This window comes from Bradyrhizobium sp. (genome assembly GCF_035309285.1).
In the GTDB taxonomy this organism is placed as follows: domain Bacteria; phylum Pseudomonadota; class Alphaproteobacteria; order Rhizobiales; family Xanthobacteraceae; genus Bradyrhizobium.
Map to the genome: position 1 here is coordinate 1 of NZ_DATGFH010000073.1, position 55,763 is coordinate 55,763.

General features: G+C 63.7%; 57 protein-coding genes (1 of these 57 running past the window's edge). 35 read left to right on the top strand and 22 right to left on the bottom strand.

The genetic code is table 11. From position 1 onward, the window contains the following. The coding region (locus tag VKR55_RS13930; RefSeq protein ID WP_324404165.1) for a hypothetical protein at positions 1–236 on the bottom strand (236 nt) is incomplete at its 3' end. A gap of 113 nt (positions 237–349) precedes the next feature. Between VKR55_RS13930 and VKR55_RS13935 the strand changes: the two genes are divergently transcribed. Then, positions 350–694: a hypothetical protein gene (locus tag VKR55_RS13935; RefSeq protein ID WP_324404167.1), complete on the top strand. Its 345-nt coding sequence runs from the start codon at positions 350–352 to the stop codon at positions 692–694. A gap of 6 nt (positions 695–700) precedes the next feature. Here VKR55_RS13935 and VKR55_RS13940 read toward each other — a convergent pair whose 3' ends face one another. From VKR55_RS13940 to VKR55_RS13950, 3 genes are all read right to left on the bottom strand, one after another. Further along, positions 701–1,174 (bottom strand): YbaK/EbsC family protein, encoded by a 474-nt coding sequence (locus VKR55_RS13940; RefSeq protein ID WP_324404169.1) that lies wholly within the window; start codon positions 1,172–1,174, stop codon positions 701–703. Then, entirely contained in the window at positions 1,164–1,910 is a 747-nt protein-coding gene (locus tag VKR55_RS13945; protein WP_324404171.1) for a haloacid dehalogenase type II, read from the bottom strand. Before VKR55_RS13945 ends, VKR55_RS13940 begins: the two co-directional genes overlap by 11 nt. A 221-nt stretch (positions 1,911–2,131) precedes the next feature. Then, positions 2,132–3,016, bottom strand: a complete 885-nt coding sequence (locus VKR55_RS13950) for an amidohydrolase family protein (protein ID WP_324404173.1) — start codon at positions 3,014–3,016, stop codon at positions 2,132–2,134. 290 nt (positions 3,017–3,306) lie between these two features. On the opposite strand from VKR55_RS13950, the gene ykgO reads away from it, so the two are divergent. The 3 genes from ykgO (at position 3,307) to VKR55_RS13965 (ending at position 4,643) form a co-directional block, all read left to right on the top strand. After that, on the top strand, positions 3,307–3,432 hold the full coding sequence (ykgO, locus tag VKR55_RS13955; protein ID WP_006611362.1) for a type B 50S ribosomal protein L36: 126 nt from the start codon (positions 3,307–3,309) through the stop codon (positions 3,430–3,432). 100 nt (positions 3,433–3,532) lie between these two features. Continuing rightward, positions 3,533–4,156: a tetratricopeptide repeat protein gene (locus tag VKR55_RS13960; RefSeq protein ID WP_324404307.1), complete on the top strand. Its 624-nt coding sequence runs from the start codon at positions 3,533–3,535 to the stop codon at positions 4,154–4,156. Between the two features lie 232 nt (positions 4,157–4,388). Continuing rightward, positions 4,389–4,643: a hypothetical protein gene (locus VKR55_RS13965; RefSeq protein WP_324404309.1), complete on the top strand. Its 255-nt coding sequence runs from the start codon at positions 4,389–4,391 to the stop codon at positions 4,641–4,643. Between the two features lie 70 nt (positions 4,644–4,713). Here VKR55_RS13965 and VKR55_RS13970 read toward each other — a convergent pair whose 3' ends face one another. Then, positions 4,714–4,896, bottom strand: a complete 183-nt coding sequence (locus VKR55_RS13970; protein ID WP_324404311.1) for a hypothetical protein — start codon at positions 4,894–4,896, stop codon at positions 4,714–4,716. Positions 4,897–5,324: 428 nt separating this feature from the next. On the opposite strand from VKR55_RS13970, the gene VKR55_RS13975 reads away from it, so the two are divergent. The 5 genes from VKR55_RS13975 to VKR55_RS13995 all read left to right on the top strand — a co-directional run bounded on the left by VKR55_RS13975 (position 5,325) and on the right by VKR55_RS13995 (position 14,304). After that, the gene (locus tag VKR55_RS13975; RefSeq protein ID WP_324404314.1) at positions 5,325–6,287 is read left to right on the top strand and encodes an alpha/beta fold hydrolase; all 963 of its coding nucleotides are present in this window, start codon (positions 5,325–5,327) and stop codon (positions 6,285–6,287) included. A gap of 333 nt (positions 6,288–6,620) precedes the next feature. Next, positions 6,621–11,198, top strand: a complete 4,578-nt coding sequence (locus tag VKR55_RS13980; protein WP_324404316.1) for an autotransporter domain-containing protein — start codon at positions 6,621–6,623, stop codon at positions 11,196–11,198. Between the two features lie 50 nt (positions 11,199–11,248). Further along, positions 11,249–11,476 carry a hypothetical protein gene (locus VKR55_RS13985; RefSeq protein ID WP_324404318.1) on the top strand — a complete coding sequence of 76 codons (228 nt, stop codon included), beginning with the start codon at positions 11,249–11,251 and terminating at the stop codon, positions 11,474–11,476. Positions 11,477–11,531: 55 nt separating this feature from the next. After that, positions 11,532–11,756, top strand: coding sequence for a type II toxin-antitoxin system RelE/ParE family toxin (locus VKR55_RS13990; protein WP_324404320.1), 225 nt, complete (start codon positions 11,532–11,534; stop codon positions 11,754–11,756). 112 nt (positions 11,757–11,868) lie between these two features. After that, positions 11,869–14,304 (top strand): spermine/spermidine synthase domain-containing protein, encoded by a 2,436-nt coding sequence (locus VKR55_RS13995; protein ID WP_324404322.1) that lies wholly within the window; start codon positions 11,869–11,871, stop codon positions 14,302–14,304. A gap of 65 nt (positions 14,305–14,369) precedes the next feature. Here the strand turns inward: VKR55_RS13995 and VKR55_RS14000 are convergent, their stop codons facing one another. Beyond that, positions 14,370–14,675: a hypothetical protein gene (locus VKR55_RS14000; protein WP_324404324.1), complete on the bottom strand. Its 306-nt coding sequence runs from the start codon at positions 14,673–14,675 to the stop codon at positions 14,370–14,372. Positions 14,676–14,905: 230 nt separating this feature from the next. Here VKR55_RS14000 and VKR55_RS14005 point away from each other — a divergent pair, with 230 nt between their 5' ends. Then, on the top strand, positions 14,906–15,421 hold the full coding sequence (locus VKR55_RS14005) for a cupin domain-containing protein (protein WP_324404326.1): 516 nt from the start codon (positions 14,906–14,908) through the stop codon (positions 15,419–15,421). 102 nt (positions 15,422–15,523) lie between these two features. On the opposite strand, the gene VKR55_RS14010 is transcribed toward VKR55_RS14005, so the two are convergent. Further along, entirely contained in the window at positions 15,524–15,916 is a 393-nt protein-coding gene (locus VKR55_RS14010; RefSeq protein ID WP_324404328.1) for a c-type cytochrome, read from the bottom strand. Positions 15,917–16,137: 221 nt separating this feature from the next. Here VKR55_RS14010 and VKR55_RS14015 point away from each other — a divergent pair, with 221 nt between their 5' ends. The 3 genes from VKR55_RS14015 to VKR55_RS14025 all read left to right on the top strand — a co-directional run bounded on the left by VKR55_RS14015 (position 16,138) and on the right by VKR55_RS14025 (position 19,380). Continuing rightward, positions 16,138–17,631, top strand: a complete 1,494-nt coding sequence (locus tag VKR55_RS14015; RefSeq protein ID WP_324404330.1) for an FAD-linked oxidase C-terminal domain-containing protein — start codon at positions 16,138–16,140, stop codon at positions 17,629–17,631. 13 nt (positions 17,632–17,644) lie between these two features. After that, complete coding sequence (locus tag VKR55_RS14020; RefSeq protein ID WP_324404332.1) at positions 17,645–18,202, top strand: SLATT domain-containing protein; 558 nt, start codon at positions 17,645–17,647, stop codon at positions 18,200–18,202. Positions 18,203–18,591: 389 nt separating this feature from the next. Next, positions 18,592–19,380: a hypothetical protein gene (locus tag VKR55_RS14025; protein WP_324404334.1), complete on the top strand. Its 789-nt coding sequence runs from the start codon at positions 18,592–18,594 to the stop codon at positions 19,378–19,380. A 197-nt stretch (positions 19,381–19,577) separates the two neighbouring features. Here the strand turns inward: VKR55_RS14025 and VKR55_RS14030 are convergent, their stop codons facing one another. Then, positions 19,578–19,916, bottom strand: a complete 339-nt coding sequence (locus VKR55_RS14030; protein WP_324404336.1) for a putative quinol monooxygenase — start codon at positions 19,914–19,916, stop codon at positions 19,578–19,580. Positions 19,917–20,153: 237 nt separating this feature from the next. Here VKR55_RS14030 and VKR55_RS14035 point away from each other — a divergent pair, with 237 nt between their 5' ends. From VKR55_RS14035 to VKR55_RS14055, 5 genes are all read left to right on the top strand, one after another. Continuing rightward, positions 20,154–21,392: an FAD-binding protein gene (locus VKR55_RS14035; RefSeq protein WP_324404338.1), complete on the top strand. Its 1,239-nt coding sequence runs from the start codon at positions 20,154–20,156 to the stop codon at positions 21,390–21,392. Next, positions 21,389–22,705: a glycolate oxidase subunit GlcF gene (gene glcF / locus VKR55_RS14040; protein WP_324404340.1), complete on the top strand. Its 1,317-nt coding sequence runs from the start codon at positions 21,389–21,391 to the stop codon at positions 22,703–22,705. Before VKR55_RS14035 ends, glcF begins: the two co-directional genes overlap by 4 nt. A 78-nt stretch (positions 22,706–22,783) precedes the next feature. Continuing rightward, positions 22,784–23,134 (top strand): hypothetical protein, encoded by a 351-nt coding sequence (locus VKR55_RS14045; protein WP_324404342.1) that lies wholly within the window; start codon positions 22,784–22,786, stop codon positions 23,132–23,134. A gap of 146 nt (positions 23,135–23,280) precedes the next feature. Continuing rightward, on the top strand, positions 23,281–23,640 hold the full coding sequence (locus VKR55_RS14050; RefSeq protein WP_324404498.1) for a hypothetical protein: 360 nt from the start codon (positions 23,281–23,283) through the stop codon (positions 23,638–23,640). Then, entirely contained in the window at positions 23,534–24,532 is a 999-nt protein-coding gene (locus tag VKR55_RS14055; protein WP_324404344.1) for a TorF family putative porin, read from the top strand. The genes VKR55_RS14050 and VKR55_RS14055 overlap by 107 nt, the downstream gene beginning before the upstream one ends. 104 nt (positions 24,533–24,636) lie before the next feature. Here the strand turns inward: VKR55_RS14055 and VKR55_RS14060 are convergent, their stop codons facing one another. Further along, positions 24,637–26,382, bottom strand: a complete 1,746-nt coding sequence (locus VKR55_RS14060) for an ABC transporter ATP-binding protein/permease (protein WP_324404346.1) — start codon at positions 26,380–26,382, stop codon at positions 24,637–24,639. Between the two features lie 355 nt (positions 26,383–26,737). Between VKR55_RS14060 and VKR55_RS14065 the strand changes: the two genes are divergently transcribed. Then, positions 26,738–28,342 (top strand): L-lactate permease, encoded by a 1,605-nt coding sequence (locus tag VKR55_RS14065; protein ID WP_324404348.1) that lies wholly within the window; start codon positions 26,738–26,740, stop codon positions 28,340–28,342. Positions 28,343–28,511: 169 nt separating this feature from the next. Next, positions 28,512–28,907 (top strand): META domain-containing protein, encoded by a 396-nt coding sequence (locus VKR55_RS14070; RefSeq protein WP_324404350.1) that lies wholly within the window; start codon positions 28,512–28,514, stop codon positions 28,905–28,907. Positions 28,908–28,961: 54 nt separating this feature from the next. On the opposite strand, the gene VKR55_RS14075 is transcribed toward VKR55_RS14070, so the two are convergent. From VKR55_RS14075 to VKR55_RS14085, 3 genes are all read right to left on the bottom strand, one after another. After that, positions 28,962–30,158: a hypothetical protein gene (locus VKR55_RS14075; RefSeq protein WP_324404352.1), complete on the bottom strand. Its 1,197-nt coding sequence runs from the start codon at positions 30,156–30,158 to the stop codon at positions 28,962–28,964. 119 nt (positions 30,159–30,277) lie between these two features. Beyond that, positions 30,278–31,921 carry a chaperonin GroEL gene (gene groL, locus VKR55_RS14080; RefSeq protein ID WP_324404354.1) on the bottom strand — a complete coding sequence of 548 codons (1,644 nt, stop codon included), beginning with the start codon at positions 31,919–31,921 and terminating at the stop codon, positions 30,278–30,280. Positions 31,922–32,092: 171 nt separating this feature from the next. Beyond that, on the bottom strand, positions 32,093–32,389 hold the full coding sequence (locus tag VKR55_RS14085; protein ID WP_324404355.1) for a co-chaperone GroES: 297 nt from the start codon (positions 32,387–32,389) through the stop codon (positions 32,093–32,095). 326 nt (positions 32,390–32,715) lie between these two features. Here VKR55_RS14085 and VKR55_RS14090 point away from each other — a divergent pair, with 326 nt between their 5' ends. Then, complete coding sequence (locus VKR55_RS14090; protein ID WP_324404356.1) at positions 32,716–33,249, top strand: hypothetical protein; 534 nt, start codon at positions 32,716–32,718, stop codon at positions 33,247–33,249. Between the two features lie 74 nt (positions 33,250–33,323). Here the strand turns inward: VKR55_RS14090 and VKR55_RS14095 are convergent, their stop codons facing one another. Next, positions 33,324–34,079, bottom strand: a complete 756-nt coding sequence (locus VKR55_RS14095; RefSeq protein ID WP_324404358.1) for a protein phosphatase CheZ — start codon at positions 34,077–34,079, stop codon at positions 33,324–33,326. A 302-nt stretch (positions 34,080–34,381) separates the two neighbouring features. Here VKR55_RS14095 and VKR55_RS14100 point away from each other — a divergent pair, with 302 nt between their 5' ends. Then, entirely contained in the window at positions 34,382–35,191 is an 810-nt protein-coding gene (locus tag VKR55_RS14100; RefSeq protein WP_324404361.1) for a L,D-transpeptidase, read from the top strand. 72 nt (positions 35,192–35,263) lie between these two features. Here VKR55_RS14100 and VKR55_RS14105 read toward each other — a convergent pair whose 3' ends face one another. The 6 genes from VKR55_RS14105 to VKR55_RS14130 all read right to left on the bottom strand — a co-directional run bounded on the left by VKR55_RS14105 (position 35,264) and on the right by VKR55_RS14130 (position 41,214). Beyond that, positions 35,264–36,100, bottom strand: a complete 837-nt coding sequence (locus VKR55_RS14105; RefSeq protein ID WP_324404363.1) for a DUF2076 domain-containing protein — start codon at positions 36,098–36,100, stop codon at positions 35,264–35,266. Positions 36,101–36,224: 124 nt separating this feature from the next. Then, positions 36,225–37,073, bottom strand: coding sequence for a ChbG/HpnK family deacetylase (locus tag VKR55_RS14110; protein ID WP_324404366.1), 849 nt, complete (start codon positions 37,071–37,073; stop codon positions 36,225–36,227). Beyond that, complete coding sequence (locus VKR55_RS14115; protein WP_324404368.1) at positions 37,070–38,122, bottom strand: glycosyltransferase family 2 protein; 1,053 nt, start codon at positions 38,120–38,122, stop codon at positions 37,070–37,072. Before VKR55_RS14115 ends, VKR55_RS14110 begins: the two co-directional genes overlap by 4 nt. 85 nt (positions 38,123–38,207) lie before the next feature. Next, a complete protein-coding gene (gene hisG / locus VKR55_RS14120) occupies positions 38,208–39,185 on the bottom strand; it encodes an ATP phosphoribosyltransferase (RefSeq protein ID WP_324404370.1) in 978 nt (325 codons plus the stop codon). Then, positions 39,182–40,333 (bottom strand): ATP phosphoribosyltransferase regulatory subunit, encoded by a 1,152-nt coding sequence (locus tag VKR55_RS14125; protein WP_324404372.1) that lies wholly within the window; start codon positions 40,331–40,333, stop codon positions 39,182–39,184. Before VKR55_RS14125 ends, hisG begins: the two co-directional genes overlap by 4 nt. A gap of 125 nt (positions 40,334–40,458) precedes the next feature. Continuing rightward, the gene (locus VKR55_RS14130; RefSeq protein WP_324404374.1) at positions 40,459–41,214 is read right to left on the bottom strand and encodes a 16S rRNA (uracil(1498)-N(3))-methyltransferase; all 756 of its coding nucleotides are present in this window, start codon (positions 41,212–41,214) and stop codon (positions 40,459–40,461) included. A 191-nt stretch (positions 41,215–41,405) separates the two neighbouring features. On the opposite strand from VKR55_RS14130, the gene VKR55_RS14135 reads away from it, so the two are divergent. Continuing rightward, the gene (locus tag VKR55_RS14135; protein WP_324404376.1) at positions 41,406–42,125 is read left to right on the top strand and encodes a hypothetical protein; all 720 of its coding nucleotides are present in this window, start codon (positions 41,406–41,408) and stop codon (positions 42,123–42,125) included. A gap of 7 nt (positions 42,126–42,132) precedes the next feature. Further along, complete coding sequence (gene ubiA / locus VKR55_RS14140) at positions 42,133–43,065, top strand: 4-hydroxybenzoate octaprenyltransferase (protein ID WP_324404378.1); 933 nt, start codon at positions 42,133–42,135, stop codon at positions 43,063–43,065. 106 nt (positions 43,066–43,171) lie between these two features. On the opposite strand, the gene VKR55_RS14145 is transcribed toward ubiA, so the two are convergent. After that, positions 43,172–43,693, bottom strand: coding sequence for a DUF6101 family protein (locus VKR55_RS14145; protein WP_324404380.1), 522 nt, complete (start codon positions 43,691–43,693; stop codon positions 43,172–43,174). Positions 43,694–43,977: 284 nt separating this feature from the next. Between VKR55_RS14145 and VKR55_RS14150 the strand changes: the two genes are divergently transcribed. From VKR55_RS14150 to lpxK, 6 genes are read left to right on the top strand one after another with little or no spacing between them, the layout of a single operon-like run. Further along, entirely contained in the window at positions 43,978–45,378 is a 1,401-nt protein-coding gene (locus VKR55_RS14150) for a TldD/PmbA family protein (protein WP_414642366.1), read from the top strand. Beyond that, positions 45,365–46,177, top strand: coding sequence for a 3'(2'),5'-bisphosphate nucleotidase CysQ (locus VKR55_RS14155; RefSeq protein ID WP_324404384.1), 813 nt, complete (start codon positions 45,365–45,367; stop codon positions 46,175–46,177). Before VKR55_RS14150 ends, VKR55_RS14155 begins: the two co-directional genes overlap by 14 nt. 56 nt (positions 46,178–46,233) lie before the next feature. Then, the gene (locus VKR55_RS14160) at positions 46,234–46,494 is read left to right on the top strand and encodes a DUF4170 domain-containing protein (RefSeq protein WP_324404386.1); all 261 of its coding nucleotides are present in this window, start codon (positions 46,234–46,236) and stop codon (positions 46,492–46,494) included. Then, positions 46,491–47,216: a lysophospholipid acyltransferase family protein gene (locus VKR55_RS14165; RefSeq protein ID WP_324404388.1), complete on the top strand. Its 726-nt coding sequence runs from the start codon at positions 46,491–46,493 to the stop codon at positions 47,214–47,216. Before VKR55_RS14160 ends, VKR55_RS14165 begins: the two co-directional genes overlap by 4 nt. Further along, the gene (locus VKR55_RS14170) at positions 47,209–48,513 is read left to right on the top strand and encodes a 3-deoxy-D-manno-octulosonic acid transferase (protein ID WP_324404390.1); all 1,305 of its coding nucleotides are present in this window, start codon (positions 47,209–47,211) and stop codon (positions 48,511–48,513) included. Before VKR55_RS14165 ends, VKR55_RS14170 begins: the two co-directional genes overlap by 8 nt. Further along, positions 48,506–49,531: a tetraacyldisaccharide 4'-kinase gene (gene lpxK / locus VKR55_RS14175; protein WP_324404393.1), complete on the top strand. Its 1,026-nt coding sequence runs from the start codon at positions 48,506–48,508 to the stop codon at positions 49,529–49,531. The genes VKR55_RS14170 and lpxK overlap by 8 nt, the downstream gene beginning before the upstream one ends. A 289-nt stretch (positions 49,532–49,820) precedes the next feature. On the opposite strand, the gene VKR55_RS14180 is transcribed toward lpxK, so the two are convergent. Next, positions 49,821–50,042 (bottom strand): DUF2093 domain-containing protein, encoded by a 222-nt coding sequence (locus tag VKR55_RS14180; protein WP_324404395.1) that lies wholly within the window; start codon positions 50,040–50,042, stop codon positions 49,821–49,823. A gap of 172 nt (positions 50,043–50,214) precedes the next feature. Here VKR55_RS14180 and VKR55_RS14185 point away from each other — a divergent pair, with 172 nt between their 5' ends. Further along, positions 50,215–51,051 carry a dienelactone hydrolase family protein gene (locus tag VKR55_RS14185; protein ID WP_324404397.1) on the top strand — a complete coding sequence of 279 codons (837 nt, stop codon included), beginning with the start codon at positions 50,215–50,217 and terminating at the stop codon, positions 51,049–51,051. A gap of 128 nt (positions 51,052–51,179) precedes the next feature. Here VKR55_RS14185 and xseA read toward each other — a convergent pair whose 3' ends face one another. After that, on the bottom strand, positions 51,180–52,790 hold the full coding sequence (xseA, locus tag VKR55_RS14190) for an exodeoxyribonuclease VII large subunit (RefSeq protein ID WP_324404399.1): 1,611 nt from the start codon (positions 52,788–52,790) through the stop codon (positions 51,180–51,182). A gap of 238 nt (positions 52,791–53,028) precedes the next feature. On the opposite strand from xseA, the gene VKR55_RS14195 reads away from it, so the two are divergent. From VKR55_RS14195 to purD, 4 genes are all read left to right on the top strand, one after another. Beyond that, positions 53,029–53,943 carry an alpha/beta hydrolase gene (locus VKR55_RS14195; RefSeq protein WP_324404487.1) on the top strand — a complete coding sequence of 305 codons (915 nt, stop codon included), beginning with the start codon at positions 53,029–53,031 and terminating at the stop codon, positions 53,941–53,943. A gap of 30 nt (positions 53,944–53,973) precedes the next feature. Then, complete coding sequence (locus VKR55_RS14200) at positions 53,974–54,531, top strand: hypothetical protein (RefSeq protein ID WP_324404490.1); 558 nt, start codon at positions 53,974–53,976, stop codon at positions 54,529–54,531. Beyond that, positions 54,531–54,836 carry a winged helix-turn-helix domain-containing protein gene (locus VKR55_RS14205; protein ID WP_324404401.1) on the top strand — a complete coding sequence of 102 codons (306 nt, stop codon included), beginning with the start codon at positions 54,531–54,533 and terminating at the stop codon, positions 54,834–54,836. Before VKR55_RS14200 ends, VKR55_RS14205 begins: the two co-directional genes overlap by 1 nt. Before the next feature lie 170 nt (positions 54,837–55,006). Then, positions 55,007–55,763, top strand: partial view of a phosphoribosylamine--glycine ligase gene (purD, locus tag VKR55_RS14210; RefSeq protein WP_324404492.1) — the 5' portion only. Its footprint extends 524 nt past the window's final position; 757 of the gene's 1,281 nt are visible here — the first part of the coding sequence; it begins with the start codon at positions 55,007–55,009; the stop codon falls past the right edge of the window.

Genomic DNA, 55,763 nt, shown 5'->3' on the forward strand with positions numbered 1-55,763 from the left:
CCGCATCGCACCCAGTTTCGTCTGACCGGCTGCAACACGTCCATCGCATCCCGCTCCACGTTCGTGACGATCGGCCGAAACGCCCCTCTTGCCGGAGCGGGATGGGCGAAACAAATCATGATATTCCGAAAAACGGAAGCAGAATATTTTTGCGCGGAGCGCTTGACTTTGCTTCTGATAAAACGAAGCGACGCGAAGTGATTTGCCCGACAGGCAACGGGATCGCGCGCGTCCATCGCCGCTTCGACGCGGAACCTGCTTCACGTTTTGTTGTGCCGGTAAACCTTCGCGCGCCGCATTCATTAGCCAACCCTGAACGCCCTCATCACGTCAGCGGGAAGGATCGCACATGCGCGCGCATCGGATTGTCTTCAGCCTGGGTCTGGCGGCCGGCAGTGTCCTCGTCACGCTCGCGCCGACATCTGCGGAAGACTATCGGGGAACCTGGGAGCAGCAGATGGCGTGCACGGGTGATGTGTGGCGGCTGTGCAGCGACCAGATTCCCGATGCGAACCGGATCACGGCCTGCCTGCGACGGAACACGCCCAATCTGTCGGACGGCTGCCGCGCCGTGTTCGAGTCCAACAACAGGATGTCGCCGCAGCAACAGGTGCCATCGCAGCGCGGCCACGTCGCGCAGCCGCATTCGCGTGTCGCGCCTGGTTCCAGCAATTACGATGACGGTCGATTATGATGACGATCAGGCCTCGGTCCTGATTTCGCACACATCGACCCATTCGGCCGACGTCAATGCCGCCATGCGCTCGGGCGCGATGCGCACGGCGCTGTGGGTCGAGCCGGCGGCCGGCACCACGATATCGAAGGCCTTCATCGAGACGTCGCAATAGACGGCGAGCGGCGTCTTCAGCCCGAACGGGCAGACGCCGCCGACCTCATGTCCCGTGATCTCGGCGACTTCATCGAAGCCCAGCATCTTCGGCTTGCCGCCGAACAGCGCCTTCACCTTCTTGTTGTCCATGCGCGCGGTGCCGCTGGTCACGATCAGCACCACGCGGTCACCGACGCGCAGCGACAGCGTCTTGGCGATCCGCGCCGGCTCGACGCCATAAGCCTCGGCCGCGAGCACGACGGTTGCCGAGCTCTGTTGCGATTCGATGACGGATATGTCGGGAGCTTTTTCGGCAAAGAAGGCGCGGACGGATTCAAGACTCATGGAAGGCAACGACTTTCGGCAATTCGGACAGCGATCGGATGCGATGGTCGATCTCGACGCCGAGTGCGTCCATCTGCGTGCGCAGCGCTTTAAACAGGGTCAGCGGCGGGAGCAAGTCGCTCTTGACGCAGAGAAGCGCCATCGCTTCCGGCGTCACCCGCTCGATCCAGGCGACGTTGAGGCCGAACGCCTTGGCGCCGCAGGCGTCCCACGGATTGGAGGAGACGAACAGGACTGAAGCGGGTGCGATTCCGAGCTCCTCCTCGATCAGCAGGTAGGCCTCCGGGCTCGGCTTGAAGATCTTTTTGGCATCGACACTGATGGTCGCTTCGAGCACACGGTCGAGGCCGCTGTTCTTCACCAGCGCATTGAGCATGTCAGGACTGCCGTTGGACAGGATCGCGAGCTTCCTGTCCTTCAGCGCGTCGAGCGCAGCCAGCGCGTCGGGATAGAGGTCGAGGTGCAGATATCTGTCGATGATGCGCGCGAAGGTGTCATCCTCGTATTGCAGACCAAGAATCCGCAAGGTGTAGGCGAGCGAATCGCGTGTAATCGTTGCAAAGTTTTCGTAGCGCCGCATCAGCGAGCGCAGCCAGCTATATTCGAGCTGCTTGATACGCCAGACCTGGGTGATGATCTCGCCATAGCCGGGAAACGCTTCCTCGGTGACGTCGGCCACCGACTGGGTGTCGTAGAGGGTTCCGTAGGCGTCGAAGACAACGGCTTGGATAGTCACCGCGCGCTCCTTGCTTGCTGAATTGGATGACTTGGACCGTCAGCGAGTTCAGTACACCTCTCCCCAGCGGGGAGAGGTCGGATTGCGAAGCAATCCGGGTGAGGGGGCCCGCTCAATCGAGAGACCTGAACCCCTCACCCGGATCGCATCTTGCGATGCGATCCGACCTCTCCCACAAGGGGAGAGGTGAACTTCCGATGCCGAACCGTTTCAATCCAAATCTAGATCCCCAAAATCTTCCGTGCGTTTGCCTTTAGCACCTTTGGGCGGATGTCGTCGCGGATATCGAGCTTGGAAAAGTCCGACAGCCAGCGGTCCGGCGTGATCACCGGCCAGTCCGAGCCGAACAGCATCTTGTCCTGGAGGATCGAGTTGATGTAGCGCACCAGAATCGGCGGGAAATACTTTGGCGACCAGCCCGAGAGGTCGATGTAGACGTTGGGCTTGTGGGTCGCGACCGACAGCGCCTCCTCCTGCCAGGGGAAGGAGGGGTGGGCGAGGATGATTTTCAGATCCGGAAAATCGGCGGCGACATCGTCCATGTACATCGGGTTGGAATATTTCAGCCGCATCCCCATGCCGCCGGGCATGCCGCTGCCGACGCCGGTCTGCCCGGTGTGGAAGAGCGCGATCGCGCCGGCGTCGTTGATCGCCTCATAGAGCGGATAGGCCATGCGATCGTTCGGATAAAACCCCTGCATGGTCGGATGGAATTTGAAGCCGCGGACGCCGTATTCCTCGATCAGCTTTTTCGCCTCGCGCACCCCGAGCTTGCCCTTGTGCGGGTCGATCGAGACGAACGGGATCAGGACGTCGAGATTTTCGGAGGCGACTTCCAGCATCTCGTAATTGTTGTAGCGGCGGAAGCCGGTCTCGCGCTCGGCATCGACCGGGAAGATCACCGCGGCGATGTTCTTCGCGCGATAGTACGCCGCCGTCTCCGGCACGGTCGGCGGATGCTTGTGCGGCGATTTGAAATAGTCCGCCATCTGCGCCTGGAAATCGTCATAGCCGTCGTCGCCATGCATGCCGCAGGGCTCCTCGGCATGGGTGTGGATGTCGATCGCAACGACCTTTTCGATGTCGGGCAGCTTCAGCTTGGGCATTTCGGTTCCCGGGGCGAGTTGTTGGCGTTCCCAAATTGATTATACGATATAACAAATTTGGGCACGCGAAATATCAAGCTGCTGGCCTGGGTTCCGGCCGAATTCGCCAGCCGGGTCAATCAGGCAGGGCCGAGGCCCAAACCCGCGCGGAAAGCCCTGTTTGCATTGACATTTGGGGCTTTGGTGATAGAAACCGCGCCGTCCCCGGACGGATTGCCGTCGGCGGGGCAAATCCCATTTTTGCAAGAATTCGGCCCTACGGCCTTCGACAAGCAAGCAAGGATTTTGACATGAAGGTCCGTAACTCGCTGAAATCGCTGCGTGGCCGTCACCGCGCCAACCGTCTGGTCCGCCGCAAGGGCCGGGTCTATGTGATCAACAAGGTGCAGCGCCGCTTCAAGGCGCGGCAGGGTTGATCTGGCGGCTTTTTTCAAGTCCGCGCGAAACTTTCGCCTTCACAGGTCTTTGACGCATTGCGCGCTTTGCGGCGCGATGTTCCGCGTCTAGACTTTTGACATGGCGTTGAGATTCCCGAGAAGCCTCCTGATCGCCGCGGCGCTGGCGATGGCCCCGTCGTTCGCCTTCGCGCAGGACGATCCGCACGCGCTCACGCCACGCAAGCCGCCGGAAGCACCGGCCAAGCTCCCGAAGGTTGATCGCGCCAAGGGGCTGGACTTCCTGTTCGGCGCGCTGAAGGCCGCGCCGGATGAAGCCAGCGCCAAGCACGTGGAAGCACGGATCTGGGCGATCTGGCTGCAGACCCCGAGCGACACCGTGGCGCTGTTGATGACGCGCGCCAAGGTCGCGATGGATGCGCACCAGATGGATGTCGCGATCAAGCTGCTCGATGCCATCATCAAGATTCGCCCCGACTACACCGAAGCCTGGAACAGGCGGGCGACGCTGTACTACCTGAAGAACGACTACATGGATTCGCTCGCCGACATCGAGCAGGTCTTGATCCGAGAGCCCCGGCATTTTGGCGCGCTCGCCGGGCTCGGCATGATCATGCAGGATCTCGGCGAGGATAAACGCGCGCTCGACGCCTTCCGCAAGGCGCTCGCCATCAACCCGCATCTGGACAAGGTGCCGGAGCTGGTCAAGCAGCTCAGCGAAAAGGTCGAAGGCCGCGACATCTGATCGCCTTGTTTGAGCATGATCCCTCGGGTCGAGCCCGAGGGCATGCTTTTCAGAAGACCGGTTTCCACCCCGCATCAAGTGCGGGGCAGGCCTTTTTCCGGATCATGCTGCAAATCGATAGATCGGCGTGCCCGGCAGTTAACCACGATCTCAACGCTTGATTTGTGCGGTGGAACGTTGCTCGTTAACGCGCGCTTAACCGACTATTGTTTGCGGTCAAGGAGCGAGAACGATGAAACGCTTGATGCTCGCGGGCAGCTTTTTGGCTTTCGCCACAACCGCCGGCTTTGCCGACGGCATGTTCTGGGTAACCGGCAATCACGCCACCGGCAAATGCGACATCGTCACCTCCAATCCGGTGGTGGCGGGCGATATTTATTTCGCGGATGGTCCCTACAAATCGCGCGACGACGCGAAGCTCGCCCGCTCGACGATTTCGGTTTGTCCCAAGGTCGATCCGAAGGACGAGGCCGCCGAGAAGAAGTGACGGCGGCCACGTGTTGCGGGCGCATCGTGTGATCGGAAAAAGGTCCCCACTTTTTCCGGATCAGGCGCCGCTAGTGCAGCACGTTGTTGCCGCGCTCGGTCAAGCCGTATTGCGCGGCCGCCGCATAGAGCTGCGCGATCTCAGCCTCGAGATGCTCATTGACCATCAGCAGCGCCTTCAGCGCCCCGCGCAGGTCGCCATTGCAGCTTGCCACGATCTTGTCGATGGCGTCTTCATTCGGTCCGAACGTCATCTCAACCTCCTCTTCCCCCGCGGGACTTAATCTGAGGTGCCCGATTCACGTTCCTGTGGATCACGTGGATGAATCGAGCTCGCTCAAGCCTCAAAGCGTTGCGCCCGCGCTCAAGAAAAAGTGCTGACCATGGTTATAAAATGGCCGACGACGCCCGTATGACAGGACTCCGCAATAATACGGGAAAACTCCACAATTAAGTCGCGAAACCGCTGCGCGGCGGCCTCGTCATTCTCCTGTGGCTGGAAAATGCCGAGGTGATGCTCGCTTCGCGTGCAGCCACCGTGTCACAAGGTCAGGGCCATGTCCAAAGGCTAACTCGAATCAACGTCTTGCCAGAGCACTTTGCTTGCGACAGCGGCTGAACTAGCTGTTTTCGCGAGTCTCGACGGTCATTCTCGATCAACGCTGTCGTTTGGGAAATCTCAATGATTCCAATCATCGTCGTGGCGGCGCTGGCGATATTCGCGCTATTCACACAAGCGAGCGTTTTTGCGCTTGGTCGCCGCTTTCCTCCACAGGGAAAACGCATCGCCGTCATGGGTGCGACGCTGAATGTGGTCGAACTCGGGCCGCGCGAGGCGGCTGGCCCTCCCGTCCTGCTGTTGCACGGCGCAAGCTGCAATCTCGAGGCGATGAAGAAACCGCTCGGCGAATTGCTCGCAGAGCGTCATCGCGTGATCCTGATCGACCGTCCCGGCCACGGCTGGAGCGTGCGCGAGCGCGAAAGAGATTCGACGCCGGATGTGCATGCGCGGATGATCGAGGAGGCGCTTCGGCAGCTCGATGCCGGTCCGGTCATCGTTGTCGCGCATTCGGCGGCCGGCGCGCTCGGCGCGCGCCTGGCGTTGGATTATCCGAAGCGCGTCGCGGGCCTCGTGATGCTCGCGCCGGTGACGCATCCCTGGTACGGCGGCGTCGGCTTCATCAACACCGCCGTGACGACGCCCATCGTGGGCCCCTTGCTCGCTTACACGATGACGCTGCCGCTTGGCCTCTTGCTGGCGGAGCGAAGTGCGCGCGGCGTCTTTCTGCCGCAGGCGATGCCGGAGAATTTTGTGAGTGACACCGCGGCGCTGCTGCTGCTCAGGCCACGCGAGTTTCTCGCCAACGCGCGCGATCTCGTGACGCTCAAGCAGGCGGTGGAAGAGCAGGCGCCGCGCTATGGCGAGATCAAGGCGCCGGTGACGATCATCTCCGGCGACGTCGACAAGACGGTTTCGACGGTCATTCATTCGCGCCTGTTTGCCGGCGCGGTGGGGAACGCGAAGCTGATCGTGCTGCCGAACATGGGCCACATGATCCAGAACGCCGTGCCCGCTCTCGTCGTCGCCGAGGTCGAGGCGATGGTGATGCGGATCGGGCCAAGAACCGCGGCGGCCGCGCGCTAGGTTGGCCGCTTGCGACTGTGCCCGGACGGACACAGTCGGCTTCAAACCGCGCCGTCCGCAGCCCAGAGCGCCCATCGGTCCAAATGGACCGCTGAGGGGTCCAAGTCACCTTCCGATCGGCGGGCCTATCGTTCGATCGGTCGCACGCCGGCTCTCGCGGGTCCGGGTATCGGCGTGCCTGAAAGGACACAGTCACGGCCAAACTGCGTTGTTCTGTCGCAGACGTCATTGCGGTTCCATAGTCGAGAACTAGTGTCTGAGGCATCTGGCGCCTAATGGCTGGGACATCAGGGCTGACCCGCGTTCTTGGGTTGGGGGTGTACGATGGGGTGGGTGGCGTACCGCCTTGAAGAGGCGGGCAGGGCGTTGATCCGGCATGGATCGCGGCGGAGATTCGCCGCCTCCATCCTCGTGTTGATGATGGCCGCTGGCGCCGCGCCGCATCCGGCCGCCGCTCAAAACTTCGTTGCGCAGGGGCCGGCCCCGGAGTTGGGGAACGTCAACTGGATCGCGAGCGCCGATGCGTCGCCGAATGGGACTGATGCCGGTGCGGTCCAATCGGTGCTGCTTGATTCCGTACTCGGCGCGGGCACGATGTTCGCCGGCTCGACCAATGGCGGCATCTGGAAGACCACCAATGGCGGAGTGACCTGGACAGCGCTCACCCAAAACCAGGCGTCGCTGTCGATCGCAAGCCTCAGCCTCGATCCGCTGGATCCCAGCGGCAGGACGATTGTCGCTGGCATCGGCGCAGTTGATAATGGCGAGTACAGCCAGTTCAATCTCTCCTCCGCTGGTCGCAGCGGTGCGCTGACCGGACTGCTCTACACCACCAATGGCGGCGCGAGCTGGAGCACGCTCGGCGGCCCGAACGGCCTATTCGCCGGCCAATCCGTGGTCAGCGCGATGGCGCGGGGCAATACGATCCTGGCTGCGACATTCGAGGTCCAGAACGCCGACGCGAGGACCGCGGACTACGGCCTGTTTCGCAGCATCGATGGCGGGCAAACCTTCACGAACATGGCAGGCGCCGCCGGCAGCGGATTGCCGGCCGGCGCCGTGAGTTCGCTGGTCGCCGACCCCAGCGATCCCTCCACCTTCTACGCCGCAGTCAAGATCGGCGCCAACAAGGCTGGGACCGCCGTCTACATCAGCCACGACAAGGGCGCGACCTGGGCGCCGATCTTCACGGCGGCCAACGCCCCCACCATGATCACCGCGGGCGGCGATGCAACGGCAATCACGCTTGCCGCGGGGCCGGGCGGGTCGGTCGCGGTCGCGATCAGCGACGTCGGGTCCCACAGATCGCTTCTCGGGGTATTCCTGGGGTCGAACCAGGGCGCAACCTGGAATCAGCTTACCGCGGCGCCCAATGTCGTATCCGGTCTTAACCAGACGCCGGCCAATCTGCATATCGCGATCGATCCGAACAACCAGAATAACATCTATCTCTCCGGCGACACCCCTCCGGGCAGCTTCACAGGGGTTCAGCTCTACCGTCTCCAATATACCGGCAACGACGCCGCGGCATGGACCAGCCTGACCTCACTAGGCACGGCTCCAAATTCCCAGGATGCCAGCACCGTCCATTCCGACTCGCGCTCGATGACCTTTGACCAGAACGGCAATTTGATCCTGTCGAGCGACGGCGGCATCTACAAGCTGACCAATCCGGGGGGGCCTGGAAGCTGGTCGGGCCTCAACGGCAATCTCGGCGTGTTCGAGGGCTATTCGATCGCCTACGACGCCAACAGCAAGCGCGTCGGCATTGCCTTGCAGGACAACGGCGTGGCCCTGCAGCACGCGCCGGGCAGCGCTCGGTTCGATACGATCAACGGCGGCGACGGCACCAATGTCGCCATCAACGATGTCACGCTGCGGAGCCAGGGACAGAGCGTAATCTATTCGACGGAGGAGAACCTCACATTTGCGTACCGCCTGATCGCCAACGCGCAGGGACAGCCGCTGGGTCCGGGCACGGATCCCATCAACAGCCCCGGCGGCGCCACGATCAACTGCAGCCTGGGGGCGAATCACAATCAGGACTGCGGCGTTCTCACCGGTGCCGCGCCCAATGGTGCATTCTCCGGCCAATTCGTGCTCAACAGGATAGATCCGACGCGGATCGTCATGACCGGCGTGACCGATGTCTTCACGACCCAGGACACCACGCTTTCCGGCAACGTCAACGTCAACGCGACCTCAGTCAATCTGGTGCTCACCGACCTCGGGAGCGTAGGGCCCAATGGGTTACCGAGCGTCGTCAGCTATGGCACGCAAGACAACACGCAGGCCCTGGCGGTCGGCGCCTATGTCAATCCGAGCACCACGATCAGTGGGTCGGTCTGGTTCGGCACCGGCGGAGCGCTGACGAAGCTCACCGCCTATTCCGGTGATACGCCGACCGGTATCGTGTTCGACAATCGCAACTCTTCGAACATCTACGTGGCCGACGCCAGCAACCTCTATTACACCACCAACGCCAATGCCGGCCCGACCGCGACCTTCACGACCATCAATCTCAGCGAGCACGTGCCGGGCTTCGTTCGCCCGACCTCGGTCGAATTCATCTCCAACAATGGCGTCAACGCGCTGCTGGTCGGCGGGCTGAACACGCCGCTCTCCTGCAACACCGCGACGCCGGACGGCTGCATCATCTTGCCGACGCAAAGCCCGATCACGGTCGCCGACGCCGACATTAACGGCGGCCTCTCCGGCTGGCGCGCGTTCGGACAGGGCCTGCCCAACGCCCTCGTCTACGCGATGGCCTACAACCAGGCGGTCGACGTGCTCGCTGTCTCCTCGATCGGCGCCGGCGCCTATGTGCTCTACGACGTCACGAGCTACTTCCCGCAGGCGACCGTGCTGCGGTTCGGGCTCGCCGACAACGACTCGGCGCCGGACGCCTCGTTCCTCACCAACGGCAACTACAGCTCGCGCCAGCTCATCAAATATGGCACGGGCACGCTGACGATCGCGGGCGATGCCACCTATACCGGCAGCACCACCATCAGTGCCGGCACGCTTGTGCTCGGCACCGGCGGCGCCAGCGGCAGCGTGAAGGGCAACATCACCTTCTCGGATCAGTCCACTATTGCGTCCGATCCGAACTGCAATCTCGCCTCGGAGTGCGATCCTTCGACCAACAAGTTCCTCGTCTTCAACCGCTCCGACACCTACACATTCGGCGGTGTCATCTCGGGTGCTGGCCAGGTGATCCAGGCGGGGCCCGGCACCACAGTGCTGAGCGGCGTCAACACCTACACGGGGCCCACCACGGTTGACGCCGGCACGCTCTCCGTCACCGGGTCGATCACGTCTGCGGTGTTCGTCAATGCCGGCGGCGTGCTCTCCGGCAGCGGCACGGTCGGAAGCGCGACGATCAATGCCGGTGGTCTGCTGGCGCCGGCCAATCCCGGTAGCCCGCTGACAGTGCAGGGTAATCTCGTGTTTGCAACCGCCGGCGCCTATCTCGTCGAGATCAACAACAACCTCGCCGACCGCGTCAATGTCACGGGCACCGCCACGCTGGCGGGCGACGTCTTCGCGTCGCTGCTCGGGACCTCGGTGTCGAAGCGGTACACCATCCTCAATGCCACCGGCGGCATCACCGGCACGTTCGCCGGCGTCAACAACCTGCCGACGACGCTGGCGGGCAACCTCGGCTATGACGCCAACAATGTCTTCCTCAATCTGTCGCTGAACTACAACGCGCTCGGCAGCCTCAACAGCAACCAGCAGAACGTCGCCAACGCGCTTTCGAATTTCTTCAACTCGAACGGCAGCATTCCCGTCAGCTTCGCGACGCTGACGCAAGCGGGGCTGTCGCAGGTCGCGGGCGAGAGCGCGACGGGCTCGGAGCAGACCACGTTCCAGGCAATGACCCAGTTCATCACGACGCTGCTCGATCCCTTCATCAGCGGACGCGAGACTACGCAGGGCACACCGGGCGCGAACGGCTATGCCGAGGAGGATACCGGCGCAAGCGCTTATGCCGCGAGCGGCAAGACGCTGTCGCAGAATGAGCGCGCCGCCTACGCGGCGGTGTTCACCAAGGCGCCGCTGCGCCAGTTCTATGATCCGCATTGGAGCATCTGGGCGTCGGCCTTCGGCGGCTCGCAGACCACCAGCGGCAATGCATTCGTCGGCTCGAACAGCGACACGTCGAGCATCTTTGGCATGGCAGCGGGCGCGGACTATCTGCTCTCGCCGCGCACGATCGCGGGCTTTGCGCTCGCCGGCGGCGGCACCAGCTTCAACGTCAGCAATGCCGGTAGCGGCCGAAGCGACCTGTTCCAGGCCGGCGGCTTTGTCAGGCACAATGCGGGCCCGGCCTATGTCTCCGCCGCGCTCGCCTATGGCTGGCAGGACGTCACCACCAATCGCCTGGTGATGGGCTCCAATCTGCGGGCCGAGTTCAACGCCAACGCGCTGTCGGGACGCCTCGAGGGCGGCTACCGCTTCGCCACCCGATGGTTCGGCATCACGCCCTATGCGGCGGGTCAGTTCACGAGCTTCTTCCTGCCAAGCTATGCGGAAGCCGCGACCTTCGGCAGCAACGCCTTCGCGCTCGGCTATGGGTCACAGACCGTCACCGACACGCGGACCGAGCTCGGCTTCCGCACCGACCGCTCCTTTGCGCTCTTGACTGGCCTGCTCACGCTGCGCAGCCGCTTCGCCTGGGCGCATGACTACAATCCGAACCGCGCCATCGCGGCGACCTTCCAGGCACTGCCGGGCTCGTCCTTCGTCGTCAACGGCGCTGCGCAGGCGAGCGAAAGCGCACTGACCACTCTCTCTGCCGAGATGAAATGGCGCAACGGCTGGTCGGCGTCGGCCACCTTCGAGGGCGAGTTCTCGCAAGTCACCGCGAGCTACGCCGGCAAGGGGGTGGTGCGGTACGTGTGGTGAGGGGAGGGGCGAGGTGGTGCCTCGGCCCAGTTCGTGATATATGAAGTGACATGGCAAAGCTGTTGGAACAAGCAATTGCACGAGTACGTGAGCTTCCTGAGGAAGATCAGGATGCGCTGGCTACCGCGCTTCTCACTCTTGCGGGCGACCCGACTGAGGTCGTGCACCTTGACGCCGACACGCGTGCAGCCGTTGAAGAGGGGCTCGCGCAGGCTCAGCGCGGTGACTTCGTCTCCGACGAGGACGTTGCACAGGCCGACGCGCGCCGCCGCTTATAAGACTCCGCTACACACGGCGGGCATCTCGATCGCGAAACCATCTACAACTACCTCGATGAACGGTAGCCCAAAGGGCGCGATCAATGTGCGGCGCGCCGTTGTTCGGGCTATCCGCAGTCTCGAAACGCATGCCGGATTGGGACAGCCGACGGATCTCGCAGGCGTGCGTGAGCTGGTGGTCCCGCGGTATCCCTACAAGATCTATTACCGGATCGAGGGTGAGGAGATCTGGCTCCTCCATATCCGCGATGCCCGCCGTCGGCCATGGCCGACGCCCTGAAAGCCCCAAAAACCAGCCCTTTCCGGCAGTTTGCGCTAAATATTTGTCAAATTCTTAATCGAAACTCCCTCATGCTCAGGCCTTTCCGGTTAACAGGAAACGGTCGGGCAGCATGGGCATTCAATCCGCCGGCGTGGCGCAACCTCACGACGACGCCAACCTCCGGCTCGTCCGGTTTTTCTTGATCTGCCTCGGCAGCCTGGTCTTCGTCTACGCGCTGCTTGCGCTGCGCCTGTTTCTTGACGGCAACAGCTTCGCGCTCTCCGATTGGGCCCTGATTGGGCTGCGCGTTGCGCTCGGCGCCGGCGCGCTGGTGGTCATGCTCTATCCAGCCTGGCTTTCGCGTCCGCTGGAGCAACGGGTCAGCGAGATGGGCTCGCTGTTCGAGACGGGCTTTGCTGCCGTCGCGCCAAAAGAGAAGATCCGCCTGATCGTGCTGGTGACGATGGTGAGCCTGTTGCTCGAGCTCGTCATGATCCGCTGGCTCGCCTCGGTCTTCCCGGTGTTCTCCTTCTTCAAGAATTTTACGCTGCTCGCCTGCTTCCTCGGCCTTGGCGCCGGCTACGCAGTCTCAGAGAAGCAGCCCTGCGCGCCGGCGCTGGTGCTGCCGATGCTCGCGTCCTTTGTCGGCGTCATCACGCTGCTGCGCTACGACGTCGGCGCCAATACCGACGTGTTCTCGGCGCTGCCGATGCAGGAGCAGACTTCGATCTCGATCTGGATGGATCGGCTGAACTGGTTCTCGCTGTTCCAGCACTCGGTGCCGCTCTATCTGTTGCTCGGCATGAGCTTTGTGCTCTGCGCCTGCATCTGCTATCCGGTCGGCCAGCTCTGCGGCAAGCTGCTTGGCGCGACCGATGCGCTGAAGGCCTATGGCCTCAATCTGATCGGCAGCATCCTCGGCGTGCTCGTGCTGTGCGTGATGAGCCTGTTCTGGCTCTCGCCTGTGATCTGGTTCGCCGCCATCGGCGGCGTGCTCCTCACCTTCGTGCTGGCGCGCGACGCCCAGCGCCTGCCGCTCGGGGTGGCGAGCTTCAGCCTCTTGATCACCGTGCTCGCCTGGCCGGTTCAGGTCGACATCCAGCGCATCTATTCGCCCTATCAGCTCCTGGAGAAGATGGCGAAATCCGACGGGTTGATGAACATCCTCTCGGGCGGCTCCTACTACCAGAAGGTCTTCAACCTCTCCGAGGCCAATCGCGGCCATGAGCCGGACGAGGACAAATACGTCCGCGCCTATTACGAGTTTCCCTTCAGCTTCAAGAAGCATCCCGAGCGGGTCGCGATCGTCGGCGCCGGAAGCGGCAACGACGTCGCGGCGGCGCTGCGCATGGGCGCCTCGCATGTCGATGCGATCGAGATCGATCCGGCGATCGTCTATCTCGGCCGGAGCTATCACCCCGAGCATCCCTATGACGATCCGCGCGTGAATGTCATCATCAACGACGCGCGCAACTTCTTCCGCACCGCGCATCAGAAATACGACCTGATCATCTATGGCGTGCTGGATTCGCACACGGCGCTGAGCCATGCCTCCAATTTGCGCGTCGATTCCTATGTCTACACCCGCGAGGGCATCACCGAGGCGTTCAAGCTGTTGAAGCCCGACGGCGTGATGTCGATCTCTTTCGCGCTGCCGAACGAGTCGCTCGGCTTCAAGCTGTCGCATATCCTCTCCGGCATCCCTGGCGCCGGCAAGCCGCTTGCGGTCCGCGTCGGTTACGACTCCAAGACCACGACGGCGTTTGTCACGCAAAAGGGGCATGACATCGTCATGCCTGACGCCAATGCTTTCGCCGCTTTCGGCTTCAAGGATGTGTCGGCATATTTCGCCCAGCCCTATCCGGAAGAGAGCATCCCGACCGACGACTGGCCGTTCTTCTACATGATCAAGCGCACCTATCCGGTGAGCTACATGCTCGCGCTCGGCATGGTGCTGTTGCTCTCGACCATGTTCGTGCGCAAGACCATCGGCTGGACCGGACCGGTCGAGCGGACCTATCTGCCGTTTTTCTTCCTAGGGAGCGGCTTCATGCTGGTTGAGACCAAGGCGATCACTGAGCTTGGGCTCCATCTCGGCGGCACCTGGTTCGTCATCGCCGCGACCATCGTTTTGGTGCTGGTGATGGCTTTTCTCGCGAACTGGATGGTGCGGAAGAAGCTCGTGCCGCGCACGAGCCTCGCTTACGCGGGGCTGCTTGCAAGTCTATTGCTGGGCTATTTCTCGGCGCGCAACCACGATCTGATCGCGTTCTCTTCGCCTTTGCTGAACCTGATTGTCGCCTGCGTGGTGCTCACGATCCCGCTGTTCTTCTCGGGCTTCGTGTTCTCGACCCTGATCGGCAAGAAGGACGTCAATATCTCGACCGCGCTCGCCTACAATCTGATGGGGGCGCTGTTCGGCGGGCTGATGGAATACAATTCCATGTATTTCGGCTTCGCCTTCCTCTATCTGCTCGCCATGGGCTTCTATGGGCTCGCCTGGCTGTTCTCGTTCGAGCCGGCCGTGTCGGCGCGGAGGGTCGCAGCGGCCGCGCGGGGGTCGTAGCGGCTGGCGAGCTGCATCAAAACAAAAGCCCCGGCCGCGCCGCCGGGGCTTTTTGTTTTCCCTGGCTACATCGGGTCGCCCGTCATCAACAAGATCGTGGGGAGGCCTTCGAACGCCTGGACCCGAGGGCCGATCCGGTCGAACTTCGTGCTGGCCGCGGCCTCTACTCTGCTCCGCAGGCTTTCGAAACACGCGAGAGCGGCGGGAAAGCGGATGATGTTGACGTGACCGGCTCCGGCAAGGGCTTCGAAGGTCACAACCACCCGCACCTGCTGAGGCGATGCGCCTCCGTCTGTGACCATTCCAAAGCCGACCCCCCGCAACCCGCTGTGCAAGAAAGGCTGGCATCCAGGATCACCGACCAGTGACATCTGCCGTTTCCTCCCGTGTGCCCTCTGCGTGGCCCGGAAGGAACGGGAAAACGGGCGGGCAGTTCCAATCTTCGGATTCCCGACGGAGAGGTTCGGAGGTCACCCGATTTCCGTTTGTGGACCCGCAACGGATATTCGTCTTGGTTGATCGGAAGAGAGGGACGGAATACGGTCATCTCTCAAGGTGATATCGCGGCGCAGCGGAGGAGTGCGGTCGAAGGAAGGGCACCATGGCATCGCCAAGGATACTCAGTCCGCATGATGGCCACCTCGCAATTCTGGGCGGCACAGGCGCCCGGCTCGTCATTGAAGGGGACGACGCGGGCAAACGCTTTGCGCTGGTCGAGCATCCGATGCAGCCGCGCGCCCTGGCGGCTCCCATGCACCGGCACCATCGCGAGGACGAATACAGCTTCGTGCTAGAGGGGAGTGTCGGGGCGCTGCTCGGAGATGCCGTGGTCGTTGGCAATCCCGGGGACCTGATTTTCAAGCCGCGCGAACAATGGCACACGTTCTGGAATGCCGGCGACGCGCCAGCCCGGGTTTTGGAAATCATATCGCCGGCTGGATTCGAGAACTATTTTCGCGAGCTGGGGGCAGAGCTGATCGGTGGACCCCCTGATCCGCAGCGGCTCGCAGCGCTGTGCGAACGCTATGCGCTCGACATGGACATGAGCAGCGTTCCCAGCCTTATCCAGCGCTTCGGGGTTCGCTTTCCGGGAGGTCCGCCGGAGGCGCCGCATTGATCTCGCATTAATGATCACCGATCATGCCCGCTTGTGCGCTATCGCCGGAAGCGAGGCGGACACGATCGATGCGCGACGATACGGCCCGCTGCCGCACGCTGCTTATTTCTTCTTCCCGTCCTTGTCGAATTGCGAAATGTAGGCCCACAGATCGTTGGCCTCCTTCTCGTTCTTGATGCCGGCGAACGCCATCTTGGTGCCGGGGATCTTGGCCTGGGGCCCCTTGATGTATTCGAGGAACTGCTCCTTGTTCCAGGTGATGCCGGAATTCTTGTTGGCGTCGGAATAGGAATAGTTGGGCGCCGATCCGGAGTGGCGACCGTCGAGCCCGTTCAGCTCCGGTCCGACCTTGTTCTTGGCCCCATCGCCGATCGAGTGGCACGGCAGGCATTTGTGGAAGGAAGTCTCGCCGGCGGCGACGTCCTGCGCCATTGCGGCAGATGCCGTCGCGAATGAGGTGACGAGGACAAGCGCGGTCAAGGTCAATATTTTCATGGGGTGCTCTTCGTTTCGTCCCGGAGGGTCGTGGATTTTATGTGACATGGTCCGCATGGACCGGGCAGGCCGCAAAACCATGACAGGTTTTGCGGTGGCGAACTTGCCCCAAAGCGAAGTCACCGTGCAATCCGACATTCGGGTGGTCTACCCAAGGGGAGGCAGACGTGGTTGATTTGCCGTGACAAATCGATAAATCGGCAGAGGTGGAGGGAACGCCCATGGCCATCATGATGCCGGAAGCAGATCGCGCGGTGCTCAAGCGCCGCGACGAGATCGTGGCAGCGCTGCGCGCGATCGTGCCGGGCGAGGGGGTGATCGACAGCACGGCTGAGATGCGCGCCTATGAGTCCGATGGGCTCACCGCGTATCGCCAGCCGCCGATGGTGGTGGTGCTGCCAGACACCACCGAGCAGGTCGCAAAGGTCCTGAAATATTGCCACGAGCAGGGCATCAAGGTGGTGCCGCGCGGCTCCGGCACCTCGCTCTCGGGCGGCGCGTTCCCGATCGCCGACGGCGTGCTTTTGGGTCTCGGCAAATTCAAGCGCATCCGCGAGATCGATTTCGACAATCGCGTCGTGGTCACCGAGCCCGGCGTCACCAATCTTGCGATCAGCCAGGCGGTGGCGCACGCCGGCTTCTATTACGCGCCCGATCCGTCCTCGCAGATCGCCTGCTCGATCGGCGGCAATGTCGCGGAAAACTCCGGCGGCGTGCATTGCCTGAAATACGGCATGACCACCAATAACGTGCTCGGCTGCGAGATCGTGCTGATGACCGGCGAGATCCTGCGCATCGGCGGCAAGTCGGCGGAAAACGCTGGCTACGACTTGATGGGCATCATCACGGGCTCGGAGGGGCTGCTCGGCGTCGTCACCGAGGTCACGGTGCGCATCCTGCAGAAGCCGGAGACGGCGCGCGCGCTGATGGTCGGCTTTGCGCAAGTCGAAGCCGCCGGCGAATGCGTGGCGCGCATCATCGGCAGCGGCATCATCCCGGGCGGCATGGAGATGATGGACAAGCCAGCGATCCACGCCGCCGAGGCCTTCGTGCACGCCGGCTATCCGCTCGACGTCGAGGCGCTGCTGATCATCGAGCTCGACGGGCCGGGAATCGAGGTCGACGAGCTGATCAAGCGCGTGGAGGCGATCGCCAAGGGCTGCGGCTCAGTGACCTTGCAGATTTCCAATTCCGAAACCGAGCGCAACCTGTTCTGGGCCGGCCGCAAGGCGGCCTTCCCCGCGGTCGGGCGCATCTCGCCGGACTATCTCTGCATGGACGGCACCATTCCGCGCGGCGCGCTGCCGAAGGCGCTCACGCGCATCCGTGAGCTGTCGGAGAAGTATGGCCTCGGCGTCGCCAATGTCTTCCACGCCGGCGACGGCAACCTGCATCCCTTGATCCTCTATGACGCCAACAAGCCCGGCGAGATCGAGAAGGCAGAGGCCTTCGGCGCCGACATCCTGCGCTGCTGCGTTGAGCTCGGCGGCGTGCTCACCGGAGAGCACGGCGTCGGCATCGAGAAGCGCGATCTGATGGGCGAGATGTTTTCCGAAATCGACCTCAACCAGCAGCAGCGGCTGAAATGCGCCTTCGACGCGCAGGGCCTGCTCAACCCCGGAAAGGTATTTCCGACCCTGCATCGCTGCGCCGAGCTCGGCCGCATGCATATCCATGCCGGCCAGCTCGCGTTTCCGGACCTGCCGAGGTTCTAGGTGGAGAGAGTCCATGGCGGTACCCTTCCTCAGTGTTGCGGAACAGGCCTGGAAGATCGAGGAGGACTGTGAGCGAGCCGCGATACGGGACGCTCTCGTGTCAACGCGTTGGTATAAGTATAATTTGGGTCTTGGTCTTGCCTCGGCAATCACCGCCGCCGTGGCGGGTTTTCTGGCAGGAAGCGGCAGCGAAAGGATTGCGCTGCTCAGTTGGGCAGACAGCAAACTCCTTGTCTCATTTTTCGCTTTAGCTTCTGCAGTACTCGCATCAACGCTTACTTTCCTGGCGCCGGCGGAAAAAGCCAATGCATTTCAACAGACCTCTAACAAGTACCACGCGCTTCGGGAGAAGCTTAGGTATTTCATCAACAATCGATGCAACGAAGATGGGGTCAATCTCGCCTCCGAACTGCAAGTCTTCATGTTGGAAAAACAGGAAATAGACGCAGACCATCCGATCCTGCCAGAATGGGCGTACAAGCGGGCTCATCAGAAAGTGAGGGATAAAGTCATCCGAAACAAGGAACTGGCACAGCTACGTGCCGGGGCAGGTGATGTCCACTCGGCGTAGTTTTAAATCCTTGTGACGGATATTTCGATCTCGATAAGAACAAAGGTGGAAAACGGCGCCCTGCGCGCGCCGCGGCTTCGCTTTGTCGACAACGTTCGCTGGCCGATGGTCCTGCTCGGGCTCTTGATGCTCGCCTGCGACACCATAGCCCGTTCGGCAACTGGTACGATGTCGACTGCCAGCCGACGGGGCTTGGACGCCCACCGGTCGAGGCCTAATGTCCGTTGAAAGCCCCGATTGAGGGAACCGGCCAAGGCGGTCCCCGCAGCCCCATACCCTCCATCGTAAAGTCATGCTTTCGTCAAAACTGCATTGAGTGATGTGGTTTGCGATAGAGTGGAGTCCGACCGCCTTCCTTCGGGGACCATTCGGAGGGAAAGGAACCGCCCATGAATTCCACGATCAACCCCGACGCTGTCCTGTCCGCACGCGCGGATGAACGGCTCGCTCACGCCTATGAACAGATCGCGCGCGCGGACGACGAACTCGCGCGGGTGACCGAAAGGCTTTCGAAAATGCAAAATGATGCCGTGCGCCGACCTGCGGCGGTCCTAGGCCCGCGGCCGTCCCGTGGCAGGCCGGCGCTGCGTGGCCTCGTCGGTTTCGTCCTGGCAGGCTGCATCGGTACCGCTGCGTTCGCCTGGCAGTCCTCCTATGGCGAGCCGGCGAGGTCGGCAATCGCCCAATGGGCGCCGAATCTCGTTTCGACTTCGCCGCAGTGGTCGGCAACACCGACGAATTCGGGAACCAGCCCGCCCGCTGTTCAGGCAACGACTCAGCCTGCGGTTCAGTTGGCGGCGGCTGAGGCAACACCCGTGCCGCCAACGCCCTCGGCAGGGGCGGCGCAAGATGCCGCGTCACCGCCCGCCCCCACGTTGCCCGAGCTGACGCAAATGCTGCAGGCCATGTCGCGCGATATTGCAACCGTGCAGCAGGGGATCGAAGAGCTCAAGGCGAACCAGGAGCGCATGGCCGCCGACAATGCAGCGGCCATTGAGCAGTTGAAAGCGAGCCAGGATCAGATCGCAAACCTTGTCGCCAAGCCTCCTGCGCGGGCGAAAACACCGACACCTCCGCCTCGGCCGGTCGCGAGCGCCACACGCAAGCCCCCGCCGGCGCAGCCGTTGCAAGCGAGAGCGCGTCCGCAGCCGATCCAGTTGCAGCCAAAACAGCAGTAGGGAAAAGCGAGTTCGGCCCAGCGCTGAAGGCCTCATGCGGCGCTGGCGGCGATCGCAGGCTTCGCCGCCCCTGCGCTGATCGTGAGGAAGTCGCCGCTGCGCGCGATCGCCTGGAGCAGGGTGAGTTCTGTTGAACCGGCCTGGCGCGAATTCTGGCCACCTCTCCCCGGTGGGCAGAGGTGACCTCCGATGCCGCGCTACAGGAGCGCGTATTGCGCGCGTTCGCGTTTTGCCAGAAGCGGCAGCGCCTGGCCCGCGATATAGGTCTTGAAATGCGCGCTCTCCTGATGCGCCTTGAATGCGGCTTCGTCGCGGAACAGCTCGTAGAACAGGAACTGCGCCGGGTTCTCCTTGGCCCGCGAGATCAGGAACAGCTTGGCGCCGTCCTCGCGCTGCGCCTCCGGCAGGAAGCGGTCGAGGATGGCGGCGACCTTGTCCGCCTCGCCCTCTTTCGCTTCCCATTGCGCGACGATGAGAAGTCCGCCGTTCTCGACCGCCTCGTTGACGGTCTTCCGTTCCACTGCATATCGGCCCATGATGATGTCTCCTTCGCTTGGGTGTGCGCCCCGCGCGCTAGATAAGCCCGCGATCAGCGCCGATCGTTCGATGGCAGACGAAGTATGCGATATACGCTTCGATCCGGATCGAAGCGTGTGAACGGCGGATTTTTCGAAAAACAGCCCTCCACTTTTTTGCATCATGCTCTAGAAGGAGGTGGGAGGACGGCGATGCGGCCCGCATCGCCGAAAGGGTTCAACAGACGCGGACGCTAAGTGGATATCCTGAAGATACGTGACGCCAAGGACGTCGAGGCGGTGGTACGGGCGGCGATTGCGAGCGAGCAGCCGCTCGAGATCATCGGCCATGGCTCCAAGCGTGGAATCGGCCAGCCGATGGCGACCAATGCGGTGCTCGATTTGTCGGCGCTCAATGCCGTGATCGGCTACGAGCCGAACGAGTTGATCATTACGGTTGAGGCCGGTGCGCCGCTGGCCGACGTTGCGTCCCTGATCGATTCCAAGGGCCAGCAATTCGCCTTCGAGCCGATGAATACCGCAGCCCTCCTCGGCACGCGCGCGCTCGGCACCGTCGGCGGCATGATCGCCGCCTCCCTGGCGGGCTCGCGCCGGGTCAAGGCCGGAGGCGTGCGCGATCATCTGCTCGGGGCGCATGCCGTGTCGGGCTTCGGCGACAGCTTCAAGACCGGCGGCAAGGTGGTGAAGAACGTCACCGGCTATGATCTTTGCAAGCTGCTCGCAGGCTCCTGGGGCACGCTCGCGGTCATGACCGAGGTGACGCTCAAGGTGATGCCGAGGCCCGAGAGCGAGCGCACGCTGGTGCTGCGCTCCCTCGACGATCTCGCCGCCAACCGCGCCATGACGGCTGCGCTCGGCTCGCCCTTCGACGTCTCCGCCGCCGCCCATGTGCCGAGTTCCGCGCTCCGGGCCGGGGTGGCGGGGCTCGACAGGCTCGGCTCTCCGCGCGAGGCGGTCACGCTGATCCGGCTTGAGGGGATTTTAGCCTCGGTCACCCATCGCGCCGCGTCGTTGGCCAAGGCGCTGGAGCCGTTCGGGAAGGTGGAGATGCTGGACGATGCCGTCTCCGCCGAGGCCTGGCGTGCGATCCGCGACGTCGAGCCGTTCGGGGCGGAGGGGCCGCTCGGCGCCTGGGTGGTGTGGCGGATCGTCTGCCCGCCCGCCGCGGGCGGCGCGCTGGGACAGCGGCTGGCACGCGAGTCCGGGGGCGACGTGATCTATGACTGGGGCGGCGGATTGATCTGGGCCGCGCTGCCGCCGAACGCGGACGCGCAGGCCGCGCTGGTGCGTCAGCGCGCTGCTGCCGCGGGCGGCCATGCCACGCTTTGCCGTGCGTCGGAGGAGGTGCGGCGGACCGTCGACGTGTTCCAGCCGCAACCGGACGGGCTGACTGCGCTCTCCGAGCGGGTACGCCAGAGTTTTGATCCGAAGAACGTGCTCAACCGCGGCCGCATGATCCGGGGAGCTGCCGCATGAAGACCGAATTTTCGCTGGCTCAGCTTGCCGATCCCGATATCAAGGAAGCCGACAAGATCCTGCGCGCCTGCGTGCATTGCGGCTTCTGTACCGCGACCTGTCCAACCTATGTGCTGCTCGGCGACGAGCTCGATAGCCCGCGCGGACGGATCTACCTGATCAAGGAGATGCTGGAGAAGGACGTGCCGCCGACAGAGGCCGTGGTCAAGCATATCGACCGCTGCCTGTCCTGCCTCGCCTGCATGACCACCTGTCCGTCCGGGGTGAACTACATGCATCTCGTCGACCAGGCCCGGGTTCGCATCGAGCGCGACTACCGCCGTCCCCTGACCGAGCGGCTCTTGCGTTTCCTGCTTGCAAAGGTGCTGCCGAGCCCGAAGCTGTTCCGCTTGAGCCTGTGGCTGGCGCGCCTGGCGCGGCCGTTGACAGGCCTGCTGCCAACCCCCGAAGCCGCTGCTACGCCGGGTCTGCTGCGACGCATCAAGGCGATGCTGGAGATGGCGCCTGGACGGCTGCCGCAACATGAGCCGGCTGGCGGAAGCGTGTTTGCGGCGCTTGGCAAGCGGCGCGCTCGCGTTGCGTTGTTGCAGGGATGCGCGCAGCAGGTGCTGGCGCCCCGAATCAACCAGGCCGCCATCAACGTCCTGACGCGCCATGGCATCGAGGTCGTTCTCGTCAAGGATGAGCAATGCTGCGGTGCATTGACCCATCACATGGGCCTCGACGGCGACGCGCTCTCCCGCGCGCGCGCCAACATCGCGGCATGGATGGCCGAGGCCTCTACGGACGGCCTCGACGCCATCCTGGTGACGACGTCCGGCTGCGGCACGGTCATCAAGGACTACGGCTATCTCTTGCGGGAAGACCGCGATTTTGCCGGCCCCGCCGCAAAGGTGTCGGCGCTCGCGAAAGACATCACCGAGTATCTCGCGACCCTCGAACTCAAGCCTCAAGAGGGTCAGCGAGGCGATCTCGTCGTCGCCTATCACTCGGCCTGCTCGCTGCAGCATGGACAGAAAATCACAAGCCTTCCGAAAGAATTGCTTTCCAAGAACGGATTCGTGGTGAAAGATGTGCCCGAGAGTCATTTGTGTTGCGGTTCGGCTGGGACCTACAACCTTCTCCAGCCTGACATTGCGACGAAGTTGCGCGATCGCAAGGTGGCCAACCTCGCAAGTGTCAAGCCGGACATGATTGCCGCGGGCAACATCGGATGCATGATGCAGATTGCCGGCGGCACATCGGTTCCCGTCGTGCACACGATTGAGCTTCTCGATTGGGCGACGGGCGGTCCGCGGCCAGGATCGAACTGATCGAATGGCTCCGCGCGAGAGGCGTCGGAGGACTTGAAACGCCTGATGACACTGATCGGCGGCAACAGGAGGATCACGATGGCTAAAGCGAAAAAGAGCAAGGGCAAGAAGGCCAAGAAGAAAAAGCTGATGACGGCGAAAAAGTCGGCGAAGAAGGCCTCGAAGAAGTCGGCGAAGAAGGCGAAGAAAGCCGCGCCAAAGAAAGCGGCGAAGAAGGCTGCGAAGAAGTCTGCCAAGAAAGCCGCGAAGAAGGCGGCCCCGAAGAAGAGCGCGCCGAGGAAGGCAGCGGCTCCGAAGCCTGCGCCTGAGCCCGCACCGGCTCCGGAGCCGGCTCCCGAGCCTGCGAGCTGGGCGATGCCGAGCTCGTCCAGTCCGGCAGCGCCGTCCTACGGGCACCACCCCTCTTCCGACGACGAGCACAACGACTGAAGGCTCGGCTCGGTCAGGCGGGACAGGTTACCCCCAAGCGGACATTGAGGCCGCGGCGCTTCCGCTCCGCGGCCTTTTGCTTGGCCGCGTGATGGGACGCGGAGAGTGGAAAACCGATTCGCCATGGCGGCGGTGCGCGTCATCCAATGCCGTCCGTTGAATCGCCGCTGCCGCCGGGCATGGACGAATTTGTTGTTGGAATGCAACACACGCTGACAACCTTTCGTAGAATCGCAAGAACGCCCAAAAAGGCGGCAGATGCCCGCGTTTTTTGCTTCATTATCCCGGAACCGCGTTCCAGATTGCTGAAGGTTAAGAAAAAAGAGCCTGCAGCGAGATCGCTTGCCCCGGGGGGCGTCCCGGAATCGGGCTGGCTCTTGGAAAGCGATGGGGATCCAAATGAAGAAAGTGGTCTTGTTAGCAACGGCGCTGGCAATGATTTCCGGTTCGGCTCTGGCGGCAGATTTGCCGGTGAAAGCAAAAGCACCGCCGCCGGCGCCCTTTGATCCCTGGGACATCGCCTTTGGTGGCGCCGTGATGAACGATTACATCTTTCGCGGTGTGACCCAGTCCAACCATCAGCCGTCGGTCACGGCGTATTTCGAGCCGCGCTACAACGTCAACAAGGACCTGCAACTTTACGTCGGCACCTCGACCGAGAGCATCTCCTTCGCCAATCGCGCGGCGGCTGAAGTCGACGTCTATGGCGGTATCCGTCCGACCTTCGGCCCGGCCGCCTTCGACTTCGGTCTCTGGGGTTATCTGTATCCCGGCGGCCAATGCGCCGACAACGTGCTGACCGGCGGCATTCCCGGCGGCAACGTGTGCCCGGTCAGCACCACCACGATCTTCCTCGCCGACGGCAACGTGATGAAGCGCAACGTCAGCTTCTTCGAGGCCTACGGCAAGCTGAACTACACCTTCAACGACCAGTGGGCGATGGGCCTCAACGAATACTATTCGCCGAACTTCCTGAACTCCGGCGCCTGGGGTGACTACGCCTCGATCACCGGCAAGTGGACGGCGCCGAGCGCGATGATGGGCTCGAGCGGGCTTGGCATGTATGTGTCCGGCGAATTCGGCCGGCAATGGCTCGGCACGTCCGACGCGTTCTATGGCATTCCAGGAACGATCTTCGCCGCCGGCATCCCCTACAAGAGCTACGATACCTGGAATATCGGCATCGGCTTCACCTACAAGGTCTTCACGCTCGACCTGCGCTACTCGGACACCGACCTGAACAAGGGCGACTGCAACGCCTTCACCAGCGCCTTCAATGCGACCGGCACGACCAACGTGACGCCGATCAATCCCGGCGGCGCAGGGTCGAACTGGTGCGGCGCGGCGGGCATCGCCAGGCTGTCGTTCGATCTGACGGCGATGACCAACCTCAAGTAAGCTCCGGCCTCAAGGCTGCAGATAGAGAAGGGCGGCAGAGCGATCTGCCGCCCTTGTCTTTTTGGGCGTGCGAGCGAAGGCGTGATGATCTGGCCGCTTCCCGGTTAGAGCACCACGCTCTCTTCGCTGGGGTTCGGCACGACAAAATGATCGCCGGCGCGCGTGAGCGTCGTCTTGCGCTGGTGGAACGCCTCCAGCGTCGAGCGATGCCCGATCGAGACGATGGTGGCCTCGGGCAGCTTTTGCGCGAGCAGGCGATAGAGCGCGGCCTCTGAAGGCTCGTCGAGGGAAGCGGTGGCCTCGTCCAGGAACAGGAATTGCGGGGCGTGCAGCAGCGCGCGCGCGATGCCGAGGCGCTGCTGCTCTCCGAGCGACAACATCCGGTTCCAGTGCTCCTCCTCGTCGAGGCGCGGGCCAAGCTGCGGCAAGCCGACCTCCTTCAACACCTCCCGCATCCGCTCCGGGCTGACCGACTGCGCCTCGTCCGGATAGGTGACCGCGGCGTGCAGCGTCCCGATCGGCAGATAGGGCCGCTGCGGCAGCATCATCAGCGATGCATTCGGCGGGATCGCGATCGATCCGCTGCCGAACGGCCAGATGCCGGCAATGGCGCGGAACAGCGTCGATTTGCCGGCGCCGGTCGGGCCTGTCACCAACACGCGTTCGCGCGGGCGGATCGTGAAGCCGTTGACTGCAACCTGCGGCGTGCCGTTGGGCAGCCGCACCAGAAGCTTCTCCAGATCGATCTCGCCGTTGTTGCCTTTCGCAACGCGGATCGAATGATCGGACGATTTCAGATGCTGCGCGCTTTGGATCGACATTTCGAAACCGTCAAGACGCGCAACCACGGCGCGCCATTCCGCCATGGTGCGATAGACCGCAACGAAGAAGGACAGGGCTTCATGCACCTTGCCGAACGCTTCGGCGGCCTGGATCATCGTACCGAGCAGGATCTTGCTCGCGAAATAGGCCGGCGCGACCAGGATGAGCGGGAAGATCACGGCTGCCTGGGCATAACTCTGGGTGAATGCGGTGAGCCGCTTGGTCCGGCTCATGATGGCGTACCAATTGCCGATCACGCGGCCAAAGCGCTCGAGCAGCCGCTCGCGCTCGGTGCGCTCGCCGTCGAGAAGCGCGATCTGTTCGCCGTTCTCGCGAACGCGCACCAGGTTGAAGCGGAAGTCGGCCTCCAGCCGCTGCTGCTGGAAATCGAGATGCACCAGCGGTGAGCCGATCCACTGCGTCAGTGCCGTTCCGAAAATTGCGTAGATGAGCGCGGCCCAGACCAGATAGCCGGGGATGTTGAACTCGCCGTTGAACAGCAGCAGGGGGGCGGTTTCCGACAGGCCCCATAGAATGACGACAAAGGAAAGGAACGATACGATGGAGCTCAACAGCCCGACAACGATCGTCAGTGTCCGGTCGACGAACAGCTTGAGGTCGTCGGACACGCGCTGATCCGGATTGTCGGCGGCATCTCCCTGAAGCTGCATGCGGTAATGGTTGGCGTCGCGCAGCCATTCGCCGAGATAGTGAGTGGTCATCCAGTTGCGCCAGCGGATCTGGAGCCACTGGTTGAGGTAGATCTGGTAAACCCCGAGCGCGACGCCAATCGTCGCCAGCACGATGAAGATGATGGTCTCGTGGACGAAGCCGTTCCAATTCTTTTCCTGCAGGTCGTTGTAGAAACGGTTGCGCCACTGGTTGATCATCACGTCATTGCCGACCAGCGCAAGCTCGATGGCGATCACCGCGGCGAGCAGGCCGCCCCCGGCCCATTTGTCCTCGGAGCGGAAGTAGGGCGTCGCGATGCGCCAGACGATCGCGAACGTTGCGCGAATGTTGTTCACAGCTCAGCATCTCCTCGAGCGAGGCCAAGGGCCTGAATTAATAAGGGAATCGAGCGACATTAGACTAAGGTTGTAAGCATCATGGTGCCGGTCGCCTTGTCGCAGCATTCGAATAGACCCTAGCATGGGCCTAACTGCGAAGAGGTGCAGGCGACCGCCTATTTCGCGAGGTTTTGAGCGGATTTGGCGAACATTGCCAAATTGTTAGGCTCATTTCGCAAACGACAAGGCACCCCTGTCACCGCGCTTGGCATGCCTGATTCCATTCGACCACGGGGGATCAGGGATAACGAGTAGAGGAAACGAAAGCGGCCGCGCGTGGGCGCGCGCGAGCCTTCAGACGGGGGACGCTGCCATGTTCAAACAAATTCTCGATCCGACCGGCAATCTGTTCATCACCTGCCTCATCGCGCTGATACCGGTCGTGACTCTGCTTTTCATGCTCGCGGCGCTGCGCTGGTCGGCGTGGGTTGCGACGCTGGTCGGCTCACTGATCACACTCGCGCTGGGGCTCTGGGTTTGGCATATGCCGTTTGACGATGGCCTCCGCGCCTATCTCTACGGCTCCGCGACCGGCGTGTGGAACGTCGACTGGATCACGTTCTGGGGCGTGATGCTGTTCAATACGCTGGTCGTCACCGGCACGTTCGACAAGCTGCGGCGCTGGCTGATCGCGCAGGGCACGCAGGATGTGCGCGTCCAGACCATCCTGTTTGCGTGGGCGTTCGGCGCGCTGCTGGAGGGCCTCGTCGGCTTCGGTTATCCATGGGCCTTCGTTGCGCCGATCCTGATCGCGCTTGGCATCCCCGATCTCGACGCCATCCGCGTTGCAGCCATTGCCAACAACGCACCGGTGTCCTATGGCGCGCTCGGCGCACCGATCATCGCGCTCGCGGCCGTCACCGGTTATCCATTGCTGGCGCTGTCGGGCTCGATCAGCAAGATCGTCGCGATCCTGGCGCTGGCGCCGCCGTGGATCCTGCTCTATCTCGTCTCGGGCAAGAAAGGCATGTTGGAGGCGTGGCCGCTCGCCGTGGTCGGCTCGCTCGCCTATATCGCCGGCCAGTTGCCGGTCGGCACCTATCTTGGTCCCTATCTGCCTGACGTCGCAGGCGCGATCGTCTGCTTCATCTGCCTCCTGATCCTGCTCAAGGTCTGGCAGCCCGCACAGGTGCGAGGTTACGGCGGCGCACCTTTGACGAACGCTGCTGCAGCGGAGGCTCACGGGCTTTCCGGAAACGACATCGTTCAGGCATGGCTGCCGATCGCGATCCTGGTCATCGTCGTGGTGGCCTGGACCGGGCCGTGGTCCAAGCTGCCCGGCATCGTCCTCCTGCACATGCAGGTCTCAGCAGCATCCTCGATCACCGAGGGCGCGACGATCGCGGCGATCTTCAACTGGACGCCGTTCGTCGGCGGCTCGGCCATCCTTGCATCGTGGATCATCGTCGCGCTGCTCTTGCGCGTGAACGGCCAGCAGCTTGCGGACATCTGGAGCAGGACCTGGACGCAGATGTGGGGCGCCCTGCTCGTCGGCGTATTCATCTTCGGCCTCGCCTATGTCTACAACTATTCCGGGATGGCCGCTTCGCTCGCCAAAGCCTTCTCGTCGATCGGTACGGCCTTCATCGTCGTTGCTCCGATCCTCGGGTTCATCGGGGTCGCGCTATCGGGCAGCAACACCTCCACCAACGCGATGTTCGGCAAGTTCCAGGCGCTGGTCGGACAGCTCCTCGGGTTCCCGCCCCTGTTGCTGCCGACCATCAACTCGGTCGGCGCGGAGATCGGAAAGCCGATCGCGCCGCAAACGGCGAGCGTCGGCGTTTCGACCACGCGCTTCGTGCGCAACGAAGGCGAGGTCATCCGGCACAATTTCCTGTGGTGCCTGGTGATACTCTGCTATCTGATCGTGATCAGCGTCGCCTGCTATCTGTTCTTCCCCGGCATCGCCAAGATCTGATGCGCCGGTAGCAAACAATCCCCGCGATCGACGGATCGCGGGGATTTTTCGTCTGGATTTTTTGTCTGGCTTTTTGCCTTGTTTTTTGTCTTGGCGAACCTGTTCAACGGCGCATTCGTCGAATAGAACAGCGCCGGAATAGCAGCTCCCATCATTTCGAGAGGTCTTGATGCGTTCAGTTCATTTTGCGCTGATCCTTTTGGCGTCCGTTGTTGCCGCAGGTGCAGCGAGGGCGGACAGCAGCTTTCCCTTCGGCATGGAAATGACGCTGGATGCCCTGCCGCAGCCGGGATCGAAGCGGGTGCCGGACCTCGATATCGGCGACAATGGCGAGGTGGTGCTCGAACTGTGGTGCAAGGGCGGCAAGGGCCAGTTCTCGGTCGCCGGCAACACCGTGATCTTTGTCGCGGGTCAGATGGAAGATCGTTCGTGTCCAGCCGCCAAGGCCCAGGCCGACGATGATCTGCTTGCGGCACTGACGGAAGCGACCACCTGGAAACGGCAGGGCGATGATGTCAGCTTCATCGGTATCAGGACGCTCAAGTTCCGGCTCAACACGAACTGATAGCGACGAACTCGATCACCTCGCCCCGCTTGCGGGGAGAGGTTCGATGGGCCGCTACTTCCACACTGATTTGTCGGCGTCCCAGCGCTGGCCGTTGAGCGCCTTGATCAGCGCCTCGACCGAGCCAGTGCCGTCGCTGTCGTCGCCTTCCTCGTCGCCACCGGTATCGTCGGCAATCGCAAGCTTGGGGCCATTTCCTTCGTCGCTCGTGGTGGTGACGGGTGTGGATATCCACAGCATGAGCTGATCCGATCCGCCGGGCTTGTCCGGCGAGACCATGCCGTCGACCTCGATCGTGTCCGTGAGCTCGAGCGCGGGATAGACCGGGCTCGGCCGCTTGAAGATCAGCTTCAGCCTGCCGGTGGTCGTGCTCCAGCTCGAGCTGACGGGCTTGGCGCCGAGCGTTTTCGCCAGCACGTCGGAAATCGTGGCCATGAGCTTGTCGCGATCGATCTTGTCGCCGGCTCGCCACGATGCGGCAGGAAAGCGGATCGCGCGGTCCATCTCGACGAGGCCCGTGGTCCAGCCGGCGGCGAGCACGCCCGGGGCGGACTTCGCCTTGGCGATCAGGTCGGCAGCGCGGTCCGGATCGACTGACAGATTGAGGCTCTGCTGGCCCGAGCGCAGCGCATCGCAGGTGACCTCGAGGCTGTTGAGCGAGACCTCGACGTCCTGGCCCTTCAGGCTCTTGAGGAAATCCGCCGCTGCGTCGAGCTTGATGCGCACGCCGATGGATTCCGGCGAGACTTGTGTGAAATCCTTGGGATTCGCAATGATCCCGTCATCGACGGTCTGGCTGTCCTGGAATTCCTTGTCGCTGATGTCGGAGTTCTCCGACGACAGCACCTCGGTGGTGGTCTCGCCGATCGTGATCTGACCGCGGAAGTCGACCGTGTCGCCGTTCGGCTTGCGCGTCAGCTTGACGGTGACCGGCTCCTTGCCGATCAGGCTCTGCGTCGAACCGGTCATGGTCTGGCCGTTGACCGCGAGGTTGACGACGAAGCGGTCCTTGCGGTTGGAGTTGTTGTCGGCGGGGTAGCAGAGATCGAGCGTTGCGGCGCTCACCGTCTTGCCGCGTCGCGTCTCCTTCAGGATCACGTCGGCATTACCCTCCATCAGCCCGTCGATCGCGGTGAAGTATCGTACCTCGACGGCGTTCGGATCGGGCTTGGTCATCAGCTTGAATTCGGCGGAAGCCAAATCCGGCGCGGCGGCAAGAAGGCCCGCCGCCAGCAACAAAAGCGCGCGCATGCAAGTTCCTCGAGGGCTGGAATCGACCTCGCCTCTAGTAGCAAAGTCACATGTCATCCGCCAAAAAGAAGGCCGCCCGGAGGCGGCCTTCTTCGCTGAAGTTACGGGAACAGCAGGTTCTAGAAACCCATGCCGCCCATTCCACCCATGCCGCCGCCGCCGGGCATCGGCGGCGCCGGCTCCTTCGGCAGCTCGGCGACCATGGCTTCGGTGGTGACCAGGAGGCCGGCCACCGAAGAGGCGTCCTGCAGCGCCGCGCGCACCACTTTGGCGGGGTCGATGATGCCCTTGGCGACCATGTCGACGTAGTCCTCGGTCTGCGCATCGAAGCCGAAGGTCTCGGACTTGTCCTCCAAGATGCGTCCGACCACGAGCGAACCCTCGACGCCGGCATTTTCCGCGATCTGTCGCACCGGGGCTTCGAGCGCCTTCAAGACGATGTTGATGCCGGCCTGAACGTCCGAGTTCTCGTTATGGATGCGGCCGACCGCCTTCTTGGCGCGGAGCAGCGCCACGCCGCCGCCCGGCACGATGCCTTCCTGCACGGCGGCGCGGGTGGCGTTCAGCGCGTCCTCGACGCGGTCCTTCTTCTCCTTGACCTCGATCTCGGTTGCGCCGCCGACGCGGATCACCGCAACGCCGCCCGCGAGCTTGGCGAGCCGCTCCTGCAGCTTCTCGCGGTCGTAGTCGGAGGTGGTCTCCTCGATCTGCGACTTGATCTGGGTGACGCGGGCCTCGATGTCCTTTTTCTTGCCGGCGCCGCCCACGACGGTGGTGTTCTCCTTGTCGATCACGACCTTGCGGGCGCGGCCGAGCATGTTGATGGTGACGCTTTCGAGCTTCATTCCGAGTTCGTCGGAGATGAGCTGACCACCGGTCAGGATCGCGATGTCTTCCAGCATCGCCTTGCGGCGGTCGCCGAAGCCCGGCGCCTTGACCGCCGCGACCTTCAAGCCGCCGCGCAGGCGGTTCACGACGAGTGTCGCCAGCGCCTCGCCCTCGACGTCCTCGGCGATGATGAGAAGCGGACGGCCGGACTGCACCACGGCTTCCAGCACCGGCAGCATGGCCTGCAGGCCGGAAAGCTTTTTCTCGTGCAGCAGCACGTAGACGTCTTCGAGCTCGGCGGTCATCTTCTCGGCGTTGGTGATGAAATACGGCGAGAGATAGCCGCGGTCGAACTTCATGCCTTCGACGATATCGACCTCGGTCTCGAGCGACTTGTTCTCCTCGACGGTGATCACGCCCTCATTGCCGACCTTCTGCATCGCCTGCGCAATCATCTTGCCGATCGCAGCATCGCCGTTGGCAGAGATGGTGCCGACCTGGGCGACCTCGGAGGAGGATGCGACAGGCTTGGCACGCTTTTCCAGGTCTTTGACGACTGCGTGGACCGCAATGTCGATACCGCGCTTCAAATCCATCGGGTTCATGCCGGCGGCGACCGACTTGCCGCCCTCGCGCACGATCGCCTGCGCCAGCACGGTCGCGGTGGTGGTGCCGTCACCGGCGGTGTCGTTGGTCTTGGAGGCGACCTCGCGCAGCATCTGCGCACCCATGTTCTCGAACTTGTCGTCGAGCTCGATCTCCTTGGCGACGGTGACGCCGTCCTTGGTGATGCGGGGCGCGCCAAAGCTCTTCTCGATGACGACGTTGCGGCCCTTCGGGCCGAGCGTCACCTTCACCGCATTGGCGAGAACATCGACGCCGCGCAGCATCCGCTCGCGCGCGTCTCCGGCAAATTTCACGTCCTTGGCAGCCATCGTGCTCTATCTCCTGTAATATCTGGAATGCTATCGCCGCTTCCTACGCTCGTCATTGCCGGGCTTGACCCGGCAATCCATCGTGTTGGCAAGACTCTTCGAAGGGTGATGGATGCCCGGGTCAAGCCCGGGCATGACGACGGAGTGCGGGGTGGTCCTGGGTTTTCAAGCTCAGACCAGCACGCCCATGATGTCGGACTCCTTCATGATCAGGAGTTCCTCGCCGTCGAGCTTGACCTCGGTGCCCGACCATTTGCCGAACAGCACCCTGTCGCCGACCTTGAGGTCGATCGGGATCAGCTTGCCGCTTTCGTCGCGCCCGCCGGGGCCGACCGCCGTCACCTCACCCTGGGACGGCTTTTCCTTTGCCGTGTCCGGAATGATGATGCCGCCCTTGGTCTTCTCTTCGGCGTCGATACGCTTGACCACGACGCGGTCATGAAGCGGACGAAATTTGGATTTGGCCATGACGTTCCCTCTTGAAAACTCGCTTTCACAGATCACTCGGCAGGCGAGGGCGGACCGACACCGGACGCGGCCTCGTTCGACGCCGTCATGGCGGCAAAACGGCCCGCGCCTTTGGCAATCCCGTCCTCGGAGTGCTAATTGTGGGCCCGGAAATATGGCCTGGCGAAGTTCCTGTCAAGCAAAGGTGGTTAAGGCCTTATTGAGACTGCTATAGGATGCTCAGTGGCAAAACCGGTGCGGGCCACAGGCTTAGTTGTTGCTCCGACTGTTGTTTTACGCTTGGCTGCCGGTGGGTGCGGCCGCACGACCTTGTTCGGGGGAATGCCATGTTCAGTTTCGGCTACGCGCGAGCGATTGCCAATCTGTCGATCGCCTCGGCGGTGGCGATTTTGCTGGGGGCGTGCGGCAGCATGAGCCTTCCGACCTTCTCGTCGTCGCAGCCCACGGCCGAACCGACGCCGGGGGTCGAGCCTGACGTGCCCGCCACCATCCGCAGCGAGGAACTGGTGGGCAAATGGGGGCTTGCCTCGTACCAGAACCCGGCCGACCGCGCCCGCACGGAGAAACAGGCCGCGGCCCAATGCAAGCAGCCTTACGTGATCGGCGCCGGCCAGACCGGCGGCGTGGTCATGCACCTCGCCGACCAGGCCACACCGCAGGAACTGAGGATCAAGGGCAGCCGCAGCGGCAAGAACTACATCGGCCCGGCCGGGCCGCCCGGCGGCCAGGATGATCGCGAGATCATCTCTTTCGACGGACGCGTGCTGATCACCCGCTTCACCGATCCGGATGCCGCCACCCGCTATGGCAACATGGTCTATGTCCGCTGCGGGCCCACAGGCACGACTGCCCGGAGATAGCCGTCATTGCGAGGAGCCAAAGAAAAAACGCCGGCTAGTGGCCGGCGTTTTCGTTTGATCCTCCCGAAAATGTCTCAGTCGAACAGCGCGTCGATGTCGTCCTGCGAGGCGTGGCCGACGTCACCCTCGAGCTTCGGCCCGTTGAGCAGCCTGGCATCGCCCTCGCGGGTGTCGATGATCGGCGGCGCGTGCGCGCGGATGGCGTCGACGCCACCCCAGATTTCCATCATCGCATTGATGTGCTGCTCGATGAATCGCATCGTCGCCATCACCTTGGTGATGCGCTGGCCGGTCAGGTCCTGGAAGTTGCAGGCCTCGAAGATCGAGATCACGCGCTCCTGGATTTCCTCGCTCAGAATTTTCTGCTGCTCGGGCGAGTTGACCTTGGCGAGCGCGCTCGCGGCCTGGTCGATCGCCTCGGCCGCTTCGAGGATCTGCTGGGTTGCGTGTTCGGTGCCGCCGACGACGGCGCCAAGCTCGCCATTGACCTTGGCCATCTCGTTGCCGTCAAAGCTCTTGCCGTGCAGGACGGCGATCTCGCGCTTGGTGCGGTTGATCGCGTCGTGGATCAGGTCGAGCTCGACCTTGAGCTTCTCGCATTGCTCGATCTGGGCGCGATAGGTTTCGAGCAGCGCATCCGCGGCTTCGCGCCCGACCGAAATTTCCTCCACCGTCGCGGCGCCCTTGCCGGCCATCGCCATCTGAGACCGGATCGCGCGCAACTCGGCCATGATCTCGCGATGCATGGGGCCGGCGTCAGCGTCTTCCGGCATCTGGATGTCGCCGCTGATGGTTTCTTCAATACGAAAACGCTTGCGATGAACGGGCATGAGACGATTCCTGCACTCCAACTCCTTCACCTTTTATACGTATGCGATTTAACACGGGGTTCACGCGAGGAACTGCCAACGATGCATGACGGCAGCGAGCCGCATACTCGCGGTTAACCATAGGCTTCGCGCATTTATCGAAAATAAACGCTATCGGAGAAATCCGCGCGCGCCGCCGGACGTGGTGAATCAAAACGGCGGCTTCGTTTACCAAACCGATCAGGTTTTCGTCGTTTATTCACCACGTGCGAAGCGCGCTCCCTGGCGCTTCGCACCAGACGAAACCAGTACAGAGTACGTCGATGTCCAAACACCTCACCCTTGCGCTGCTTGCCGGCGCCTCTTTCCTCAGCATCGGTAGCGATCGGGCCGCGGCATTCGACGGAGCGGCCCAGGAACCCACCGTGATCTACGCCAACGATCCGCAGGTGACCTCGGTGCGCTCGGCCTATGCCGATCGCTCCAATATGGGCGGCGGCTTCATCCAGTTCCTGTTCGGCGAAGGCCCGCGCAGCGAACGCTACGAGCAGCAGGAGCCGGCCTATCAGCAGCAACCGATCTATCAGCAGCAGCCGTCCTACTACGTGCCACAGGGCCCGATGCCGCTCGGACAGCCGCAGCCGATGATGCAGCAGGAGCAGGCGGCCGATCCGACGCAGCGTCCGTTCGATCCGAAATACGAGAAGCGGGAGGTCGAGTATCACGGCAAGGAAGCGGCCGGCACCATCGTGATCGATACGCCGAACAAGTTCCTGTATCTCGTCGAGAGCGGCGGCCGCGCGCTGCGCTACGGCATCGGCGTTGGCCGTCCCGGCTTCACCTGGTCGGGGGTCAAGACGATCTCGGCCAAGAAGGAATGGCCTGACTGGACTCCCCCCGCCGACATGCTGGCGCGCCGCCCCGACCTGCCGCGGCACATGGCGGGTGGTCTGGACAATCCGCTCGGCGCGCGCGCGATGTATCTCGGCTCCTCGCTCTACCGCATCCACGGCTCGAATGAGCCCTGGACCATCGGCACCAACGTCTCCTCCGGCTGCATCCGCATGCGCAACCAGGACGTGATCGATCTCTATGGCCGCGTCAACGTCGGCACCAAGGTCGTCGTGCTCTGATCATCGCCATTCGCGATTAAAAGAGCGGCCGCTCGAGGAGCGGCCGTTTCTGTTTTCTGGATGACGCTTAGTTCACGCGTAGTTGCTGTCGTCGCCGCCGTCGTCGTTGCCGAAATCGTCGGAATCAAGATCCATGGCGTCCTGATCGTCGTCCTGGTCTTGATCGGCGTCCTGCTGGCGATCGATCGCGGCCTGATCGAACAGCCCGCTACCCGAAGCATTGTCGGAGCGGCCGATATCATCAACGCCGGCGTCGTGCGCAAGCGTGCCGCCCGATTGATCGCTCCGCGGGTTGCCGCCGCCCTCATTGATGATGGTGGTATCGCCAAAGGCCTGGTGCGGGCCGCCCATCATCGAGCGGATGCCGTTGAGGAGCAGCGAGCCTCCAACCATGCCGGCTGCCGCCGCCGCCGCGGTGCCAAGGAACGAGCCGCCGCCGCCGAAGGCCGAGCCAAAGCCGCCTTGTCCATATCCAGCCGGGCCATATCCTCCTTGGCCATATCCCTGGCCCTGGCCGTACGGTCCCTGATCATAACGGCCGCCGCCCTGGGATTGCTGCAGCACCTGGCCCGAGTTCCAAACCGGGCGGTTTGGAGGTGGCGGCGGAACATTCGGCACCGAGCTACGCTGGTCCTTGCCGAAGATCGTCTCGCGCATGGAATCGAGGAAGCCGCCGGATTGAGCTTGTTGAGGTGCGTGCGCCTGTTCCAATTCCTGGATGCGTGCGTTCGCGCGTTTCAACGCCTCATCCTGCACCAGCACCGTCTGCACCATGGCATAGATCGCATTGGGCGCCTTGCGCAAACCATCCTGGATGGCGGAAATCGCATCCGGATCGCGTGATGCGCTCTCCACCTTGGCGAGCCGGTCGAAAAGCTCGTCAACCAATTGGCGTTCTTGCGGTGTCATGGCGTCTCTCCTCGCGTCGCCTGGATTCGCGAGGAAAATGTAGTCGCCGTTTATGTCGCAGGTAGCGTTCCCGCAAAATTAAATTTTGGTATGCGACCAAACGCCCCGCGGCTTGCGTGACGCGTCAATGGCCCAATGTAATGTTGTTCACCGTGAGCAGGCGGGCAAAATGCTCGCTCGCCAGATAAGCGTGCTCGACCTCTCGAACTTTGGTAAGGGGGTCGAGGCTTTCGAGCACGTCGTCGACAAAGCCCGGATGGCACATCACGACGCCGCCTTCCGGCAGTCCCGCGAGAAACTCGCCCATCAGCGCGCCGAAATCGGGCGGGCGCGAATAGTCATAGGCGCCGGCAAACGCCGGGTTGTGAGCGAGGCCCGCGCGCGCCGCGCGGCGCTTGAACTGCGTCGAGAGGTGGTCGAGGAACAGCGCCTTCGGCCTGCCGAGCCGGTGCCTGAGCGGCTGATTGCGCTTGGCCTGGCGTACCCAGGCATTCGGCGCCTTTTCCTTCACGGCCGCGAGAACGCCATCGCGAACGACCGGATAGAGCTGCACGTGCTGATGGCCGTCGACGAAATCGGGCGAACGGCCGAACAGATCGCGGAACGCATTGAGCTGCATCTCGACTTCGGCGCGGATGATCTCGGGATCGATCCGGCGCAACATCCCCGCGGCAAGAAGGCTCGGGAACGGCAGGAACAATTCGTCCTTGAGCGGGCGGAAATGCATGGTGAGCGGCCGGAACGGCGCGGTCAGCGTCACATGTAGGCCGATCGCGCAGCGTTCCGCCTTCGCGACAACCTCCTGCAAACGCACGGCCTCGTCGCGGCCGATTGCGGGCGTCACCATCATCACCGAGGTCGCGTTCAGCCGGCCGCGCTCGATCAGCTCGCGAATGGCGCGGTTGACGCCCTCACTGATGCCGTAATCGTCGGCGCAAAGCCAGATGCGCCTCGGCGAAACGGCATCATTCATTCGGCCGCGGTCCTCTCGTTCGCCTGATGCGCAGCCTCTGCCTCGCCCTCGCACTGCTTGGCGGAGTGCTCGGCCACGAAGTAGATCGGGCGCGCCTTCAGCTCGGACAGGATCTTGCCGATATATTCCCCGACGATGCCGATCATGATGAGCTGCACGCCGCCGATCGTCATCAGGCCCACCACGAGCGAGGGATAGCCGGGCACCTGCTTGCCGGTGGTGAACACCTCCCACAAAATCGACAGCCCAAACAGGAACGCGGCGGAGGCGAGCAGCACGCCGAGCAGGCTCGCAAAACGCAAGGGGGCGACCGAGAACGAGGTCAGGCCTTCGATGGAAAGGCCGAGCAGCCGCACGAAGTTGAAAGTGCTGACGCCATGCTCGCGCGGCGCCGGCTCATAGTCGACGCGAATCTGTCGAAATCCGATCCAGCTCGCGAGCCCCTTGAAGAAGCGGTTGCGCTCGGGGAGCTGCCGCAGCGCCGCCGCCGCGCGCGGCGACAGCAGGCGGAAGTCGCCGGCGTCTTCCGGGATCTTCTGGCGCGCGCCCCAGTTGATCAGGGCGTAGAAGCCGTGCACGGAGAGCCGGCGCAGGATCGATTCATTGTCGCGATTGGCTTTCGCGGTATAGACCACGTCGTAGCCGCCCTCGATCCAGTGACTGACGAGCTGCTCGACGAATTCCGGCGGATGCTGGCCGTCGCCGTCCATGAACATCACGGCGCCGCGTCTCGCGTGGTCGAGGCCCGCTATCAGCGCGGCCTCCTTGCCGAAATTGCGCGACAGCGACACCACCTGGACGTCGAGCACGTCCGCCTTCAAGCCTCGCGCGATTTCAAGCGTGCGGTCGGTCGAGCCGTCGTCGACATAAACGACCTCCGAGCTGAGACGGAAGTGCTGCCGCAAGCGCCTCGCCAGCGTGCTGAGGCGCTCATGCAGCTCGTTCAGTCCCGCCGCCTCGTTGTAGACGGGGACGACGATCGACAGGCCCTGCGCCGCGGCATTGGCCGGCGTAGTCGTCAGGCCCGAAACATCGCTACCGAGCATCATGGATCAGTTTTCCAACTCCCCCCGATTGGAGAATATGGCAATCGCCATCCCTTGTCGCCACGGCCGGCCGGTTAGCCAATTGTCATTATTGCCGCAGGAACGCTTCGAGCTTGGCGAAAAGCGGATTCTCGCGGTCAAGCACGTAGTCCAGTGACGCTACCGACACCGTCTCCGCGCCCCTCTCGCGCAGGAAGCTGCCGAGCGCGTAGAGCTGCGACGGTGGGCAGTGCAGCGTGACCATGCCCGACGAGGTAGGGCCGCCGAACGGCGACACCACGCCGAAGCGCTTGTGCGCTTCGGCGAGCAACGCTGCATCGCAACCGGCAAAGCGGGTGCGGACCTCGCGGTACTTGTTGGCGCGCGCGCGGGCGGCGATGTGGTCGAGGATGATGCGCGCGGTCTCGCGCGCTTCGGTCGACCAGTCGGCGTCGCGTGACGCCACGAGATTGGCCTGGCTCTTCAGGATCACGCCGTCGTCCAGCACCTTCAGCCCGTTGGCGGCGAGCGTCGCACCCGTCGTGGTGATATCGACGATCATCTCTGCGGTGCCGGTCGCCGGCGCGCCTTCGGTCGCGCCGGCGCTCTCGACAATGCGGTAGTCGACCACGTCGTGGGCGGCGAAGAAGTTCCGCGTCAGATTGATGTATTTGGTCGCGACTCGCATCCGCCGGTTATGCTGCTCGCGGAAGCCGGTGGTGACGTCGTCGAGATCGGCCATGGTGCGGACGTCGATCCAGGCCTGCGGCACAGCGACCACGACATTGGCGTGGCCAAAGCCAAGCTGGTCGATCAACAGCACGCGTTTGTCGGCGTTGGCGATGGTCTCGCGCACCAGGTCCTCGCCGGTGACGCCGAGATGCACCGCGCCGCTCGCAAGCTGGGCTGCGATCTCGCTTGCCGAGAGATAGGCGATCTCGATGTTGTCGTAGCCCATCATGGTGCCGCGATAGTCGCGCGCGCCGCGCGGCTTGGCGAGCGTAAGCCCGGCATGCGTGAAGAAGGCCTCGGCGTTTTCCTGCAGGCGCCCCTTGGAGGGCACCGCGAGAACGAAGGGCGTCGTCATGCTTTGCTCCCGCGGCCGAGTTGCGTGAGCGCTTCGACCCAAACGGAAAATCCGACCGCGGGGATCGGTGTCGGGGAGCCGAGCTGCGTCATCAGCGTGTCGTAGCGGCCGCCGGCGACCAGCGGCTCGGCGCCGTTGCCGCTCCGGTGCAGCTCGAATTCGAAGCCGGTGTAGTACTCGAGCCCGCGCCCGAAGGCGGTGGAGAAGCGGACCTTGCGCACATCGATGCCGCGCGCGGCCATGAAGCCGACCCTGCTCTCGAGCTGGTCGATCGCGGCCGCAATATCGAGCTTCGCTTCGGTTGCGAGCGCACGTAGCTGCGCCACGGCTTCGTCCGGGTCGCCCGCAATCGCAAGAAAACGCTTGATGATGGAGGTCGCGTCGCGCGGCAGCGCGCCGGCCTTCAGCGTCGACTGCTCGAGAAAGCGGTCGGCGATCTCGGCGACCGTGCGGCCGCCGACATTGGTCGCGCCGGCGATCGACATCAGGTCGGTGACGAGCGCGAGCGCAGCCTTGCGGTCGCTGCCCGCAAGCGCGGCGAGCACGCCCTCATATTCGTTGCCGCCTGGCGCGGTCTTCAGCGTGAGCTGCTCGATGTCCTGGGCGAGATCGATCTTGCGGTTGAAATCCTTGATGAGCCGCCGCCGCCACACCGGAAACAACTGCAGCGCATCGATCAGCGCATTGAACAGCGCGACGTCGCCGGTACGGATTTCCACATCGTGCACGCCGAAGGCGGTGGTCGCTTCCAGCGCGAGCGCCAGCATCTCGGCATCCGCCGCGGAGCGGTCCTGCCGGCCGAACGATTCGATCCCGGCTTGAAGGAACTGGCTCGACTTGCCCCAGCGATAGCGGAACACCGGGCCGAGATAGGAAAAGCCCGCAGGCTGGCCGGCGCGCGGGGAGGCGAGATAGTCGCGCGCGACGGGAATGGTCAGGTCGGGGCGCAGGCACAGTTCCTCGCCGCTCGGATCGGTCGTGAGGTAGAGGCTCTTGCGGATGTCTTCGCCGGAGAGGTCGAGGAACGGCTCGGCCGGCTGCAGGATCGAAGGCTCGGAGCGCTCGTAGCCAGCCTGCGCAAACGACAATAGCAGCGCGTCCGCCCAGGCGGCGGTTCCAGTCAAGGAATTGGCTGATGTCGCGGTCATTTCGGGTTCCACAAGCGACCGGAACATGGGTTCCGGTGGCGATTTCGCGCTGCCCTTAGCACGCCTGCAAATGGGTTTCGACAGGGATCGGGCAAATCCCTTAACGCCTTCTGTCTTAACGGTTTTTAACGACCTGGCCCGCGCCAATCGCCGAGCGCGGCCTGAACCAGGGCCAACGCCGCGACGCCAGCAGTATCTGCGCGCAGGATGCGGGGGCCGAGCGCCAGCTTCAGTGTCTGCTTCTGCCGGAGCAGCAGCGCGCGTTCCTCCTCCGCAAAGCCGCCTTCGGGGCCGATCAGGACGTCGACGCCTTGCGGGTGCGCAGTCCGCGTCCGCAGGGCCTCCAGGGGATCGGCGACGTCTGCGGCCTCATCGCAGAACACCAGGAGGCGCTGTGGGTCACGCCCGTCAAGAAAGCGCTCCAGCGGCACGGGATCGGCGACCAAAGCAAGACTCAGAATGCCGCACTGCTCGGCAGCCTCGATGACATTGGCGCGCATCCGCTCGCCATTGACCCTTGAGACCTGCGTGAAGCGGGTCAGCACCGGCTGCAGTGAGGACGCACCCATCTCGACGGCCTTCTGCACCATGTAGTCGAGCCGCGCGTGCTTCAGCGGCGCGAAGACATAGGCGAGATCGGGCAGGCGATCCTGCGGGCGGGTGCATCTCTCGATCGTCAGGCTGTCCGGCCGCTTCCGTCCCGCAATCGCGGCGCGCCATTCGCCATCGCGGCCGTTGAACACCAGAATGCTGTCGCCGGCCTTAAGGCGCAGCACGTTGCCGAGGTAATTGCTCTGATCGCGCTCCAGCGCGACCGTCTGGCCCTCGCCAAGCGGTGCATCGACAAACAGGCGAGGACTACGAAAATCCAGATCCGGCATCCGTAACCTTTCGATTCCGGGCCGCATTTTAACCCAAAGGTTTAGAATCCCGGGCAAATACTGGCCCAATCTGCGACCGCACGCCGCGCTGTTGCCAAATTCGGCGGGTTGTTAAGCACCGGCAGGAATCGTAAATAAGCCGGTGCATGACACCCGCAGGCCGAACGGACCTTGCCGGAGAAACAGCCTTGATGATCAACCGCTTGATTGTGCCGCTGACGCTGGCGGTGTTTGCAGCAGGGGCTGGACCTGCGCTGGCGCAGGGCGCCTTCCCCGCGCCGCTGCCGAACCAAATGAATCAGCCGCCTGCCAACGATCCAGCCTTTCCGCCGGTTCATGGCGGGGCGCCCGCCAGCGATCCAGCCTTTCCACCCGTCAATGGCCGGGCGCCGGCCGCGTCCATCGGGGCGCCGATGGCGCCGTTCCCCTCCGGCGGCGCTGCGCCGATCGCGGGCAACCCGGGTTCGTTCGCGCCGGCGCCTCCGAGTCAGGCCGGCGGCGGCCCTTCGCAGGCCTGCATGAACGCTTTCATTCCGCTTCGCAACGAAGCCGAGAAGAGGGGCAAGCTGATCAAGGCCGCCAGCGAGAGGCGTGCGCCGCCCGATGAGGCCTGCAAGCTGATCAGGAACTACGGCGCGGCCGAAGTGAAGATGATCAAGTATGTCGAGAGCAACTCCGCGAAGTGCGGCATCCCCGGGCAGGTAGCCGATCAGTTGAAGGCCGGCCACAAGAACACCGAAGGCCTGGAGCAGCGGGTCTGCGGGATGGCGGAGCAGATGAAGACGCGCGGAGCCGCTGGCCCGACTTTGAGTGAAGTGCTCGGCTCGGCCACGGCAGCGCCCGAAGCCACCACCACGCGCAAGGGCGGCAGCACCTTCGATACGCTGAACGGCAACGTCCTGCAGAGGTAGGTCGAAAATGAGCGACGCGATCACTCGCGTTGCCGATGCGACCGGCAATTGGGTCGACACCGTCGCGCCATCCTGGTCGCGGCCGTATCTGCGGCTCGCCCGCCTCGATCGCCCGATCGGATCCTGGCTGTTGCTGTTGCCCTGCTGGTGGTCGGCTGCCCTTTCCGCCGGCATCGCCCACCACCTCGATCGCCTGCTACTCGATCTCGCGCTGTTCTTGATCGGCGCCTTTGCCATGCGCGGTGCGGGTTGCACCTGGAACGACATCACCGACCGCGACCTCGACGCGAGGGTCGAGCGCACGCGCTCGCGGCCGATTCCGGCGGGACAGGTCAGCGTCAGGCAGGCGCTCGCCTTTCTCGTCGCACAGGCGCTGGTGGGCCTTGCCGTGCTGCTGCAGTTCAACCGCTTTGCGGTTTTCACCGGCATCGCCTCGCTTCTGATCGTTGCGGTCTATCCCTTCATGAAGCGCATCACCTGGTGGCCGCAGATCGTGCTGGGGCTCGCCTTCTCCTGGGGCGCGCTGATGGGATTTGCGGTGAGGTTCGGCAGGCTCGATGCGACAGCCTTCGTGCTCTACGCCGGATCGATCGCCTGGGTGATCGCGTATGACACCATCTATGCGCATCAGGACGCCGAGGACGACGCGCTGATCGGCGTCAAGTCGACCGCGCGGCTGTTCGGGGAGCGCACGCATCAGGCGCTCACGGTCTTCTATGGCCTTGCGGTGGTGCTGATCGGCGCAGCACTCGCGCTCGCGGGTGCAGGAGTGGCGGCCTGGATCGGGCTTGCCGTGTTCGCCGCGCATCTTGCCTGGCAGGTGAGCCGGCTCAGGATCGGCGATTCCGCGCTGTGCCTGCGATTGTTCAAATCCAACCGCGACGCGGGCTTCATGCTGTTTGCGGGGCTGCTTGTGGATGCCGTGATGCGCGCTGTTTGAAGCTGGATTGCAGGGTGGGCAAAGCGAAGCGTGCCCACCACTTCTGCCGCTCGTAAAATGGTGGGCACGGCGCATGCGCGCCTTTGCCCACCCTACGAAACCGATCTCAATTCCTTGCGATGATCTCGCGCTCGCCGCGGAAGATATTCGCAGGATTGAGCAACGCGCCGATCCGGCGCCGCATCAGGAATTTCGGCCGACGAACACGGATGGCGTTACGGCGGCGGCGGCGGGGCGCCGGCTCGCGCGTCTCGTCCGTGAGCTGTGGCAGCGAGAACAATTCGCTCCACATCAGCCAGGCCGCGGCGATCTCGTCGTGGTCCTCACTGACGCAAAGCGGAATGGTGAGCGAGGGATCGCGGTGCAGGAGCACGAGCATCTGCGAATCCTTGATGCCGCGCATTGCGACGCCGAGGAAATCGCTGACGCGAACATTGACGGCCATCCGCATGCCATGGACGGCACGGCGCAGCACGACGCGTTCGCGATGAAGTTCAATCTGCCTGATGCCGCCATCCGCGCGCACGTCGTGCGCGGCAAAGCGCACGGGCAGGGAAAGAGGGTCGAGCCGCTCTGCGCGGCTCGACCCGGCGGGATTGATCCCGCTTGTTGATGTTTGACGCCTCACGGCTTGTTCTCCCCGCCGGGATTATGCTCCCGGTCGATGCGTGAGACTTTGCCACAGCGATTTCCGTTTCGCCTTAAAAAGCCTGGTTAAGGAGGCGTCACCGGGCCGCAATCGGCTTCCATGATTGACAAGACCTTGGCTTGCATGATTGACGAGACCTTGCGGAAGCTTCGAAATTTGCGCCTTTCGGCACGACGAAAATGCTTGAAGTCCGCGCCAATCGGGCACATCTGGTGGGTTTATCGACTTGTGCCCGCACCCCTAAAAGCCCGAGGATTTCGTTCGTGAACTCTTCACCATCCGCCGCGCCCGCGCTTTCGAGAAAGATGTCCCACGCCGACCTGTTCGACCAGTCGGCGCTGTCAGCGCTGGCGGAGCGTCTGGTGGAAGCCGCCAAGCGTGCGGGCGCGGATGCAGCCGACGCGATCGCGGTGCGCGGCATCTCGCAAGGCGTCGAGGTACGCGACGGCGGTATCGAGGAATCCGAGCGCTCCGAAGGCGACGATCTCGGCCTGCGCGTGCTGGTCGGCCGGCGCCAGGCAGTTGTCTCGACCAACGACATCAGCGGCGATGGCGTGGCCCGGCTCGCCGAGCGCGCGGTGGCGATGGCTCGCGTTGCGCCCGACGACAAATATGTCGGGCTTGCCGATCCCGCGCTCTTGGCACGGAGCTTCCCGGACCTCGACCTGCTCGATCCCGTCATTCCCGATGTCACCGAGCTCGAGCAGCGCGCGCAGGAGGCGGAGGCCGCTGGACTTGCGGTCAAGGGCGTCACCAAATCAGGCGGCGCGTCCGCCTCTGCCGGTATCGGCGGCATGGTGCTCGTCACCTCGACCGGTTTCCACGGTTCCTATTTGCGCTCGAGCCAGGGCATCTCGATGACGGCGATCTCGGGCGAGGGCACCGCCATGGAGCGCGACTATGATTACACCTCGGCGCCGCACGCGACCGACCTGGAGACGCCGGAGCGCGTCGGCCGCACCGCAGGCGAGCGCACGGTGGCGCGTGCCAATCCGCGCAAGGTCGAGACCTGCCAGGTGCCTGTCGTATTCGACCCCCGCATTTCCGGCTCGCTGGTCGGCCATCTCGTCGGCGCGGTGAACGGCGCGTCCATCGCGCGCAAGACGAGCTTCCTGAAGGACAAGCTCGGCGCCCAACTCTTTGCGAAGAACATCCGCATCATCGACGATCCCCTGCGCAAGCGCGGCCTGCGCTCGCAATCCTTCGATGCGGAGGGCGTTGCGGCGAAGCGGCTCGCCATCGTCGACGACGGCGTGCTGACCACCTGGCTGCTCGATTCGGCGACCGCACGCGAGCTCGGCATGACCACGACCGGGCACGCCCATCGCGGCGTGTCGTCCTCGCCTTCGCCGGGGCCGTACAATCTGCATCTCGAAGCGGGCGAGGTGACGCCGGCCGAGCTGATGAGCGACATCAAGCAGGGCTTTTACGTCACCGACCTGATCGGCTCCGGCGTCAACGGCGTCACCGGCGACTACAGCCGCGGCGCATCCGGCTTCTGGATCGAGAACGGCAAGCTCACCTATCCCGTCAGCGAGGTGACGATCGCGGGCCATCTCTTCGACATCTTCAAGTCGATGGCGGTGGCCAATGACCTGGAATTCCGCTACGGCGTCAATGCGCCGACGGTGCGCATCGAGGGACTGACGCTTGGCGGACGCTGACGGTGCGCAGGACGAAGTTCTGGCGCGCGACGTTCAACTGCTGCAGGATACCGTGCGCGAGGCTGGCAACCTCGCGCTCTCGCTGTTCCGCACCGAATTGAAGAACTGGACCAAGGGCGCATCGTCGCCGGTCTCGGAAGCCGATATCGCGGTCAACGATCTCCTGGAAAGGCGGCTGCGCTCGGCAACGCCGGATTATGGCTGGCTCTCGGAAGAAAGCGCCGATGACGAGGAGCGGCTCGGCAGGCGCCTGGTATGGATCGTCGATCCGATCGACGGCACGCGCGGCTATCTCGCCGGACGCGAGGATTGGTGCGTGAGTGTGGCGCTGGTTGCGGACGCAACGCCGGTGCTCGCCGCCGTGTTCGCGCCCGCGACCGACGAGTTTTTCTTTGCCGCGCGCGGGCAGGGCGCCACCCGCAACGCAGAACCGATTTTCGTGACAGCCGGCAGCGCGCTGGATTTCGCGCGCGTCGCCGGTCCCAAGCCGCTGGTCGAGCGGCTTGACCAGACTCGGAAAGACATCGTCCTGCATCCGCGTATCGCTTCGCTGGCGCTCCGGCTTTGCCGGGTCGCGCAGGGAAGTCTTGACGCCGCCTTCGCCGGCGGACAGAGCAGAGATTGGGATCTTGCCGCAGCGAGTTTGATCGTGCAGGAAGCGAATGGTAAGATGACCGCCCTTTCCGGGGACGCGATCCTTTACAATCGTCGGGAAGTGGCGCACGGGGTGCTGGTGGCCGCGGGACGCGATCGTCATGCGAGCATCGTCTCGCATTTTCGAAACCGTCAGTTGTCGTGAGCGTCGCTGCTGCGCCGGGATGTGCGTGCCGGGCCGATTGTTAGGAAAGAACCACCATGCCAGCCAGTGCCCCGCAGCAATTGCTTCATCTCGTCATCGGCGGCGAGCTGACGGATTTCGAGCACAACACTTTCAAGAATCTCGACCAGGTGGATATCGTCGGCGTGTTTCCCAACTACGCGACCGCCTATGCGGCGTGGAAGGCAAAGGCGCAGGCGACCGTCGATAACGCCCAGATGCGCTATTTCATCGTGCATATGCACCGGCTGCTCGATCCGGCGCAGGATATCAAACTAGACGCGAAAACGACCCGTTGAAAAAACTGCTTCGCAATACGCTGCGCAGCAGCTGGTTTCAGCGCGCTGCGGGTTTCGCCGCGGCAGAATGGCTGCGATTTGTCTGGCGCACCAACCGCGTCACCTACGAGCCGGGCGGTTTCGAGGCCCTCTATGACCGCGTCGAGGGGCAGTTCCCCGCGATCTTCGCGTTCTGGCATGGTCAGCATTTCCTGACTCCGTTCATCAAGACCAAGCCGACCCACAAGGCCAAGGTGTTGATCTCGCTGCACCGCGACGGCGAATTCAATGCGATCGCGGTCGAGCGGCTCGGCATCGGCACCATCCGCGGTTCCGGCGATCATGGCTCGGCCTTTCACCGCAAGGGTGGCGTCGGCGCCTTCAAGGAGATGGTGCGCGCGCTCGATGACAACTATAATGTGGCACTGACCGCCGACGTGCCCAAGCGCTCGCGCGTGGTGGGGCTCGGCATCATCATGCTGGCGCGAGAATCCGGACGGCCGATCATGCCCTTCGCCATGGCCACCAGCCGCTATATCCAGCTCAGGAATTGGGACCGCACCACGATCAACCTGCCGTTCGGGCGCGGCGCAGTCGTGGGCGTCGAGGAAATCTATGTGCCGCGCGACGCCGACGCCGCCGCCCTGGAGCATTATCGTCAGAAACTGGAAGCGTTCCTGAACCAGGCGACCGAGCGCGCCTATGCGTTGGTCGGCCGGCCCAAAGGAGCCCGGCATGACTAATTCCTTGCCGATGACGCTGCGGTTCTACCGCGGCCTGTCCTCGGCAATGGTGCCGCTGGCGCCTGCGCTGATCAAGCGGCGCCTCAAGCTCGGCAAGGAGGATCCGGAGCGGATCGGCGAGCGGCGCGGCATCACCAGCGACACCAGGCCGCTGGGGCCGATAGTGTGGATTCATGGCGCCAGCGTCGGCGAGGTGCTGGCCGCGGCCGCGCTGATCGAGCGGCTGCGCGCGCTCAACATCCGCATCCTGCTCACCTCGGGCACGGTGACGTCGGCTGCGATCGTCGCCAAGCGATTTCCTCCCGACATCATCCATCAATATGTTCCCTATGATTCCCCACGCTACGTCGCGCGCTTTCTCGAGCACTGGAAACCCTCGCTCGCCTTGTTCATCGAATCCGATCTGTGGCCTAACCTGATCCTGCAGAGCGCGGCGCGGCGGCTGCCGATGGTGGTGATCAACGGGCGGATGTCGCAGCGCTCGTTCCCGCGTTGGCGTCGGGCGCATGGCACGATTTCCGCGATCCTGGAAAAATTCGACATCTGCCTCGCGCAATCGGCCACCGACGCCGAACGGTTTGCCACGCTCGGCTGCCGCAACGTCGCCATCACCGGCAATCTGAAGCTCGACGTCCCGGCGCCGCCTGCGGATTCCTTCAAGCTCGAACGATTGACGTCGATGACGCGCGGCCGGCCCGTGATCGCTGCGGCTTCGACCCATCCGGGCGAAGAGGAAATCCTGATCGAGACGCACAAGATGCTGGCGAGCTTCTTCCCGGGCCTCCTCACCGTGATCGTGCCGCGGCATGCCGATCGGGGCCCATCGATCTGGCGCCTGGTCGACGCGGCGAGGCTGAAGGCGGCGCTGCGCTCGCGCGACGAACTGCCGACGGGCGCGACCGATATCTATGTCGCCGATACGATGGGCGAGCTCGGCCTGTTCTATCGCGCGGCTCCGATCGTGTTCATGGGCGGATCGCTGGTCCCCCACGGCGGACAGAATCCGATCGAGGCGATCAAGCTCGGCGCGTCGATCGTGCACGGTCCGCACGTGTTCAACTTCTCCGATGTCTATGAGGCGCTCGATACCTCGGGCGGCGCGCGAAAGGCGGAGACGCAGGAGGCGCTCGTGAAGCAGCTCGGCCAGTTGCTCGCCAACCCGCAAGCGCGTGAGGCCATGATCGCGGCATCCTCCCGCGTCGTGGAGGAGCTGGGCGGTGCGCTCGAACGCACGCTTGCCGCGCTCGAGCCGTATCTGTTGCAATTGCGGCTCGAGATGGGAGCCGCCAATGCGTGAGCCGGCGTTCTGGCACGCGCCGTCGTCATGGACATCGCATCTGCTCCGGCCGCTCGGCGCGCTCTATGGCGCGATCGCGGCGCAACGATTGACGCGTATGGGATTTGATGCCGGCGTGCCGGTCCTCTGCGTCGGTAACTACCACCTCGGCGGCGCCGGCAAGACTCCGACCGTGCTGGCGCTGGCAAAAATCCTGCGCGAGCTCGGCGAGATGCCGGTGGTGCTGAGCCGCGGCTATGGCGGGCGCCTGCGCGGCCCTGTCATGGTCGATCCGAGCCGCCACGGCGCCGGTGACGTCGGCGATGAGCCGCTCATGATGGCTCAACGAATTCCGGTTGCGGTGTCGGGTGACCGCATCAACGGCGTGGCGCTGGCGCGCTCGCAGCGCGCCAGCGTGATCCTGATGGATGACGGTTTCCAGAATCCGTCGATCGCCAAGGATGCGTCGCTGATCGTGATCGACAGCGAACGCGGGCTAGGCAACGGCTTTGTGTTTCCCGCCGGCCCCCTGCGCGCGCCGCTGTTGCCGCAGCTTGCGCGCACCGACGCGCTGATCGTGGTCGGCGACGGCGCAGCGGGGCAGGCGGTCGCCGCCGAAGTCGCCGCGCGCGGCGGTTTGGTGCTGTCGTCGCGTCTCGCGCCGGATGCAGCATCGCTTGAAAGGCTTAGAGGCAAGCGCGTGCTCGCCTTTGCCGGCATCGGCGATCCCCGGCGCTTCTTCCGCACGTTGCGGGCAGCGGGTATCGAGGTAGCGCGGGAGCGCACCTTCGCCGATCATCACCCGTTCTCGAAAGGCGAACTCGAAAGCCTGGTCGCGGATGCGAAGGCCGATCAGCTCGCGCTGGTGACGACGGAAAAGGATTTTGCGCGATTGTGCCGGCCCCGTGAAACGCCGGCCGCCCTCCGCGACATCGTCCCGTTCGCGGTGACGCTGGAATTTGCCGATGCGGCGCCGCTGAAGAAGTTCCTCGCCGACCGCCTGTTCAAGGCGCGCGAGCACAGAGTTCAGAAGAGATAAGTTCTACGTCGTCCCGGCCAAAAGGCGAAGCCGTAGCCCACCGTCATCGTCGAAAGAAAATGGTGGGTTTCGCTACCGAGGCTGGGCAAGAATTCGCTCGGTTTCGCGGTGCGACCGTATAGGATTCGTCGGATGACGAATCGCACGTTCAAGAGCGGGGCTTGCCGCGAGCAAGGAAGTCTGCCGCCGCCGCGGGTGGACGATTATGTGGGGCCGGATAATCCGGTTCGCGCCATCGATGCCTATGTGTGTTCGCTCGACCTGTACGCTCAACCCACCTACGAAACCTTCAAGACTTCAGCGCGTCCGGATAATGCCGCTGCAGCACGGCGCTCGGCAGCGCATAGGCCTCCTGAAGGTCCACGCTCCAGTATTTCAGCTCGTCGAGCGGGATCCGCGCATCGGTCACCGCGCAGCGCACATAGGTCCCCGGTGAGATCACGCGGAAATCGCCGTCCAGATATTGCACCTGTGCTTCGCCGTGACCCGAGGGGCCGAATTTGTTCAGCACGATCAAGCTCTCCAATTCAATCGCGTCGATTACAATCTAAGCATAAATAGGTGGTTCTGTCCGCCTGCGAAACCCACCGATTTGTGATGTTTTGCGCAAATTGGCGCGTGTTACCCTTTGGTGGGGATGGACGCGCTTGCCGTAATCGCCATAACGGTCTTCCAAGAAGCAGATGCGCCTGAAGTCAGTCATCGCATTTCTGACGTTTTTTGCCGCGGCTTTTCCCGTGTTGGCCGCGACCGCCGTTGCGCCGCGCGAGGTTGATATACCGGAAGGCGCCATCACCCTGCGTGCGCAGCTCTTCAAGCCGGATGGCGACGGCCCGTTCCCGACCGTGATTGCGTTGCACGGCTGCGGCGGGCTTGCCGGCCGCACCGAGCCGGTTCTGCCGCGCTATCGTGATTGGGCCGAGCAGCTCCTGAAGGACGGCAAGGCCGTGCTGCTGCCGGACAGCTTCGGCTCGCGCGGGCTCGGCCCGCAATGCCGCACCAAGGAGCGCAAGGTGAGCGCGCGCCGCGAGCGGGTCAAGGATATCGCAGCCGCCCGGCAATGGCTGATGCAACAGAAATGGGTCGCGCATAACCGCATCAGCCTGATCGGATGGGCGCACGGCGCCAGCGCGCTGCTCTGGGCCGTGCGCCCGCAATTATGGTGGCGTGGCCGCGAGCCGGATTTTCGTTCCGCAATCGCATTCTATCCGGATTGCCGGATCTCCGCCGGGCTTGGCTGGAGCGCGCGGGTGCCGACGCTGCTGCTGATCGGCGCCAAGGACGACGTCTCCTCGCCGCCGGCCTGCCGCCAGATGATCGACGGAGCGCGCGGCCGCAGCGCGCTGGCGCGGATTGTGGTCTTTCCAGGCGCCTATCATGATTTCGATCGTGCCAACCTGCCGGTGCATGCCATCGCCGGCAGCGCGGATGCCGCGCTTCCCGAACACGGCCATCTCGGCAGCGACCCCGCGGCGCGCGCGGATTCGCAGAAGCTCGTCGCCGAGTGGCTGGCGCGGTAAAGAGGCCAGTTGCTTCGTCATGGCCGGGCGTGACCCGGCCATCCATCAATCAAAAGAGATTCGTGTTTGATGGATGCCCGGGTCAAGTCTGGTCAAGCCCGGGCATGACGACGTAGCGAGAGCGTTTCCTAAAACAAACTTCCCTGATCGACAGGCTTGACCACGCGCCTCGGCGTTCGCGGTCGGCGTGGAGCGGTGGCGGGGGGCTGTTGTGGTGGCAAGACGGGTTGAGCCGTGCCGGCCGTCGCCGCAATTCGCCCATCGGAAAACTCGAGCTCGAGCCGGGCACCGGCCTCGACGTCGGCCGCCGCATGCAGGGGATGGCCGGCCTCGTCCCGCACAAGGGCAAAGCCGCGCGCCAACACGCTGCGATAGGACAGGGCGGTGAGCAATTGTCCGCTATGAAGCATCTGCGCCTCAAGCCGATCCAGCATGGTCAACATGGCGCGCTCTGCGCGCTCGGCCAATCGCGCTGTTCGTTCGTACTGACGCGCGATCGTCTGCCGCTGGGCCTGCGCATTGGCAAGCCGCGAGGCCTTCAGCCGCGCCTCCAGCCCGGAGAAGCGTTCGCGACGGCTTCTGAGCAGCGAGCGTGTGCAGTGCTGCAATCTCTCGCCGGAGATGGTGAGATGCTGCCGCGCCTGCGCCACCTGACCGCGCAGCACCCGTAACGTCAACCGTGCACTGCTGGAAGCAAAACGGCGGAAATGCGCGTGCGTGTTGGCGCGCAAGCCGCGGGGCAGGGCGCCGCTGGCGGTATCGAGCCGCTGCCGCGGAATCGCCAGCAACTCGCTTGCCGCCGGCAAGGCGCGCGCGGCTGCGCGAAACTCATTGCGGCGGTTTTCCTGTCCGCGTTGCCAGCAGACGATCACGCGACGGGCGAGGCTGTCGACCTCGGCGACGAGATCGCTTTTCACCGGCACCGCCATCTCGGCCGCCGCGGTCGGCGTCGGCGCGCGCTTGTCGGCGGCGAAATCGATCAGCGTGATATCGGTCTCGTGGCCGACCGCCGAAATCAGCGGGATCACGCTCTCGGCCGCGGCGCGAACCACGCTCTCCTCGTTGAACGACCACAGATCTTCCAGCGAGCCGCCACCGCGCGCGACGATCAAAACATCGGGCCGTGGAATTCTACCGCCTTCCGGCAGCGCATTAAAACCGCGGATCGCGGCCGCGACCTGCTCGGCCGAGCCTTCGCCCTGCACCTTGACCGGCCACACCAATACGCGGCGGGGAAAGCGGTCCTCCAGACGATGCAGAATGTCGCGGATGACCGCACCGGTCGGCGAGGTGACGACGCCAATCACCTCCGGCAGCCAGGGCAAGAGCTGCTTGCGCGCCTCACTGAACAGGCCCTCGGCGGCGAGCTTCTTCTTGCGTTCCTCCATCAAGGCCATCAGCGCGCCGATGCCGGCGGGCTCCAGCGCCTCGATCACAATCTGGTAGGTGGATTTGCCGGGAAAGGTCGTGAGCCGGCCGGTTGCAATCACCTCAAGCCCTTCCTGCGGCTTGAAGCGCATGCGGGCGTGGGCGAACTTCCAGATCACCGCCTCGATCTTGGCGTTCTCATCCTTGAGCGCGAAGTAGCAATGGCCGGACGAATGCGGCCCGCGGAAGCCGGAAATCTCGCCGCGCACGCGCACATGGCCGAACCGGTCCTCCACCGTCCGCTTCAGGGCGGAGGACAGCTCTGACACCGTAAATTCGGGCGCGTTAATCAGGTTTTCGGCAGCGGGCATCTCGACTCGCGAACAAAACGGGTCCGCCCAAGTTAGGGATTTTCGTCGCGAACCGCCAATCCGTAACCGGCTTTTCCTCTTGCTTTTCCATTAACTCTGCATAATAGAGTACTCTATATCGTATTTCTGGAGGAAAATCATGGCGACTTCGCTGGTTTCCTGGTTCGTTTGGTTCCCCCTGAAACTCCTGCTGTGGGCGTTCGCCGCGGTGGGCGTCGTTGCGCTGGCCTTGACCGCGATGATCGCAACGCCACTGAGGCGGCCGCCGGAGCTGCATTCCATCTCAGAGACGGCCGGCGCGGTGGACCGCAGCACCATGCCGGAGCTTCAGCGCTTTTCCGCCCGCGACGGCACAGTGCTCTCCTATCGGCACTATCCGGCGCGTGGAGCGGCAAGGGGAACGATCGCGATCCTGATCCACGGCTCGTCAGGATCGAGCGCCGCCGTGCATGCGCTTGCCGATGCGCTCGCCGCCCATGGCGTCGAGACCTACGCCCCCGACATCCGCGGCCATGGCGGCTCCGGCACCCGCGGCGACATCGCCTATCTCGGCCAGCTCGAGGATGACATGGCCGATTTTGTGGCGCTGATCCGCACCACATCGAGCGAGCCGATCGCGCTCATCGGCCATTCCTCTGGCGGCGGCTTTGCGCTACGGCTCGCCAGCTCGCCGATCAAGGACCAGTTCGCGCGCACGATTCTGCTTTCGCCCTATCTTGGTTACGACGCGCCCTCCAACCGCCCGTACTCCGGCGGCTGGGCCAGCCCCGACATTCCCCGCTTCTTCGCAATCGTCGCGCTGAACAAGCTCGGGATCGATTGCTGCGAGGCCTTGCCGACGCTCGCCTTCGCCGTGCCGCCGGATTCCGCGAAGATCCTGGCGTCGACCTATTCGTACCGCCTGATGCGCAATTTCGCGACGCGCGGCTACAGGAGCGATCTTGCCGCCGTGACAAAACCGCTGACCTTGATCGCCGGCGCCGACGATGAATTGATGCTTCCCGACAAATATGCCGACGCCGTGCATGCGGTGTTGCCACAGGCCGAAGTCAAGCTGATCGACGGCATCAACCACATGGGCATCGTCAGCGCGCCGAAGGCAGTCAACATAATCGCCGACTATGTCGCAACCCATAGCGCAACGGGGACATGAACCATGGGCGCATCTGAAGGGAAGATCGTCATGATCGATCGCGACGAGGCATCCGCCGTGCTGTCGGACATCAAGGACATGGTTGCGCGCGTGCGGCAGTCGCGCATCTACGACTTCGCCAGCCAGTTCATCGTGGTGGCCGGCGGGTTCGTGATTGCCGGCAATCTCGCGACCTATGTCGCGCCGCGCTATGCCACCTACATCTGGGTCGCGGTCAATGTGCTGACCGTTCTCATCTCGTTCGCGATTGGCCTGGCTGGCCGCCGGCAGACCGGCGTGAACGCGTTCGATTCCAGGGTGCTCGTCGCCTTTCTGCTGTTCTACGGATTTGGCCTGCTCTGCACCGGGGTGCTCGGTCATTTCGGCTCGCGCGAGATCGGCACATTCTGGCCGACCTACTTCATGCTGTTCTATTGCATCGCCGGTTTGTGGTTCGGCCGCGCTTTCATCTTTATCGGGCTTGGCATCACGGTGCTGACGCTGATCGGCTATTTCTTCATCACCAGCGATATCTTCCTGTTGTGGATGGCGGTCGTGAACGGTGGCGGCCTGATTGTCAGCGGCCTCTGGATGCGCTGGGGCGAATAATGGCGGAGCTGGATGAGGTCATCCACCAGCCGCTGCGCCTGCGGATCATGGCCGCGCTGAACGCGCTGCCGAGCCCGATCGGCCTGGAATTCTCCAAGCTGAAGAAGCTGACGGGTGCGACCGACGGCAATCTCGGCGCGCATATCGAAACGCTGGCCAGGGCGGGCTATGTCGCGGTCGACAAGGCCTTCGTCGGCAAGAAGCCGCAGACCACGGTGACAGCGACCGCGACCGGCCGCGCCGCCTTCGCCCGCCATGTCGCGACCTTGCAGGAGATCATCGCGGCATCCGAGGGGGAGAAATAGCACCGTCATTCCGGGGCGCGACGAAGTCGCGAACCCGGAATCCCGGGCCGCATGGTTTGTCTGCCACAACATCGAGATTCCGGATCGGCGCGCAGAGCGCGCCGTCCGGAATGACGGGATGTGGATATGGAGGCCTTGCAGAGTGCCGGGGATTCGTGCAACCGACACTCATGCATATCCTCCTGCTCGGTTCCGGCGGCCGCGAACATGCTCTCGCATGGAAGATCGCCGCTTCCCCGCTCGTGACGAAGCTCTGGTGCGCGCCGGGCAATGCAGGGATTGCGCGCGAGGCCGAGTGCGTCGCGCTCGATATCGCAAACCATGCGGCCGTGATCGAATTCTGCAAGAACAACGCGGTCGAGCTTGTCGTGGTCGGCCCGGAAACGCCGCTCGCGGCGGGAATAGTCGATGATCTCGCTTTGGCCGGCATCAAGGCGTTCGGCCCGGGCAAGCAGGCCGCTCAGCTCGAAGGCTCCAAGGGATTCACTAAAGACCTCTGCGGCGAGTTCAACATTCCGACCGGCGCCTATCGCCGCTTCGACAATGCTGCCGAGGCGATGGCTTATGTGCGTACGCAAGGCGCGCCGATCGTAGTCAAGGCCGATGGGCTTGCCGCCGGCAAGGGCGTGGTGGTCGCAAGGACGCCGGAAGAGGCAGAAGCCGCAGTCAAGATGATGTTCGATGGTGGCTTTGGCGCGGCCGGCGCCGAGGTCGTGATCGAGGAGTACCTCGCCGGCCGCGAAATCAGCTTCTTCGCGCTGTGCGACGGGGAGACCGCGATTCCGCTGGCGAGCGCCCAGGACCACAAGCGCGTGTTCGACCATGACGAGGGACCGAACACCGGCGGCATGGGCGCCTATTCACCCACGCCGTTCGTCACGTCCGAAATCCACGACCGGATCATGGCGCGGATCATTTTGCCGACGG

Bases quoted from the DNA above. Each gene is read 5' to 3' on its own strand.
- VKR55_RS14115 (WP_324404368.1), bottom strand. From the start codon at position 38,122: ATGATGCTCGGTAGCGATGTTTCGGGCCTGACGACTACGCCGGCCAAT.
- ykgO (WP_006611362.1), top strand. From the start codon at position 3,307: ATGAAGGTCCGTAACTCGCTGAAATCGCTGCGTGGCCGTCACCGCGCC.
- VKR55_RS14135 (WP_324404376.1), top strand. From the start codon at position 41,406: ATGATCAACCGCTTGATTGTGCCGCTGACGCTGGCGGTGTTTGCAGCA.
- VKR55_RS14010 (WP_324404328.1), bottom strand. From the start codon at position 15,916: ATGAAAATATTGACCTTGACCGCGCTTGTCCTCGTCACCTCATTCGCG.
- VKR55_RS14005 (WP_324404326.1), top strand. From the start codon at position 14,906: ATGGCATCGCCAAGGATACTCAGTCCGCATGATGGCCACCTCGCAATT.
- VKR55_RS14065 (WP_324404348.1), top strand. From the start codon at position 26,738: ATGTTCAAACAAATTCTCGATCCGACCGGCAATCTGTTCATCACCTGC.
- VKR55_RS13995 (WP_324404322.1), top strand. From the start codon at position 11,869: ATGGGCATTCAATCCGCCGGCGTGGCGCAACCTCACGACGACGCCAAC.
- VKR55_RS14105 (WP_324404363.1), bottom strand. From the start codon at position 36,100: ATGACACCGCAAGAACGCCAATTGGTTGACGAGCTTTTCGACCGGCTC.
- glcF (WP_324404340.1), top strand. From the start codon at position 21,389: ATGAAGACCGAATTTTCGCTGGCTCAGCTTGCCGATCCCGATATCAAG.
- VKR55_RS14075 (WP_324404352.1), bottom strand. From the start codon at position 30,158: ATGCGCGCGCTTTTGTTGCTGGCGGCGGGCCTTCTTGCCGCCGCGCCG.
- VKR55_RS14095 (WP_324404358.1), bottom strand. From the start codon at position 34,079: ATGCCCGTTCATCGCAAGCGTTTTCGTATTGAAGAAACCATCAGCGGC.
- VKR55_RS14170 (WP_324404390.1), top strand. From the start codon at position 47,209: ATGACTAATTCCTTGCCGATGACGCTGCGGTTCTACCGCGGCCTGTCC.
- VKR55_RS14090 (WP_324404356.1), top strand. From the start codon at position 32,716: ATGTTCAGTTTCGGCTACGCGCGAGCGATTGCCAATCTGTCGATCGCC.
- VKR55_RS14200 (WP_324404490.1), top strand. From the start codon at position 53,974: ATGATCGATCGCGACGAGGCATCCGCCGTGCTGTCGGACATCAAGGAC.
- VKR55_RS14000 (WP_324404324.1), bottom strand. From the start codon at position 14,675: ATGTCACTGGTCGGTGATCCTGGATGCCAGCCTTTCTTGCACAGCGGG.
- VKR55_RS13985 (WP_324404318.1), top strand. From the start codon at position 11,249: ATGGCAAAGCTGTTGGAACAAGCAATTGCACGAGTACGTGAGCTTCCT.
- VKR55_RS14015 (WP_324404330.1), top strand. From the start codon at position 16,138: ATGGCCATCATGATGCCGGAAGCAGATCGCGCGGTGCTCAAGCGCCGC.
- VKR55_RS14130 (WP_324404374.1), bottom strand. From the start codon at position 41,214: ATGCCGGATCTGGATTTTCGTAGTCCTCGCCTGTTTGTCGATGCACCG.
- xseA (WP_324404399.1), bottom strand. From the start codon at position 52,790: ATGCCCGCTGCCGAAAACCTGATTAACGCGCCCGAATTTACGGTGTCA.
- VKR55_RS14030 (WP_324404336.1), bottom strand. From the start codon at position 19,916: ATGGGCCGATATGCAGTGGAACGGAAGACCGTCAACGAGGCGGTCGAG.
- VKR55_RS14055 (WP_324404344.1), top strand. From the start codon at position 23,534: ATGAAGAAAGTGGTCTTGTTAGCAACGGCGCTGGCAATGATTTCCGGT.
- VKR55_RS13990 (WP_324404320.1), top strand. From the start codon at position 11,532: ATGAACGGTAGCCCAAAGGGCGCGATCAATGTGCGGCGCGCCGTTGTT.
- hisG (WP_324404370.1), bottom strand. From the start codon at position 39,185: ATGACGACGCCCTTCGTTCTCGCGGTGCCCTCCAAGGGGCGCCTGCAG.
- VKR55_RS14185 (WP_324404397.1), top strand. From the start codon at position 50,215: ATGCGCCTGAAGTCAGTCATCGCATTTCTGACGTTTTTTGCCGCGGCT.
- VKR55_RS13970 (WP_324404311.1), bottom strand. From the start codon at position 4,896: ATGACGTTCGGACCGAATGAAGACGCCATCGACAAGATCGTGGCAAGC.
- VKR55_RS14195 (WP_324404487.1), top strand. From the start codon at position 53,029: ATGATCGCAACGCCACTGAGGCGGCCGCCGGAGCTGCATTCCATCTCA.
- VKR55_RS13935 (WP_324404167.1), top strand. From the start codon at position 350: ATGCGCGCGCATCGGATTGTCTTCAGCCTGGGTCTGGCGGCCGGCAGT.
- VKR55_RS14110 (WP_324404366.1), bottom strand. From the start codon at position 37,073: ATGAATGATGCCGTTTCGCCGAGGCGCATCTGGCTTTGCGCCGACGAT.
- VKR55_RS14025 (WP_324404334.1), top strand. From the start codon at position 18,592: ATGAATTCCACGATCAACCCCGACGCTGTCCTGTCCGCACGCGCGGAT.
- ubiA (WP_324404378.1), top strand. From the start codon at position 42,133: ATGAGCGACGCGATCACTCGCGTTGCCGATGCGACCGGCAATTGGGTC.
- VKR55_RS14050 (WP_324404498.1), top strand. From the start codon at position 23,281: ATGCCGTCCGTTGAATCGCCGCTGCCGCCGGGCATGGACGAATTTGTT.
- VKR55_RS14160 (WP_324404386.1), top strand. From the start codon at position 46,234: ATGCCAGCCAGTGCCCCGCAGCAATTGCTTCATCTCGTCATCGGCGGC.
- VKR55_RS14070 (WP_324404350.1), top strand. From the start codon at position 28,512: ATGCGTTCAGTTCATTTTGCGCTGATCCTTTTGGCGTCCGTTGTTGCC.
- VKR55_RS13950 (WP_324404173.1), bottom strand. From the start codon at position 3,016: ATGCCCAAGCTGAAGCTGCCCGACATCGAAAAGGTCGTTGCGATCGAC.
- VKR55_RS13975 (WP_324404314.1), top strand. From the start codon at position 5,325: ATGATTCCAATCATCGTCGTGGCGGCGCTGGCGATATTCGCGCTATTC.
- VKR55_RS13940 (WP_324404169.1), bottom strand. From the start codon at position 1,174: ATGAGTCTTGAATCCGTCCGCGCCTTCTTTGCCGAAAAAGCTCCCGAC.
- VKR55_RS14100 (WP_324404361.1), top strand. From the start codon at position 34,382: ATGTCCAAACACCTCACCCTTGCGCTGCTTGCCGGCGCCTCTTTCCTC.
- VKR55_RS14020 (WP_324404332.1), top strand. From the start codon at position 17,645: ATGGCGGTACCCTTCCTCAGTGTTGCGGAACAGGCCTGGAAGATCGAG.
- VKR55_RS14125 (WP_324404372.1), bottom strand. From the start codon at position 40,333: ATGACCGCGACATCAGCCAATTCCTTGACTGGAACCGCCGCCTGGGCG.
- VKR55_RS14045 (WP_324404342.1), top strand. From the start codon at position 22,784: ATGGCTAAAGCGAAAAAGAGCAAGGGCAAGAAGGCCAAGAAGAAAAAG.
- VKR55_RS14085 (WP_324404355.1), bottom strand. From the start codon at position 32,389: ATGGCCAAATCCAAATTTCGTCCGCTTCATGACCGCGTCGTGGTCAAG.
- VKR55_RS13960 (WP_324404307.1), top strand. From the start codon at position 3,533: ATGGCGTTGAGATTCCCGAGAAGCCTCCTGATCGCCGCGGCGCTGGCG.
- lpxK (WP_324404393.1), top strand. From the start codon at position 48,506: ATGCGTGAGCCGGCGTTCTGGCACGCGCCGTCGTCATGGACATCGCAT.
- groL (WP_324404354.1), bottom strand. From the start codon at position 31,921: ATGGCTGCCAAGGACGTGAAATTTGCCGGAGACGCGCGCGAGCGGATG.
- VKR55_RS14205 (WP_324404401.1), top strand. From the start codon at position 54,531: ATGGCGGAGCTGGATGAGGTCATCCACCAGCCGCTGCGCCTGCGGATC.
- VKR55_RS13965 (WP_324404309.1), top strand. From the start codon at position 4,389: ATGAAACGCTTGATGCTCGCGGGCAGCTTTTTGGCTTTCGCCACAACC.